General features: G+C 69.7%; 44 protein-coding genes and 3 pseudogenes (1 of these 47 running past the window's edge). 24 read left to right on the top strand and 23 right to left on the bottom strand.

The window, feature by feature from the left end:
- Window positions 1–882, top strand: the 3' portion of a protein-coding gene (locus OG440_RS01240; RefSeq protein ID WP_406004936.1) for a subtype B tannase. It extends 696 nt beyond the left edge of the window; the window shows 882 of its 1578 coding nt (coding positions 697–1578); the start codon falls outside the window, past its left edge; it ends in the stop codon at window positions 880–882.
- A 123-nt stretch (window positions 883–1005) separates the two neighbouring features.
- Window positions 1006–2412 (top strand): alpha/beta hydrolase-fold protein, encoded by a 1407-nt coding sequence (locus OG440_RS01235; protein ID WP_406004935.1) that lies wholly within the window; start codon window positions 1006–1008, stop codon window positions 2410–2412.
- 276 nt (window positions 2413–2688) lie between these two features.
- Here OG440_RS01235 and OG440_RS01230 read toward each other — a convergent pair whose 3' ends face one another.
- Window positions 2689–3138, bottom strand: coding sequence for a spore-associated protein (locus OG440_RS01230; RefSeq protein WP_406004934.1), 450 nt, complete (start codon window positions 3136–3138; stop codon window positions 2689–2691).
- Between the two features lie 372 nt (window positions 3139–3510).
- Between OG440_RS01230 and OG440_RS01225 the strand changes: the two genes are divergently transcribed.
- Entirely contained in the window at window positions 3511–3927 is a 417-nt protein-coding gene (locus OG440_RS01225; protein WP_406004933.1) for a hypothetical protein, read from the top strand.
- Between the two features lie 475 nt (window positions 3928–4402).
- Here the strand turns inward: OG440_RS01225 and OG440_RS01220 are convergent, their stop codons facing one another.
- A complete protein-coding gene (locus OG440_RS01220) occupies window positions 4403–4960 on the bottom strand; it encodes a hypothetical protein (RefSeq protein ID WP_406004932.1) in 558 nt (185 codons plus the stop codon).
- A gap of 497 nt (window positions 4961–5457) precedes the next feature.
- A complete protein-coding gene (locus tag OG440_RS01215) occupies window positions 5458–5628 on the bottom strand; it encodes a hydrophobic protein (RefSeq protein WP_355710525.1) in 171 nt (56 codons plus the stop codon).
- Between the two features lie 398 nt (window positions 5629–6026).
- Here OG440_RS01215 and OG440_RS01210 point away from each other — a divergent pair, with 398 nt between their 5' ends.
- Window positions 6027–6398, top strand: coding sequence for a hypothetical protein (locus OG440_RS01210; RefSeq protein WP_406004931.1), 372 nt, complete (start codon window positions 6027–6029; stop codon window positions 6396–6398).
- 606 nt (window positions 6399–7004) lie between these two features.
- Window positions 7005–7364 carry a hypothetical protein gene (locus tag OG440_RS01205; protein WP_406004930.1) on the top strand — a complete coding sequence of 120 codons (360 nt, stop codon included), beginning with the start codon at window positions 7005–7007 and terminating at the stop codon, window positions 7362–7364.
- Between the two features lie 197 nt (window positions 7365–7561).
- Here OG440_RS01205 and OG440_RS01200 read toward each other — a convergent pair whose 3' ends face one another.
- The 5 genes from OG440_RS01200 to OG440_RS01180 form a co-directional block, all read right to left on the bottom strand.
- Window positions 7562–7969 (bottom strand): contact-dependent growth inhibition system immunity protein, encoded by a 408-nt coding sequence (locus OG440_RS01200; protein WP_406004929.1) that lies wholly within the window; start codon window positions 7967–7969, stop codon window positions 7562–7564.
- A 154-nt stretch (window positions 7970–8123) separates the two neighbouring features.
- Window positions 8124–8591, bottom strand: coding sequence for a hypothetical protein (locus tag OG440_RS01195; protein WP_406004928.1), 468 nt, complete (start codon window positions 8589–8591; stop codon window positions 8124–8126).
- Window positions 8592–8684: 93 nt separating this feature from the next.
- Complete coding sequence (locus tag OG440_RS01190) at window positions 8685–15140, bottom strand: RHS repeat domain-containing protein (protein WP_406004927.1); 6456 nt, start codon at window positions 15138–15140, stop codon at window positions 8685–8687.
- 147 nt (window positions 15141–15287) lie between these two features.
- Window positions 15288–19652 carry a LamG-like jellyroll fold domain-containing protein gene (locus tag OG440_RS01185; RefSeq protein ID WP_406004926.1) on the bottom strand — a complete coding sequence of 1455 codons (4365 nt, stop codon included), beginning with the start codon at window positions 19650–19652 and terminating at the stop codon, window positions 15288–15290.
- A 511-nt stretch (window positions 19653–20163) separates the two neighbouring features.
- Complete coding sequence (locus OG440_RS01180; protein ID WP_406004925.1) at window positions 20164–20637, bottom strand: hypothetical protein; 474 nt, start codon at window positions 20635–20637, stop codon at window positions 20164–20166.
- 211 nt (window positions 20638–20848) lie between these two features.
- On the opposite strand from OG440_RS01180, the gene OG440_RS01175 reads away from it, so the two are divergent.
- The gene (locus OG440_RS01175; RefSeq protein WP_406004924.1) at window positions 20849–22471 is read left to right on the top strand and encodes a M48 family metallopeptidase; all 1623 of its coding nucleotides are present in this window, start codon (window positions 20849–20851) and stop codon (window positions 22469–22471) included.
- 257 nt (window positions 22472–22728) lie between these two features.
- Here OG440_RS01175 and OG440_RS01170 read toward each other — a convergent pair whose 3' ends face one another.
- Window positions 22729–23073, bottom strand: a complete 345-nt coding sequence (locus tag OG440_RS01170; RefSeq protein WP_406004923.1) for a cytochrome C oxidase subunit I — start codon at window positions 23071–23073, stop codon at window positions 22729–22731.
- Between the two features lie 16 nt (window positions 23074–23089).
- The gene (gene ctaD, locus OG440_RS01165) at window positions 23090–24796 is read right to left on the bottom strand and encodes a cytochrome c oxidase subunit I (protein WP_406004922.1); all 1707 of its coding nucleotides are present in this window, start codon (window positions 24794–24796) and stop codon (window positions 23090–23092) included.
- A 309-nt stretch (window positions 24797–25105) separates the two neighbouring features.
- Here ctaD and OG440_RS01160 point away from each other — a divergent pair, with 309 nt between their 5' ends.
- Both OG440_RS01160 and OG440_RS01155 read left to right on the top strand, forming a co-directional pair.
- A complete protein-coding gene (locus OG440_RS01160; RefSeq protein ID WP_406004921.1) occupies window positions 25106–25549 on the top strand; it encodes a hypothetical protein in 444 nt (147 codons plus the stop codon).
- 167 nt (window positions 25550–25716) lie between these two features.
- On the top strand, window positions 25717–26391 hold the full coding sequence (locus tag OG440_RS01155; RefSeq protein WP_406011216.1) for a DUF6766 family protein: 675 nt from the start codon (window positions 25717–25719) through the stop codon (window positions 26389–26391).
- An 80-nt stretch (window positions 26392–26471) separates the two neighbouring features.
- Here OG440_RS01155 and OG440_RS01150 read toward each other — a convergent pair whose 3' ends face one another.
- A complete protein-coding gene (locus OG440_RS01150) occupies window positions 26472–27347 on the bottom strand; it encodes an SDR family oxidoreductase (protein WP_406004920.1) in 876 nt (291 codons plus the stop codon).
- A 385-nt stretch (window positions 27348–27732) separates the two neighbouring features.
- Here OG440_RS01150 and OG440_RS01145 point away from each other — a divergent pair, with 385 nt between their 5' ends.
- The 5 genes from OG440_RS01145 (at window position 27733) to OG440_RS01125 (ending at window position 32432) form a co-directional block, all read left to right on the top strand.
- A complete protein-coding gene (locus OG440_RS01145; protein WP_406004919.1) occupies window positions 27733–28242 on the top strand; it encodes an HIT family protein in 510 nt (169 codons plus the stop codon).
- Between the two features lie 1301 nt (window positions 28243–29543).
- Window positions 29544–29747: a cold-shock protein gene (locus OG440_RS01140; protein ID WP_007387007.1), complete on the top strand. Its 204-nt coding sequence runs from the start codon at window positions 29544–29546 to the stop codon at window positions 29745–29747.
- Between the two features lie 321 nt (window positions 29748–30068).
- Window positions 30069–31595 (top strand): DEAD/DEAH box helicase, encoded by a 1527-nt coding sequence (locus OG440_RS01135; protein WP_406004918.1) that lies wholly within the window; start codon window positions 30069–30071, stop codon window positions 31593–31595.
- Between the two features lie 46 nt (window positions 31596–31641).
- Entirely contained in the window at window positions 31642–32049 is a 408-nt protein-coding gene (locus OG440_RS01130) for a CBS domain-containing protein (protein ID WP_406004917.1), read from the top strand.
- A gap of 71 nt (window positions 32050–32120) precedes the next feature.
- Window positions 32121–32432, top strand: a complete 312-nt coding sequence (locus tag OG440_RS01125; protein ID WP_406004916.1) for an SCO5918 family protein — start codon at window positions 32121–32123, stop codon at window positions 32430–32432.
- 1006 nt (window positions 32433–33438) lie between these two features.
- Here OG440_RS01125 and OG440_RS01120 read toward each other — a convergent pair.
- Together OG440_RS01120 and OG440_RS01115 are read right to left on the bottom strand one after the other, a co-directional pair.
- Window positions 33439–34099: pseudogene (locus tag OG440_RS01120) on the bottom strand (response regulator).
- Entirely contained in the window at window positions 34096–34944 is an 849-nt protein-coding gene (locus OG440_RS01115; RefSeq protein WP_406004915.1) for a sensor histidine kinase, read from the bottom strand. Before OG440_RS01115 ends, OG440_RS01120 begins: the two are co-directional and overlap by 4 nt.
- A gap of 473 nt (window positions 34945–35417) precedes the next feature.
- Between OG440_RS01115 and OG440_RS01110 the strand changes: the two genes are divergently transcribed.
- Both OG440_RS01110 and OG440_RS01105 read left to right on the top strand, forming a co-directional pair.
- The gene (locus OG440_RS01110; protein WP_406004914.1) at window positions 35418–36182 is read left to right on the top strand and encodes an ABC transporter ATP-binding protein; all 765 of its coding nucleotides are present in this window, start codon (window positions 35418–35420) and stop codon (window positions 36180–36182) included.
- Between the two features lie 14 nt (window positions 36183–36196).
- Entirely contained in the window at window positions 36197–38728 is a 2532-nt protein-coding gene (locus tag OG440_RS01105) for an ABC transporter permease (protein WP_406004913.1), read from the top strand.
- Here the strand turns inward: OG440_RS01105 and OG440_RS01100 are convergent.
- Together OG440_RS01100 and OG440_RS01095 are read right to left on the bottom strand one after the other, a co-directional pair.
- Entirely contained in the window at window positions 38617–39069 is a 453-nt protein-coding gene (locus OG440_RS01100; protein ID WP_406004912.1) for a zeta toxin family protein, read from the bottom strand. The two genes, OG440_RS01105 and OG440_RS01100, sit on opposite strands and share 112 nt — an antisense overlap.
- Before the next feature lie 33 nt (window positions 39070–39102).
- The gene (locus OG440_RS01095) at window positions 39103–39738 is read right to left on the bottom strand and encodes a TetR/AcrR family transcriptional regulator (RefSeq protein WP_406004911.1); all 636 of its coding nucleotides are present in this window, start codon (window positions 39736–39738) and stop codon (window positions 39103–39105) included.
- Between the two features lie 135 nt (window positions 39739–39873).
- On the opposite strand from OG440_RS01095, the gene OG440_RS01090 reads away from it, so the two are divergent.
- Genes OG440_RS01090 through OG440_RS01075 form a run of 4 tightly spaced genes read left to right on the top strand, consistent with a single transcriptional unit; the run spans window position 39874 to window position 45575 of the window.
- Window positions 39874–41019, top strand: coding sequence for a VOC family protein (locus OG440_RS01090; protein ID WP_406004910.1), 1146 nt, complete (start codon window positions 39874–39876; stop codon window positions 41017–41019).
- A 53-nt stretch (window positions 41020–41072) separates the two neighbouring features.
- Window positions 41073–42011 carry a fumarylacetoacetate hydrolase family protein gene (locus tag OG440_RS01085; RefSeq protein ID WP_406004909.1) on the top strand — a complete coding sequence of 313 codons (939 nt, stop codon included), beginning with the start codon at window positions 41073–41075 and terminating at the stop codon, window positions 42009–42011.
- A 19-nt stretch (window positions 42012–42030) separates the two neighbouring features.
- The gene (locus OG440_RS01080; RefSeq protein ID WP_406004908.1) at window positions 42031–43611 is read left to right on the top strand and encodes a bifunctional 3-(3-hydroxy-phenyl)propionate/3-hydroxycinnamic acid hydroxylase; all 1581 of its coding nucleotides are present in this window, start codon (window positions 42031–42033) and stop codon (window positions 43609–43611) included.
- Window positions 43608–45575: an acetoacetate--CoA ligase gene (locus OG440_RS01075; protein ID WP_406004907.1), complete on the top strand. Its 1968-nt coding sequence runs from the start codon at window positions 43608–43610 to the stop codon at window positions 45573–45575. Before OG440_RS01080 ends, OG440_RS01075 begins: the two co-directional genes overlap by 4 nt.
- Before the next feature lie 61 nt (window positions 45576–45636).
- Here OG440_RS01075 and OG440_RS01070 read toward each other — a convergent pair whose 3' ends face one another.
- The 3 genes from OG440_RS01070 to OG440_RS01060 form a co-directional block, all read right to left on the bottom strand.
- Window positions 45637–46017, bottom strand: coding sequence for a DoxX family protein (locus OG440_RS01070; RefSeq protein ID WP_406004906.1), 381 nt, complete (start codon window positions 46015–46017; stop codon window positions 45637–45639).
- A 204-nt stretch (window positions 46018–46221) separates the two neighbouring features.
- The gene (locus tag OG440_RS01065) at window positions 46222–46794 is read right to left on the bottom strand and encodes a VOC family protein (RefSeq protein WP_406004905.1); all 573 of its coding nucleotides are present in this window, start codon (window positions 46792–46794) and stop codon (window positions 46222–46224) included.
- A gap of 174 nt (window positions 46795–46968) precedes the next feature.
- Window positions 46969–47817, bottom strand: coding sequence for an alpha/beta hydrolase (locus OG440_RS01060; protein ID WP_406004904.1), 849 nt, complete (start codon window positions 47815–47817; stop codon window positions 46969–46971).
- A 136-nt stretch (window positions 47818–47953) separates the two neighbouring features.
- Between OG440_RS01060 and OG440_RS01055 the strand changes: the two genes are divergently transcribed.
- Window positions 47954–48619: a TetR/AcrR family transcriptional regulator gene (locus tag OG440_RS01055; RefSeq protein ID WP_406004903.1), complete on the top strand. Its 666-nt coding sequence runs from the start codon at window positions 47954–47956 to the stop codon at window positions 48617–48619.
- A 43-nt stretch (window positions 48620–48662) separates the two neighbouring features.
- On the opposite strand, the gene OG440_RS01050 is transcribed toward OG440_RS01055, so the two are convergent.
- From OG440_RS01050 to OG440_RS01040, 3 genes and pseudogenes are all read right to left on the bottom strand, one after another.
- Window positions 48663–49439, bottom strand: coding sequence for a hypothetical protein (locus tag OG440_RS01050; protein WP_406004902.1), 777 nt, complete (start codon window positions 49437–49439; stop codon window positions 48663–48665).
- 778 nt (window positions 49440–50217) lie between these two features.
- A complete protein-coding gene (locus OG440_RS01045) occupies window positions 50218–50820 on the bottom strand; it encodes a DUF4328 domain-containing protein (protein WP_406004901.1) in 603 nt (200 codons plus the stop codon).
- 340 nt (window positions 50821–51160) lie between these two features.
- Window positions 51161–51268, bottom strand: a pseudogene (locus tag OG440_RS01040) (IS5/IS1182 family transposase); the annotation flags it as partial.
- Between the two features lie 262 nt (window positions 51269–51530).
- Between OG440_RS01040 and OG440_RS01035 the strand changes: the two are divergent.
- Complete coding sequence (locus OG440_RS01035) at window positions 51531–51971, top strand: ALF repeat-containing protein (RefSeq protein ID WP_406004900.1); 441 nt, start codon at window positions 51531–51533, stop codon at window positions 51969–51971.
- Between the two features lie 229 nt (window positions 51972–52200).
- Window positions 52201–52977: a hypothetical protein gene (locus tag OG440_RS01030; protein ID WP_406004899.1), complete on the top strand. Its 777-nt coding sequence runs from the start codon at window positions 52201–52203 to the stop codon at window positions 52975–52977.
- 237 nt (window positions 52978–53214) lie between these two features.
- Here OG440_RS01030 and OG440_RS01025 read toward each other — a convergent pair whose 3' ends face one another.
- Entirely contained in the window at window positions 53215–54000 is a 786-nt protein-coding gene (locus tag OG440_RS01025) for a hypothetical protein (RefSeq protein ID WP_406004898.1), read from the bottom strand.
- Window positions 54001–54669: 669 nt separating this feature from the next.
- Between OG440_RS01025 and OG440_RS01020 the strand changes: the two are divergent.
- Window positions 54670–55486 (top strand): annotated as a pseudogene (locus OG440_RS01020) (IS5 family transposase).
- Window positions 55487–55537: 51 nt separating this feature from the next.
- On the opposite strand, the gene OG440_RS01015 reads toward OG440_RS01020, so the two are convergent.
- Window positions 55538–56737, bottom strand: coding sequence for a helix-turn-helix domain-containing protein (locus OG440_RS01015; protein WP_406004897.1), 1200 nt, complete (start codon window positions 56735–56737; stop codon window positions 55538–55540).
- Between the two features lie 167 nt (window positions 56738–56904).
- Here OG440_RS01015 and OG440_RS01010 point away from each other — a divergent pair, with 167 nt between their 5' ends.
- Complete coding sequence (locus OG440_RS01010) at window positions 56905–57510, top strand: hypothetical protein (RefSeq protein WP_056789649.1); 606 nt, start codon at window positions 56905–56907, stop codon at window positions 57508–57510.
- Window positions 57511–57671: the final 161 nt, after the last annotated feature.

Genomic DNA, 57671 nt, shown 5'->3' with positions numbered 1-57671 from the left:
GCCCTCCTCGGCGCCTCCGGCGACAGCCACCTGTACGACGGCCACCTCCGGGAGCTGGGAGCCGCGGACGCCTCCGACGCCGTGTTCGCCACGGCCGCCTGGTGCCCGATCGCCGACCTCGAACACGCGGACATGTCCTACGAGTGGTGCTGGGGGAGCGCGAAGCTGAGCGGCACCGGGGCGCTCGTCGACCAGACGCTGTCCAAGGAGCTGAGCGCGGCGTTCGCCGACTACCAGGCCTCCCTGCGCATCGACGGCATCGGCCGCTACGGCCGTCTCACCGCCCGCAACTACGACGACTACCTGCTGACGACCTACCTCCGGCCGGCCGCCACCGCCTACCTCGACGGCCTCTCCGCCGAAGCCCGTTCGGCATACCTGGCAGCCAACCCCGCTATCGGCTGGGACGGCGGGCGGGCGTCCTTCACCTGGGACGCCTACCTCGCCCACATGGGCGGCCGCAACAAGAACGTCCCCTCCTTCGACGGCTTCGGCCTCACCACGGGCGAGAACAATCTGTTCGGCAAGGGGACCGTCGGCGCACGGCACTTCACCCGGTACGGCCTGGACCACGACACCACGGGCCTGACCACGAAGCGCCTCGACAAGGACATCCCCGAGACGCTCGCCCTGATGAACCCCATGCACTTCATCCGGCAGCGCCATGCCGGGCGCTCCCGGCACTGGTGGATCCGCCTGGGCACCAGCGACCCCCACACCTCGCTCACCGTCGCCGGCAACCTCGCCGCCTCCCTCGCCGGGCTCGGCGACGACGTGAACTCGGCGATGTACTGGGACGCCGGCCACGCCACCAACCGGGACCCCGCCGCGTTCCTGAACTGGGCCGCCCAGGTCACCGGCCACCGCCCCCCAGGCGCGTAGTACTTCCGGCTCCGCGTCGTACCTCGCGACGCGGAGCCGCCGTCGTCGTCACGGCGGTGGGCCCGTCGGGCATCCCAAAAGGCACTGCACGCACACCAGTCAGGGGAGCCGTCAAACATGTCCATGACCAGACGAGAAGTCGCCCGCGCTGTGGCCGCCACCCTCGGCACCGCCTCGCTCACCGCTACGGCACTCGGGGCGACACCCGCGTCCGCCACCGGGAACCGCGACGGCAGCGCGGACAGGAAGCCCGGCGCGAAGTACGGACCCCAGGTGCGGCACACCGGTGAGGGCCCCACGGGCTACGAGGTGACCTTCCGCTACCACGCTCCGACCGCCCGGCGCGTCCAGCTCAAGGGCGAGTGGTATTTCGAACGGCCGAGCGCCCTGGCCGAGCGGCTCACCGGCCCTGACCACCTCGCCGAGACGCAGGGCCTGCTTCCGCGCCAGTGGCAGGCGGGCGACGTTCCGGCGTCCCACCCCAACTCCACGAGCCCCCTCTGGCCGGTCGTCGACATGGCAAAGGGCCGTGACGGTGTGTGGACCTACACCACCCCGCTGCCGGGCGGGGTCTACACGTACGGCTTCTTCGTCGACGCGCAGGCCGACGACACCACGACGTCCGGACAGCTCCCCGACCCGGGCAACCCGGCCTGGAACGTGACGGACGGCGTCCTGCGGGGCAGGGCCGTCGACCGCAGCCAGATCTACGTCCCGGCCGACCCCGACTTCCCCGCCGCCGACCTCTCCTGGCAGGGGCCCGCGAAGGGAGCGCGCGGGAAACTGACTTACGCCACCTACAACTCACCCGGACACGTCACCCCCGTCGACGAGAACCACCTGGTCGTCTACACCCCGCCCGGCTACGACCCGAAGCGCGTCAAGCCGTACCCGACCCTCTACCTCAGCCATGGCGGCGGGGAGAACGAGATGGGCTGGAGCACCCAGGGCGACCTGGCCCGCATCATGGACAACCTGATCAACCAGGGCGAGATCCAGCCGACGGTCGTCGTCATGCCCAACGCGACCGGCTACGCGAGTTCGGCACGGGACCAAGAGCACCGCACCGACCTCGTCGAGCGGGTCTTCCCGTGGGTCGAGGAGCACTACCACGTCTCGACGTCGGCCTCCGACCGGGCGTACACCGGGCTGTCCGCGGGCGGTATGCGCACCGCCTACCTGCTGCTCGACAACACCGAACAGTTCGGCTACTACGGCATCATGAGCGCGGGCCTGCCCCCGGACACCGTCCTCACCGACGCGCGGACGGCCGCCATGCGCAAGGTGTCGGTGTTCGTCGGCTGCGGCTGGCAGGACCCCATCAACCCCGGGTTCGCGCTGAACGGCTCGTCCCTGCACCGGGGCCCCTTCCGCGCCGTACGGGATCTCACCGCCGCCGGATTCCACGTCCAGAGCGACTTCGTCGACGGCGGCCACAACTGGCACGTGTGGCGCATCCTGCTCAAGGACTTCCTGACCCGAGTGGCCTTCCTGCCCCCGACGACCGCCTCCGCCGCCTGGGGCGCCTGACCGCCGCGGCCGGGTCCCCGGCCCGCCCGACGGTCGTGCCCCGCCCGGGCCCGCCCGGTCCGCCAGCCGAAGACGCGAGGGTCGCGCACCGTGGCGTCGGCGACGCCGTCCGCGAAGATCACCTGGCCTGTCACGTGGCGGTCGGCGGGGCCGGTGAGCCAGGCGAGGAGATCGGCGATGTTCAGGTGCCGCCCGGCCCGCCGTACCGGTACGGCCTCCCGCGTGTCGGGCGTTGCCCGGCTGCCGTGGGACGGGAGCCGGACAACGCCTGGTGCGTCAGCGGGTGTAGGTGGACCGCTGTTCCTTGAGGGAGGCGCAGTTGGAGCCGATCACCTGCACGTACGTGTTGGCGATGCCGCCGCCCCAGTCGACGCAGTGGCCCTTGCCGATCACGTAGGCGGGTCCTGCGTAGGAGGTGTAGGGCCCGTAGTCGTCGTCACCTTCGTTGGTGTCGGGGACGTAGATCCAGGCGGACATGTCCACGGCGGTGCCGGGGTTTTTGCGGATCGTGACGACACAGTTGTTGCCGTTCGCGGCGTTGTACGCCAGGTAGACGGTGCCCAGCGAGCCGACGGCAGCGGAGTTCACGGTCTTGTAGCCGCTTCCGCAGACCTTCTGTGGAGTGGTGTTGGGTGCGGCGGAGGCGGGCGACGCGAGGGCGGTCGCGGCCCCCAACGACAGTGCCGCCAGCGTGGCGGCGCCCATCATGGAGTGAATGAAACGCATATTTCCCCCTTGTGGCTTTAGGAGTTGGTCGCTCCCGCCTTATGTGACCCACGGGGCATTCAGACGGTTGTGCTGCGGTTACCGGTGTTTTCAGCCATAACTGGCAGTGCGATTGGCCGAGTTGGGACGCAACCTGAAAGGCCGAAGCGACGCGTGCCGACGCGGAGTGAGCGGAGTGCGCGGACGGGCTCACGGCCGGCCCGACAGCGCGATCCGCCGTCAGCCTGACGAGAGGTGTAGCGGGCTACACCATGAGGACGGGTGACCGCTCCCTCGTGACGCACGCCGCCGGACGGGATCGTGGATACCGGATCGAAGAGATCCGGAAACCCCCGCCCCGCCGCCCCGCGTCTGCCCTGGAAGGCCGCTCCCGTGAAGCACGTGAAGCCCGTCCCCGCCCCCTTCGCCACCGTCAGGAAGTTCGTCGCCGACGTCCTCCTGTGGAGCGCCTTCGCCGCCGGTCTCGCCACGAGCGCGGGCGGCGCGGAGGCCGTCCTCGACGGCACCCAGAAGACCATCGCCACCATCGCCGGAGGGGTCGTCGCGCTCGTCGCCGGCGCGCGGATCACGAAGAAGCCGAAGATCAAAGCGTTTCTGGGACGTCCGGGCACGCTCTGGTTCCTGTTCCTCTTCAACGGCGCCACCGCCGTCGCCATGTACGTCGCCATGGACGGCGTGAAGGGCATCATCGGCGCCGCCTGCATGGGCCTGGTCTCCCTGGGCGCGGCGGGCGGTCTCGTCGCAAGCCGCCGTCATCGGGCAGAGCTGACCAAGCCCGCGCAGCCGTAGCCGGCCGCGCGGACACCCTGGGCCCGGAAAGGGCCCGACACAAGAGCCCGGCCGTACGACGGCCGGGCTCCTCGCCTGGTTCGTTCGGCCGGGCGGGCCACCTCGAGCCCGGTCACACGGGCGCGTGCGGAAGGGCGTCCATGCGGACCACCGCGGCCGCGGCTATGGCCGGGCGATCACCGTCGCCGGGGCGGCCGCACTGCGGGAGATGGGCTCGTCGAGCGTGCTCGTGTGCACGCCGAGTCGGGTTCGCGGCGAGGCGGGAGATCGCCGACCGGATCCGGAAGGTTTGACGTCGGGGTCGCCGGACCTCCTCACCATGCGGCAGCACCATGTACGGCGGCGGCCGTGCGCGGCAGGGTGTCGTGCGGCCGCCGTGCGACGCGAAAGGACCCGTTCACTTCACGGTGAACGGGCCCTTCACGCGCCGCACTTGCTCATGCGCGGGACGAGTGGTCACGCAGCACGCGCGTGGTCACAGGGCGGCCTTCTTCGCGCCGGAGAACGCGGCGAACGCGCCGATGGCGAGGAAGAGGAAGGTCATCGGGTCGGCCGTCTCGCTCCAGCCCTCGGTCAGCACGTCGAAGTGCTCGGTGAACAGCGTGGTCGCGGAGACGCCGACCTCGTCGGCGCCGATGATCGCGATGCCGATGAGCTGGCCGAGGTAGACCGCGCCCAGTGACAGCAGGGCGCTGACCACGGGGAGTACCGGGTTGCTGCCGCCGATCTTGCCCGCCGCGAAGCCGATGAGGAAGCCGACGCCGACGGCCGCGTAGCCGATCTCGTACTCGGTCGCGCCGACGATCCCGCCGTAGACACCAGCGGTGACCAGGGCCACGACCACGGCGACGACCAGACCCAGGGCGAGGTTGTTGCGGGCCGGCGCGGCAGCGGGCGCGAACGGGGCCGGGGGAGTCGGCGCGGCACCGGGCTGCTGGGCGTAGGGGTTGCCGTCGGTGGGCTGCGGGGCAGTGGCGGCGGGCTGCGGGGCGAACGGGTTGCCCTCGGACGGCGGTGGAGCTGACTGGGTCATGACAGGATCCCCCCATGGGACAGATGTGACGAGTGGTGTGAGTGTGCGCACGAGTGTGCGACAAGACGCCGAAGACTAGCAGGCGCGGTGACCCTGTTCACCAGGGATTACGCGGGGGGATCCTGGGCGGCGAGCCCGGACCGTGCACCTGTGGCGCGTCTGCGGTCGCCACGGTCTGAGGTGCGGCACGGCGGGAGGATGTCACGTGCCGGCGCTTCGGGGGAGTGGCGGCAGGAACGGCGCTGATGGCCGCCCGGTAAAAAGGGGAGGATCGGCCCCTCCGGCGAGGCCGGCCGTACGAGGTGTCGGGGTGCGGCTGGGGTCCGGTGATTGGAGGTGCAGGTTCCGCTGCTTCACCGGGCCCCAGCTATGAGGCCTGGTGCCCGGGAAGATGCAAGTTACACCGTTTGCCCGCGGGAATGTCCTGATGTGGGACATGCCTGTGGGCCCCGGCTGGTGAGTGCCCGGGGCCCACAGATCGGCTGCTGCGTGCTGGTCTACCAGCGGTACCAGCGGCCCTTGCGGCCGCCGGTGTCAGCGCTGCGCATGATGAAGCCGAGCAGCCAGACGACCAGCACGATGACAGCGATCCACCACAGTGCCTTGAGCGCGAAACCCGCGCCGAAGAGGATCAGGGCCAGCAGAAGAACGAGAAGCAGGGGAACCATAGTTATCAACCTCCGTCGCTTCTTGTGCCCGGCGAATCGAAGAACACGCAGCCGATTTACCTGGTTTCTTCACCGTTCTTGCGGGAACTGGAACCAGTTCCTCCACCATCCTTCGCCTCACTGCTTTTCCGCACCGTCGGCACCGGCGGCCGTACCGGGTATCGGGAAATCCAGACCAGGTCCGCACCGACAGCATGAGGCGGGGGCGCTGTGCGGGATCGGCCCGGTGGCATCACATGTGACGGCGGGCGTGAGACCTGCGGGGTTGTGCCGGATGGCGTAGTGGTGTGACGAGATGCGTTTGGGGGCGTTCGGGTGGTTCGTCGCCTGTCGTGCAACTGCCGGGCGGGCAGGGCGCCTCCTGGACACCAAGCGAACGCCGAATGCTGGAGGTTGTCATGCAGGAGTGGCAGTACTCGCCGACCGCCGTGACGGTGCCTGAGTTGATCCTGGACCCCTACCGCTGTGGTTTCGACGTGCAGACGACTTTGAACGAGGCGGACTCCGCAGAGCAGTGGGGCGACGAGGACTGGCGTGTACCGCCCCAGGGGCGGGCGGCCGAGGAGGAGGCCCTGTGGCCTGTTCCCGACCCGGGCCGGCGACTGCCTTCGGCGATGGCCCCGGCCGACCTGCGCCGCCTGGAATTGCACGCGGCACTCATTCGCGCAGGAGTCGCGCCCGCGCCGGGAGACCTGCACGCCGTGGAGGCGTTGAGCGCCCTCGACGACACCGTCAACGAGGCCGTCCGGCGCTGGATCGCCGCCGTCTGAGCCTGGGGAACGCCTTGCCGCGGTGCAGGCGTGCGAGATGTCGCCACCGGCCCGTCCTCGGATGACGGACCCCTGGTGGTGGGGGCGGTCTCGCCGGGACGCCTCCACCCTCCACGCCTGCACCCTGCCCGGCCGGGCGCTACCACCCGCGTCCGCGACACCCCTCCCCGTCCTGGACGGGCCTGGCAGGCCTCGCCGCCGAAACGACCGTGGGCGCGCAGCCGCTCCGGGCCGTGGCCCGCCTCGACGGCCGTGAGCCGGAAGCCCCTTCAGAGGCGGGCCGAGTAACTCGAAAGGTTCCTGAGGCGCCCGTCCTTCGATCGCTTGGATATGATCATGCGCATGTCGAACGAGTATCCGGCCCCGCAGAATTCCTACGGTCAGCCCGCTGGGCAACAGGGTGGTGGCCCCGGGGCCCAAGGCGGTCAGTTCGGACCGCCGACCGGCACTCCTCCCCAGGCCTATTCCGCGCAGCCCCCTCACGCAGCCCCGGGGGTTTACGGCGGCCCGGCCTCTCACGGCATGGCGGGCGGATTCGGGGCTCCTGGCCCGTATGGCGCCCCGTACGGCTACGCTCCCATGCCGCCGTCGACCATGCCGGGCAGTGTGCGAGCCGCACAGGTGGTCATCTGGGCCATGGCTGGGGTGACCATGCTGATCATCCTGGTGTTGGGCTTCGGTGCCGGCGCCGAGAGCGCGGGACGGCTCACCGCCACGAACCTGATGGGTTGGGTGCTGTTCTTCATGGCGTTCGCCTACCAGAAGTCGGGCAGCGGTGCCCGGACCACGTCGGTCGTGCTGGCGAGCCTGCAGATCGCGTTCTCGCTCGGCGGACTCGCCAACGGAACCGGAGGAGGAGGTCTGTCGCTCATCGGCGCGGTCGCCATCGTCGTCCTGCTGAACCAGGACAGTGCGAAAATTTGGTTCAACCGGCCACGCGGAAACGCCCTGCCCCACGGTCACTGACCGCCGGCTCACCGCCGCTTCCCGACAGGCTGGTCGATGCGGATCGCTTCGATTCTCGGCCGGGACCTGGAGATCGTCCGCAAAGCTCATGACTGGCGAGAACTCCAGATTCGGCCCCGGCACCGGGCGGTTGAGTGCATGTTCGCCTGGAGCACCGCGTCCCGGCAGCTTGCCCGACGACAGGATCCTGCGACGCGTCAGGAATTCTGAACGCTGCCGACGAACCGCTCGACGTGGCTTCGCAGGTCTCGCGAGAGGCCGGAGAGGCCACCGACGATGAACGTCAATTGGCTTGCGGTATCCGGATAATGGCTCCAGGCCGCCGAGGCCCGGGTCAGGACTGCACGCAGCAGGTCGCCCTCGCCCATGTGGCCTTCGGCCAGCGGGTTGTCACGCAGCACCTCCACCGCGAGCGGAAGAAGCACCGACAGCCCGATGTCCTGCCCGATCAGCTGGCGCAGGTCCTCGACGGTCAGAGTTCCGACCGGCCGCTTCCGCAGGGCATGCGCTGTCGCGATAAGACGGGTGGTGTCGGGCGGGGGCGCCTGCCAGCGAACACCTTCAAGCTCCTCGAGGGACCGACTACGGTCGATGGATACAGTCACCGGCCGATTCTCTCGCAATGGCGAGACCGGCGGGAGGACGGGTTCGACTGCTGGGCTGACGCCCGCTCACCGTCCCTAACGTCCCAGCCGCCCCCTGCCGGTCCGACGTGATCCCCCGGCGGGATTCACCCCTCCGGCATCCACCGCGGCGGAACTACTTCGCCGGGGGCTCCCCCGCCGGGTGCTCCCAGGAGGGGTCCACGGGGACGTTCCAGGCGCGCAGCATGGACAGGGTCGCCGCCCGGGTCCTCGGCCAGGCGAAGCGGAAGGCGCGGTCGAGCACCTCCCTGCTCTCCAGGAAGGACTCCAGGAAGGTGAAGTAGGCGGTGTCCGTCAGCCGGCCCGTGGGGTCCTCCTCGAGCGCCTCGATGAATTCGAAACACCGCTCGAGGAAATCCTCCGCTTCCGCGTCGATCTCCGGGGATTCCATCAGGGGCTGAAACAGGGGATAAGCGAGAACTTCGGACAGGAGCGTTCCCGGACTGGTGTTGAGCTGCTCCCAGTGCGTCACCTCGGAAACGCTGAGGTCGTGACGGGCGGCCGCCTGCTCGACATACGGTTTCACTTCCGGGAGCAGTCGCAGAAGCTGCGTGACCAGGTCGTCGGAGGATATTCCTTGCACGCCCACACTCCTTCATATTGCGCTGGACGATGATACGCCACCGGCCGGGAGGTCCTCCCGGCCGGTGGCTTTCTGTGGCAGGCGTCCGACGCGTCAGGCCATCGGCGTCACCACATAGCAGTCATTGAAGAACACGCATCCCGCGCCCTGGCCGTCGGGCACGACGTTCAGCGGGTCCGTGAGAGATTCGCTGAGCCGTTTCGCCGCCTCCCCGACGCCGTAGTTGTAGACGTCCACCGGGAACTGCGCGACGCTGGCGGCGCCGCCCACCACCCCGAAGGCCTTGGCGAATCCCCGGCCCTTGACCCTCTCGCCCGTGGGCACGGCCCGCTGCGGGGCCTTCGGGTGCAGGTTTTCGGGAATGGCGAACTTCTGCCCCGTGACCTCGCTCATCGACTCCGCCGAGAGGACGGACTTGACGAGCTTGGACACCGTCTTGTCGTACCCGGACGCCTTCACCCGCTTCGTCACCGCCCCGGCGACGTCGTCGGCGTTGAGGGCCGTCCAGAGTTCCTTCGACTCGTTGAGCGCGACCTTGCGGTCGGAGTCGGAGAGGATTCCCTTTCCGGTGTCCTCCTTGGCCTTTCGGTCGTCCTCCAGCAGGTCGCGAAGGCCGCCGAGTTTGTCGACCGTCTTCTCGATGTGCCACTTCGATCCGTCGCCGCCGAAGCCTTTGCCCTCGTTCATTTCCTCGATCAGGGCCGTGGCCGTCTTTCCGTCGCCCACCACATCCTTGTCCGCCACCTGCGGCCGGATGTAGAGCTCCTTGATGATTTTCTCCAGGCGCTCGTTCTGCACCGCCGGCATATGGGCGCGCTTCTTGTTCATCCCGGGGTTGGGGTTCTTCTTGGGCTTCGAGGGCTTGCTCGGGATGATCCGCCCGCCCTGGCACTTGCCGGGGTTGTCCTGGCACCACGCCATCATGTCCGGGTCGTAGTTGCCCGTCGGGTCGCTGCGCTTCAGCGGGTTGTTGTGCCCGTAGGCGTAGCCGTTGAGCTGCTGCGGGTCCGTCGGGTCGATCACCGCGTCGGCGCTGAGGAAGCGGCCCGTCGCCGGGTCGTACTCCCGGGCCCCGAGATGGGTGAACCCGGTCGCGTCCTGCGTGCCGCCGACGAAGCCCTTGGTGCCCGGCCAGCTTCCGGCCGGCGGCACCGTGCCGCGGACCTCGCCGAACGGCATGGTGCGGCGTTGCACCAGGGCCTGGGTGGCGGCGTCGACGGCGAGTTCACCGGTGCCGTGGGGGTCGGCGACGACGAAGGAGACCTTGCCGTCGTCCTGACGCACGGCGCTCGCGCCGCCGAGGTCGTAGTACCGCCGCGCGGTCGTCTTCCCGGTGGCCTTCGTCCAGGTGATCTCGGTGGCGCCCAGGTACAGCGTGGAGACACCGCCGGGACCGCGGCTGATCAGGCGCTTGCCGTCGGCGTCGTACAGGTACTGGGTGGTCGCGGAGCCTTCGGTGACCGAGGCGAGATTGCCCTCGGAGTCCCAGGCGAACGCCTGCTTGGCGCCGCCGCTCGGCGTGCGGGACTCCGTGCCGCCGCCGGGCTCGTAGGTGAACGTGTCCTTGCCGGTGACGGCTCCCGTCGAGGAGACCGACGTCAGGGTGTTCGGCTGCCCCTTGCCGTTCTCGTTGTAGCGGTAGGTGCGGTTGACGTCTCCCGCTGTCGTCCCCGTGGGGTCGTGCCGGGTGTCGGTGTCGCGGTTGCCGGCCGCCGTGTAGGTGTACGACTGCCAGTAGGGCGCGGGTCCGCCGAGGGAGGTGGCGGCGGGGGCCGACGCGCAGTCCCCGGCCGGGGTCCACGCCTCGGTCAGCCGCTGGAGATAGTCGTAGCGGAAGCACTGCCGGTCGGTGCCCTGACGGGAGGCGTCGGTGACCGAATCGACGTTGCCCGACTCGTCGTAGGCGTAGGTGACCGCCCGGTCGACGCCGGCCACGCCCTCGCGTTCGGCGCGGCTGGTGGACAGCAGCTGGGTGCCCGGCTCGTACGTGTTGTTGATCCAGACCCGCTTGCCCGCGTCGCCCAGCTCCAGCTCCTCCAGCTTCCCGGTGAGGCTGTAGCGCGCGTTGCCGACGTACGTGCTGAGGCCCTCGGCCTTCACCACGCGCTGGAGGCCGTCGTAGGTCGGTGCGACCACCTCGGCGGGCAGATTTCCCGCCGCCGGGTAGCTGGCGGACTTGACGGTCCCGTCGAGGTTGTAGGTGGTGTTGGTCTGGTAGCTGACGCCCGCGGTGCCGCCCAGTCCGGGTTCCGTGGACGGGATCGACACGGTCGTGCGCAGCGGACGGTACAGGTTGTCGTAGGCGTTGATCGTCTGCGTGTACCGGGCGCCGCCCGCGCCTCCGACGTAGCGGGTGGAGCTGCCCAGGTAGCCCTTGCGCACGGTGTCGAAGGTCCATGAGGCCAGCAGTGGGCCCGTGGTGGAGTTCTCCCGGGTCTCGGTGTGCCGGCCGAGCCGGTCGTAGACGAAGGCGAGCGTCTTCTGACGGGCGACGTCGGTGGCGGTGGTGACCCGGTCCGCGTCGTCGTAGGTCGTCCTGGTGGCGCCCGAGTCGGGGTCGGTGGAGGTGAGCTGACGTCCCAGCAGGTCGTAGGTGTAGGTGCGGACCGTCTTGTCGGGGGCGGTGACCTTCGTCAGGTGCCCGTCGGCGTCGTGCTCGTACAGGGTGCTGTCGTAGGCGCCGGTCGGCGCCCCTCCGTGGAACTCGCGCAGCTCGGTGGTGCGGCCCGCCGCGTCGAGCACCGTCGCGGTGGGTGTGGAGCCCTCCGGCGGGTCGACGGTGACGAGGTCGGCGCTGTAGGTGGTCGTGGTGCGGGACAGCTCCACGCCCACGCCGTTGCCGCGCAGCGTCCTGCTGACGGTCTGGCGGCCCAGGCCGTCGTACTCGCTGACCGTCTGGGTGTCCACGGAACCCTGCTCGGTCACGCCGAAGAGCTTGGGCTCCGGCGCCTTGGCGGTGTAGTACGGCGCGTACTTCCGCACGACCAGACCGCGGCTGTCGTAGAACGTGTCGTCGATCAGACGGCCGCCGTCGGGGCCGGCGGACTGCGACTGCCGTGGCCGAAGCCAGCCGTCGTAGAGGATGTAGGACGACTGCTGGCCGCCGTCGTTCGTCAGCTTCCGGGCGACGACCGCGGCGATGTCGCCCTCCGCGATCCGGTAGCCGTACTCCAGGCTCGGCGTGGGGCTGGAGGCCTTGGGCCGGTTGGCGAGCCAGGCCTTGGTGAGCCGGCCCAGCGCGTCGAACTCGGCGTCGCTGCGCCTGCCGTTGGCGTCGATCGAGGCCGTGGGCAGCGAGCGGACCCCGTCGAACTCGGTCACGACGGACTGCGCGCTGGAGGGCGTGCCCGCGACGAGTTCGGTGCCGGTCACGGTGAGCGTGGCGGGCTTGGTGGTGGTCGCCGCGGCGAAGACGGTCGTGCTGGTCGCCCCCGAGGAGTCGGCGGTGGACTTCACCCGCCCGTAGCCGTCATAAGCGCTGCTCTTCCAGCGGTAGTCGGGGGTCGTCCCCGTGTAGCCGACCAGTTCCTCCTGCTTGGTGAGCAGGCCGCGGGTCGGCGCCGCGCCGAAGGCGAGGGAGTCGTAGGTGTTGCGCTTGCGGGAGAGCAGATGGGCGGGGTAGGTGACGGCCGTGCCGCACGGCACGTCGAGGACCTCGACCTGCTTGGGCAGGGCACGCAGCCAGGTGGTGGCGTTGTCGGCGTACTGGGTGGTGGTGCACTGCTCGTCGCCGGACGCGGCCTCGCCGAGGTCGCTGTTCTCGATGACGCGTCCCAGGTCGTCGTACTTCGACGTGGTGGACGTCTCCTGCCAGCCGCCGTCGTGCGTGCGGTCCCAGGTGCGGGTCGCGGCCGTGCCGGTCAGGTTCGCGGTGACCGTGCCCCAGTCCCGCACCCGCTTGGCCGTCTCCTTGCGCCAGGGCGTGGTGACGGTCCTGCTCTCCACCGTGCCGCCCGGGCCGGTGTAGTCGATGGTCTTGAACTCGGTTCCCTGGAAGGCCTCGTGGTCGGTGAGGCTGCCGCCCTCGCCGTCGGCGACGGTCACCGCCTTGGTGCCGCCGGCGGCGTTCTTGCGGTCGCCGTCCATGCCCCGCAGGAACCGGTGCTCGCTCAGCGAGCGCATGCCGCTCCAGCCGCCCGACTGCACCTGGACCCGGCCGTAGCCGTTCCACTGCGACCAGGTCTTGTACTTCTCCTTGGTCAGGCCGTCGTCGTCGGCGTAGTGCCAGGCGGCGCCGTCCAGGTAGGCGTACTTGGTGACCATGTCGTCGGAGCCGCCGGTGCGGTCGGTGGCGACGACCTGGGTGACGACGTACTTGTTGAACCACTCCTGGACGGGGTCCGGGGCGCCGGCCGGTTGCCAGTACTGCGGGAAGCAGCGGGTGGTGTTGGTCTCGGGCGCGGGCAGTGCGGCGAAGTCGCACTCGGGCTCCGAGTAGGCGACGTCGATCGAGCCGCCCGACTCGTCGGAGACGTTGGCCAGGCGGTACTTGATGAAGGGCGCGATGCCGTCACCGAGCCGGTCGAGCCGGTTGGGACCCTGCTTGTAGCCGAAGGTCACCTTGGGCAGCGTGATCGACGGGGTGGCGGACAGGCCGGTGTGCTGGATCGACTCCAGGAGCAGGGAGCGGTCGATGTCCGCGTCGCCCCACTTCTGCGTGAACGCCCAGGCGTCGGCGTCGCCGTAGCCGCCCGAGGGTTGAAGGACCTGCGTGGTGACCTTGGTCAGCCGCTTGCGGGACCAGAAGGACGGCGAGAAGCGGCCCTTGTCGCAGTCGGTGGCCGCCTTGCAGTTGAGGTAGTAGGGCGTGTCCTCCCACCGGTCGGGGTTCTTCTCGATCTCCGTGGCGGCGCAGGCGGCGGCCGTCGCCTCGATGCACCGCTCGGTGTTGGTGAAGACGACCTTGCCGACCGCCTTGGCGGTGTACATCGTGTCGCTGCGCTGGCCGTACTCGATGCGGTCGACGACGCCGCCGCGCTCGTAGGAGGTGTCGTCGGCGGCCACGCGGTTGCGCCCGTAGGAGTTGGTCTCCGGGTCGTACCAGTAGGACATGGCGTTGCCCTGGAGGTCGATCACGTAGTCGAGGTTCCAGCGCCAAGCCTGCCGGCACCAGGACGCGGCGAAGGTGGCCTGGTGGCAGGGCTCGTCGGCGTTGTTGCCGAACACGGGCACGGTCCAGGTGGACTTCGTCTCGGGCTTGCCCGTGCTCCAGCCGGGGAGGCGGTTGTAGCCGAAGAAGTACTGGAGGCCGTCGGTGGTCGTCACCTTCCAGTACTCGCCGTCGTTGTCGCCGTTCGCGCGCCCGGCGGCGTCGCTGAGCTTCTCGACGCGGGTCCCGTCGTCGTTGCGGATCCGCCAGACGTCCTTGCCGGCCGGGATCAGTTCACCCGCGCGGCCGTTGAAGCTGATGGTGGCGTTGTCGTAGCCCCAGCACTGGTCGCCGGGGGCGTCGTCCCTGCTCCAGGAGCCGTCCTCGCCGCACGGCTTGTAGCGCCGTTCGATGAAGCCGGTGTTCATGTCGAAGCCCGAACCGACCCAGCTGGACTGGTTGTTGCTGGAGGTGGTCTGGCCGTCGACGGCGCCGGAGGAGTAGCCGACGGACAGCTTGGGCAGCAGCCCGCCGGGCACGGTCGGCGCGGTCAGCGGGTAGGACCAGGAGAAGTCGCCCGTCTGGAGACTGGTCTGCCACGCGGCGGACGACGACAGCGGGGTCGCGGTGTAGTCGCCCGCGCCCGCGGAGCCGCCGTCCGGGTCGGCCACGGCCGCGAGGAGGACGGCGGAGGCGGCGGGACGCAGCGCGACGGAGTCGGCGGAGACCGTGCGTTTCTCGCTGTCGTTGCGGCCGGCCACCGGCGTCGTCGTACGGCAGCGGGGCAGCTGGGGCGTGGTCAGCGCGCAGGAGGGCAGGGTGACCAGGCGCAGCCTCGCGCCGTAGTCACCGCCGTAGACCTCGCCGAACGCGGAGTAGTCGACGCTGACGCCGACGCTGCGGGAGCCGGTGGACGGCTTCGCGGGGCCGGCGGCGGCGACGGAGACCAGGACGCCGTCGAGGCCGAGGCCGCGGGCGATGTCCTTGGGCAGCAGCCGCACCTGGGCCTTGGCGGCGCCGCTCGCCGCCGGGGCGGCCGACAGCCGGACGGGCAGGCCGGGTACGGGCAGTTGTGCGACGGCGGGGCGTGCGCCCTTCGTGCCCGCCGTCTTCCGGCCCGCGTACGGGGCCCTGGCGGACGGGGCGGACGGAGTGGTGGGGGCGGTCGGGGTGGTCGTGGGCAGCTCGACCTGTGCGGAGCCGGCCGCCGGCCAGGTGGCGCGGGGCGCGCGGCGCGGGCCCGACCTCAGCCCGTCGCCCTTGCGCGGCTCGGTCTTGAGCGCCACACCGGGCACGGGATGGTCGGCCTCGACGGGCGGGGTGTGGCGGACACCGCCCGACGTCGGCGCGGCCAGCGCCGGCTCGGCCTGGAGCAGCGAGCCGGCCATGAGCGCGGCCACCGCCAGGGTGGTGTACCGGAGGAAGCGGCCCGCGCGAGGCGGCCGTATGGGTCTGGACAACCCGAATGGTCCTTACGTTGGTGGGGTGGGGCCGGTCCGGTCGCGTACGGAGCCCGTGGGCCCGCCGGATGCGGGCCCACGGGCCGGGAGAAGACGCGTCGCCGCGACCGTCCGGAAGGGTGCGGGCTACGGGTTACGGACTGCGGGTCACGGGCCTGGGACCGTGTCCAGGGACTCCCCGTTGCCGAGCTTGGCGATCTGGGCCTCGCTCGCCACGCCGGAGAAGATCCACACGTCGTCGATCACGCCCGGCCAGTACTCGCCGGTGGTCCCGTTCTCCTTGTTGCGTCCGAACTGCAGCTGCTTCGTCGCCTGGAAGGGCTGGACGTTGGCCCGCCACGACATGGCGTCCTCGACCTGCTCCAGATGACCGTTGACGTACAGCCGCGCCTCGTCGGCGAAGGCGTCGTACACGACGGCCAGGTGGTCCCACTCGAATTCGGACTGGAAGCCCGAGTGCCGTACCACCGGCCGGGCAGCGCCGGCCGTGTCCGTGCCGGGCAGCTCCAGTTCGTAGCCGCCGCGGTTCTCCGGGTCCGCGGGGTCCGGCGCGTAGCGCACGGTGAAGGCGCTGTTGACGGCTCCCTCCGCCGACAGGACGGTGACCTTCTTCTGCGGACGCGCCGCGGTGGTCACCCAGGCGGTGGCCGTGAAGCTCTCCTTGGTGTTCACCGGGACCGTCGGGACGGCCGCGTAGTCGTCCAGTCCGTCGAGGACGAGACCGCCCGCGCCGACCCATCCGGCGCCGGGCTGCACGGCCGCCTGGGAGGCCAGGACCGCGGACCGCTTGCCGGCGGTGTCGTCCGGACTGGAGGCCGGCGTGCCCGCCGTCGTGGCGTCGAACTTCCAGCGGCCCTTGACCTGCGGGTGCTGCTTGAACAGGTCACCGGCCTCGTCCTTGGAGACCACCCGGTCGTACAGGCGCACGTCGTCGATCTGACCCTTGAAGAACGAGTCGGGCCGTCCGCCGTACGATCCCGCGCCGACCTGCACCGGGCCGGTGGCGTCCCACGGAGCGGGCGTGAACGGCACCGTGGAGACGAGGCCGCCGTCCACGAAGAGCCGCAACTCCTTCAGCGTGGAGTCGTAGACGCCGAGGAGGTGGTGCCAGCTGTCGCCGGGGTAGACCTGGTCGGCGGAGGGCTTGCCGAGGTTGGCCATCGCCCGGGTCGGCTGGACCCCGGCCGCGTCGGAGTTGTACCGGTTGAAGACCCAGCGGCGGTAGGAGCCCGAGTAGTACAGCTCGAAGCCGCTCTGCTGCGCGCCCGCCTGGGTCGCGATGATCTGAGCCGTGTCCGACTCCGTCCGGGGCAGCTTCGCCCAGGCGGCCACCGAGAAGCTGCGCAGGGTGTCGACCTGCGGTCCGGCGGTGCTCGCGTAGCCGCCCGAGGCGGAGCTGAGGTCCAGGGCGCCGGCCACGTTCCCCGGGACGCCGAACGCGGCGCCGGTTCCCTTGAGGACCAGCGGGTTCACCTGGCTCGCGCCGTGCGCGAGCCCTGAGGAGGCCGGGTCGTCGAAGGTCCAAACAGCCTTGGCCGGACGGCCGGTGGTCACCGGCTCCTGGCGGGCCAGCCGGCCGACGTCCTCCGCGGCCAGCGGACGGTCGTAGACGGTGGTCTCGTCGATGGCGCCCTTCCACGGGTCCACGTAGGCCCCGTTGTACTTGGCCCGCCCGAACTGGAGGTCGGCGGCGGCGTGCCAGGGGGTGGACACGGCGGACGTGCCGGCCGCGACGCCGTCCACGTACAGGGTGTACTTTCCGGCCGTCGCGTCTCGCACGGCGGTGAGGTGGGTCCACTTGCCGATCTCCGGCGCGGCCGGTGACAGCACCTGCTGGACCGCGAAGCCGGCGCCCGCGGCGTCCTTCGTGGGCACGCGCAGCGCCCAGCGCTTGCTGCCTCCCTCGTACCCGAGGTAGAGGCCCGCGTGGTAGGTACCGTCGACGCTGACGGCCGTGGCGGTGCCGGCATCCGAGTCGAGGCGCAACCAGGTGGAGACGGTGTAGTCGCCGTCGGTGTCCAGCAGGTGCGGGCCGGCGGCCGCGTAACCGTCCGTGGCGGCCCCGCCGTTCAGGGCGAGGGCCGTGCCGCGCACACCCGGTTCGCCGAGGGCCGCGGTTCCGTCGAGCTGGGCGGTCCGGTCTCCGCCGTCGCCCGGATCCTGTGCCGAGCCGGCCGGGGCGTCGAGGGTCCAGGCGGCGCGTTCGGGCTGGCCGGTGGCCACCCGGAACTGATAGGAGCCGATCGTGCTGTCGTTGTTGTTGGCGTCCCAGGCCTGCACGTAGAGGGTGTTGAGTCCCGGCCTGGTCGGCATCACGTCGATGGAGACGGGTGCTCCGGGCGACGCGGGTTTGCGCTCGTTGGCCGAGGTCGGGTCCGCGTTCAGGCCGAACCAGTACTTGGTCACGTCCGCCGCGGTCGAGTCGATGGTGAAGCGGCCGTAGCGTCCGACGCCGTCCAGCCAGGGATCGAGCGGGTCGTCCGTGTGCGAGGCGGGGTACTGGGCGGAGTTCACGGTCGGCGCGGCCGGGTGCTTGGAGTCGTAGGTCAGGTAGCAGCCGGTCTGGGTGTCACCCGCGTAACTCCAGGGCCCCCACAGTTTGCCGTCCGAGGCGCGCACGCTCCACGCGGTCTTGGTGTTCTGCGGAATGGTCGACGGGAGCGTGATCGTGTACGCCTGTCCGGAGGCCTTGGGACCGATACGGCCAGAGTCCCAGTGCTGTTTCCAGCCGTCGCCCGCGTCCCACTCGACCTTGAACTCCGCGTACACCTGGTCCTTGTCGGGGTCTGACAGGACGGCTGTCGCCTTGGGAATGACGTTGACCGCCTTGGGGGCCAGCGTGCAGGTCCCTCCGGGAGACATGGTCAGCTGGGACTGCTTGGGCTGGTTCGGCGGGTTGTTGTACTCGACGCGCAGGAAGCCGTTGCCCGCGAAGCGCTTCCACTGGTTCTCGGCGCTCTCGTTGGGAGCCTTGAGACCGAAGGTGAGCGACGTCTGCTTGTTGGCGGCGGCCCAGACGACCGCGTCCTTCGCGTTGAACTCCAGGTCGCCGTCCGGGCAGGCGGAGGTCGCGCCCTTGGCCGCCGTCACGGTCGGCATCTGGTCGATCCAGTAGCCGGAGGCCTTCTGGTCGTTCCAGGACGTCGTCGAGGTGAGCGGCTTGGTGCGCCAGAACTCCACCGGCTGCTTGGTGCAGTTGTAGGCGAACGTCTCCCGCACGACGAACTCGGCGCTGGTGATGTTCTTGCCCGCGAAACTGGTGACGGGCAGCTTGTAGAAAAGCCGCTTGGCGTCGTTGGGCGCGCACTTGAGACCGGTGAAATTCGGCGGGCAGAAGCCCATGCCCGAGTCGGCGGCGCCGTCGAACTTGTAGAAGTCCGAGTCGGGGTAGGCGCGGGAGACCATCGCGTACGCGGACGCGCGCGGTGAGGACCAGGACGGGTCGATGAAGACCGGGTAGTGCGTGTCCTCGCCGGAGAGCAGCTCGGGGTCCGGGGTGAGGAGGAGGGCGTTCCCGGACACCGAGGCGTCCACGTCGGCCCGCGCCGAGGTTTCGCCGGGGCCCTCGTACAGCTCGGCGTCGACGGGCGCGGCGGCCGAAGCAGCCTTCCCGGCCACGGACTTGGCGGAGCCGCCTGGCGCGCCCGGCACGGCGGACCTGGCGGAGGGCGCGGACTTGCCGGAGGGCGCGGGCCCGGCGGACGGCGTCGTGCCTCCGGCCCCCTCGCCCGCTGCGGCTTCGCGGGAATCCCACATCACCGGCTGTGCGGCTTCGAAGGCCACACCGCCCGCCTGGGCGTCGACCGCCTGGAGCCCGCCGTCGGCGGTGGGGCGGACGGCGAGCCCCTTGCCCGTCATGGGCAGCCGCAGTTCGGCGAGTGCGGGGTTGGCGGCGGCCTCGGCGCTCTTGACGACGACGACCTGGGAGAAGCCGTCGGGCTCCGCGGTCATCCGGAGGTCCACGCCCGGCAGGACCTCCGGATAGGTCACGGACGATCCGGAGAGCACCGGAGCGGGCAGGGTCCCGGGCCACGACAAGGACAGCTCGCGGCCCGCCTTGACCATCCTGACCAGCGGGTCCTTGCTGCCGCCCGCCGAGAACACCACGTCGTTGGCGGCGGCCACGGGCGCGATGCCCACGCCGTCCAGCCGCCGCAGGCCGGTGTCGATGTCGACCCACCGGCCGGCCCGCCGGGTGCGCACCGGATCCAGGTGCGTGATCTCGGTAAGAGTGCCACCGGGATTGGCGAACAGCTCACGGCTCGCGCCGCGTTCGGAGACGACCTCGACCCGCTTGCCGGCTTTCCGGGCCTGCTCCCGCGCCCGGTCGACGGCGGGGGAAAGGCTGTCCGGTGCGGGATCGTCGGCGATCCGGGCCCCCGTCCCCGCCGTGTCCGAGGACTGCGCGACTGCGGTGGGCAGAGACGCCCCTGGTAGCTGGCCGGTGAGCAACGCCCCGACCAGCAGGGAGACAGCGCCGACGGCAGCTCTCCCCCGAGTTCTTTCAGCCACGCCAGACCTCTCATACAATCTTCATAATGTGAAGGCGACTATCCGGTTGGCCGGTTCACGCTGTCAATCGGCATTTCCCGGCGCCAACTCCCCTTTCCCCGCCGGGAATCCCGTCGGGCAAGGAGCGAAGACCGGACACGACACCCGAACCTCCCACCCCACACCGGCCGCACGAATCGAGCCGGAACCGACGAGCAGTCAGCGACCCCCGGGAGAACCGGCCCACGGCAGCCGACGGGCGAACAGGGAGCCCCGGACGGCAGTGCCGTCCTCACGCTGGGGCAGGTCTACCGCGCCCGGGACGCCGCGCTGGGCCTTCGCGGGGAAGTCGCCGCGCGGCTGGCGGAGGACGCAAGGCGATACCTGAGTAGCTCCCACATCGCGGCACGGTACTCACGTTGCGTGTTTCCGCCGTATCAGCCCCGTGCCCGAGCGAGCGGGCGAGGCTGGGCCGGTGATCAGCCACGACATGGCAGCCCCGGTGCGGGCTTTGATGGCGCCGGGGAAGGGCTCAAGGCCGACCCAGCAATCCCTCCAGGGTCGCGCGGGTCCCGGCTATCCGCTTCTTCCAGGCCGCGCCGCGCAGGATGGCGAAGCTCCATGCGACCTCGGGCTCGGTGCCACTCACGCAGTATCCGTAGACCGAGGAGGCGATGTCCTCGGTGAGGAGGTGGTCGTAGTGGAACGACCCCTCGAAGCCGGCCCAGGCTATGGCTCGGCCGTCCGCGCACAGGCGGCGCAGGACCTCGTGCGTGTAGACGTGCAGGTCGAGCGAGGTGTCGTGGAAGGTGAGGTCGTAGGACACGAGGCCGAAAGGCGCGATCGTCCGCGGCTGCTCACTCGGTATGAACGGGTGCACCTCGTCGGGCTCGAGTCCGGCGAGGCGGAACGCAGTCGGCCGGAGCGGTTCGTTGCCCGCGCCGATCACGAAGACGGTCACCGTGGCGGGACCCATGAGACAGAGCGCTTCCTGCACCCCGGTCACGGGCGTCCTTTCCTGCTGGTGGCGGCCTGGCTCCCCCATCCTTGCACGGGAGAACGGCATGCCCGCGCCCGTTCCTCGCCTCCACGAGAGCCACGGTGAACGGCGGCGTCGGCAAGCTGCGCCGACGCCTGTAGGACAAGTCCTACAGGGGGGTAAGATCCCCGAACCTTCTGCCCGTTCGGGCCGGCCGAGCCCTGTGGGGGATCTCCCGATGACGTTCCGTCTGCTCGCTGTGCGCGCGCTCGTACTGCTGGCCGGCTTCTATCTGATGGGCGTGGTGCTGCTGTCGGCCATGGCGGTGTTCGACTGGCTGCTGGTGACACGGCTCTTCACTGCCCAGGCGGCCTGGCTCGAAGGCATGGTCCTTACCGTCACCGTCCTCCTGGCCGTGACGATTCTGCGGGGCATGTTCGCCTTTCTACGAGCCGGGCGGCTGGGTCCGGTGCCACACGCGGTGGTGGTCACGCCGCAGGACCAGCCCGAGCTGTGGGATCAGGTGCGCGCCGCCGCCGAGGTCACGGGGGAGCGGCTGCCGGACGAGCTCTGCCTCGTCGCCGAGGTCAACGCCGGGGTCGCCGAACAGCACCGCCTGCTGGGGCTGCTGTCCGGACGACGCCGTATGTTCCTGGGCCTGCCGCTGCTCGCCGGACTGACCGTCCCGCAGCTACGCGCCGTCCTCGCCCACGAGTTCGGGCACTACAGCAACCTCGACACCCGTCTCGGCGGCGTCACGATGCGCGGCCGGGAAGCCGTACTGCACACGGTGGAGGTCTTTCGCGAGGGCAGCACTCGGATGCACTACGTGATCGGCAGCCTGTACGTCGGCTATGCCCGCATATTCCTGCGGACCTCGCAGTCCGTTGCGCGCCACCAGGAGCTCGCCGCCGACCAGATGGCCGCCCGGCACGCGGGCCGCGACGCGACGGCTGCCGCGCTCCGCGTCCTCCCGGTGCTCGACGCCGCGCACGCCCACTACCTGAAGACGTACGCCACGATGGGCGTGCCGCTGGGAGCGCTGCCGCCTGCGGGTGAGGTGCACGGCGGTTTCCAGCGGCTGCTCGCCGCCCGGACGGGGGAGAGGCTCGCCGAGCTCTCCGCCGGGCAGCGTCCGCCGCGGCCGCACCCGTACGACTCGCACCCGCCGACTTCCGAACGGATCGCCCTGATCGAGAAGCTGCCCGCCGACGGCCGTGCCGACGGGTCGGCCTATGCGACGGCGGATGCGCCGGCCGCGCTCACTTTGCTGCACGCCCCGGACCGGGTGTTCGCAGAGCTGGAGGCGCGCACGCTGTCGCAGGAGGCGGCGCACCTGCGGCGCATGAGGTGGGACGACCTCGTCATGGCCCGCGCGGTCGCCGATGCCGAGGGCTGGTCCCGGCCGCTGCGGCTCGCCGTGGCCAGAGCGCTTCGCTCATCCGCGCAAGGCGCGGACGGTACGGCGACCGTGGGCCGGGAGGCCACGGCCGAGGGGGTCGCGAACGACCAGTTGCCCGGCTTGGAGGAGATACTCGACGCGTTCGACCGCGGCCTGCTGTGGATGGCGGTCGCCGACCGCATGCCCAAGCCGCATCAGGCGGCGCGACTGATCGGGCCGTCCGCTCGCCACTTCATCCGGCCCAAGATCTTCGACGGGCTCGCGGGCATGGTCCATCTGCGCCTCGCCGAGGCCGGACACGCCGCCCCGGACATCGCGTGGTCGGGGCAGCCGGGACTGGCCCTGCCGGAGGCATGGGAGAAGGGTATGGACGACGCCCTCGACGCTGCCGTCGCCGACACGCCCGACACCGCGCCCCTGCGCGCCCTGCTCGCCGACTCCTGCCGGGTGTCCGCCTAATCGCGGGTCGACATGCGATCCCGACGATCCCGCCACCGCCCACGGGATCGGACTCAGGTTCTGCGCACCCTGGCCGGCGGCTCCGGGGGGACGCGGAACGACGCCCGTCGCATCCGGTGTCAGTTCACCTGCGGGCCGCCCAGATGGGGCGCCCGACGGCTGAGCCGTCCACACGGGTGCCGAAGACCGCGGGCCCAGTCTGCCTGCCGGTGTTCGACGGCCTGTGGCCACACCTGGTCCTCCCCGGTCCCACCCGGTCAAAGGGTCGACAACAGGGTGGCCACCGTCGTGAACACCGCGCAGACAGTCAGCGTCAGCCCCAGGCAGCGGCGTCGCAACTGCCGGTAGCGATGCTCGTACTCGGCCCGCAGGGACATACTGCGGGCCGCCAAGCGCTCGAGGTCTTGCCGAGAGCGGCGAAGAGTGTCGCTCACGTACTGGCATTCGATCTCCATGCGCTGCGACGTCGTCAGCCACTGCATCGGCTCGACGAAATCCTGCGCACGCTGCTCCGCTTCCGCGATCCGGGCCTGCCACAGCAGGTATCCCTCCACGGCGTTGCCGAGTTCGCCGGCGGCTCCCTGCTCCGACAGACCACTCAACGTGTGTCCCGGCCGGTCATGCGTGGACGCCGTTGGCCTCGGCTTCGGCCATCGCGATCTCGGGGTGGTGCAGGTCGAACGCCGGGGATTCGCTGCGGATCCGCGGCAGGGTGAGGAAGTTGTGGCGCGGCGGCGGGCAGGAGGTGGCCCACTCCAGAGAGCGGCCGTAGCCCCACGGGTCGTCGACGCCGACCGGCTTGCCGTACCTGGCGGTCTTCCACACGTTGTACAGGAAAGGCAGCATCGACAGACCGAGGACGAACGAGCTGATCGTCGAGATCGTGTTCAGGGCGGTGAAGCCGTCGACGGCCAGGTAGTCGGCGTAGCGGCGCGGCATGCCCTCGGCGCCCAGCCAGTGCTGGACCAGGAAGGTGCCGTGGAAGCCGACGAACAGCGTCCAGAAGGTGATCTTGCCGAGGCGCTCGTCGAGCATCTTGCCGGTGAACTTGGGCCACCAGAAGTGGAAGCCGGCGAACATCGCGAAGACGACGGTGCCGAAGACGACGTAGTGGAAGTGCGCCACCACGAAGTACGAGTCGGACACGTGGAAGTCCATCGGCGGCGACGCCAGGATGATCCCGGTCAGACCGCCGAACAGGAACGTGACGAGAAAGCCCGTCGCCCACAGCATCGGCGTCTCGAAGGAGAGCGACCCCTTCCACATCGTTCCGATCCAGTTGAAGAACTTCACGCCCGTCGGTACGGCGATGAGGAACGTCATGAAGGAGAAGAACGGCAGCAGCACACCGCCCGTGACGAACATGTGGTGCGCCCACACCGTCACGGACAGACCGGCGATCGAGATCGTCGCCGCGACCAGACCCATGTAGCCGAAGACCGGCTTGCGGGAGAAGACCGGGATGATCTCGGTGACGATCCCGAAGAACGGCAGCGCGATGATGTACACCTCTGGGTGGCCGAAGAACCAGAAGAGGTGTTGCCACAGCAAGGGGCCGCCGTTGGCGGCGTCGAAGACATGGGCGCCGAACTTGCGGTCCGCCTCCAGGGCGAACAGCGCGGCCGCGAGGACCGGGAAGGCCAGCAGGACCAGGACACCGGTCAGCAGGACGTTCCAGGTGAAGATCGGCAGGCGGAACATCGTCATGCCGGGCGCGCGCATGCAGATGATCGTGGTGATGAAGTTGACCGAGCCGAGGATGGTGCCGAAGCCGGAGAAGGCCAGACCCATGATCCACAGATCGGCGCCGAGGCCCGGGGTGCGGACGGCGTCCGACAGCGGCGTATAGGCGAACCAGCCGAAGTCGGCCGCACCCTGCGGGGTGAGGAATCCCCCCACGGCGATCGACGAGCCGAACAGGTAGAGCCAGTAGGCGAACATGTTCAGCCGGGGGAACGCGACGTCCGGCGCGCCGATCTGGAGCGGCATGATCCAGTTCGTGAAGCCGGCGAACAGCGGCGTCGCGAACATCAGCAGCATGACCGTGCCGTGCATCGTGAACGCCTGGTTGTACTGCTCGTTCGAGATCATCTGCAGGCCCGGGCGGGCGAGTTCGGCGCGCATGAGCAACGCCATCACACCACCGATCAGGAAGAACCCGAACGACGTGGTCAAGTACAGGGTGCCGATCGTTTTGTGGTCGGTGGTCGTCAGCCACGTCACGACCACATTGCCTGGCCGCCTGCCTCTGACCGGCAGTTCGTTCTGGTACGCGTCCTCGGTCGCCAAAGCGCCGTGGGGCTGGGGTTCGTCGACGATGCTCACAGGTCGTCCGTCTCTTGATGTTTCGCGGTCCGCTCACGCCATGACGTCAGTCACCCGCCCATCCTGGCCGCGCGAGGGCGGCACTCACGCCCGCAGCGGCCGTTGGACGGCCGATCGCGTGACCGATACACCCGGACGGAGCAGCCGTCCGGCCGGGTGGCCGGCGAGGCGCTTCGCGCGCGCCGCATGCGCACGGTCCGCCGTGACACCTCGCAAGGTCGACGGAGGGCCAAGCAGGTGTCACAAAGGGGAGGACGAGGGCGTGTCCGACAGCGTTCGGGGTACGCGGCCGCCACGATGGGACATCTCGTGTATCTGCCGGAAAGAGAAACCAGAGTGAGCGGACGAGGTCGGCGCATCACCCGGGGCCTTTCACTGTGCGCGCTCGTGCTGGCCCTGGCCGCCTGCGGCGGCACTTCAGAACGCGAGGTGGCCGCGTCCGCCGCGGCCACGGCCTTCGAGACGGCGCTGAGCGGAGGCGATCGCGCGGCACTGTGTGCGGCTCTCGCGCCGGGGACACGCTCAGAGGTGGAGGACGCGGCGAAGAAGCCGTGTGCCGACACCATCGGCGCGCAAGACCTTCCCGCTGGAGGCAAGGTCCGCAGCGTAGACGTTCACGGGCGTCAGGCGCGTGCCGTGCTCGCCTCGGACACGTTGTTCCTCTCGCAGTTCCGGGACGGCTGGAAAATCATCGCCGCCGGATGCCGGCCCCGCCCCGGCCTGCCGTACAAGTGCTCGGTCAAGGGAAGCTGACGCATGCGCACCATGTTCACGCTGTGTCTGGCCGTCGTCCTGGGCGGCCTGGCCTACTTCATCGCGGTGGGGCTGATGCAGCGATGACCGCCGACACGCCACCCCCGCCGGACACATCGCACCAGGGCAAGGGAGAGAGCGAGGACGGCTCCGTGGGAGAGCGCGGCATGCGCCGCTTCGTACGGGACAACGGCATAACTCTGGGTTTCGGGTTCGCCTTCCTGCTCGCTCTCACCGGGCAGGCGATCGCGGGCTGCGCGGAGTTCAACAACCAGCTCGCCACCGACGGGTTCGCGCAGATCGGTTTCCTCGACTACCTCACGACCTCGGATTTCGCGGTGGACGTGTCGGAGAACTGGCAATCGGAGTACCTCCAGTTCTTCCTCTACATCTTCGCGACCGTCTGGCTGCTCCAGCGCGGCTCGCCGGAATCGAAGGAGATGCAGAAGGCCGGCCCCGAATCGGACGAGGACCAGCGGGTGGGGGAGCACGCCGCCCCGGACTCCCCTCGCTGGGCAAGGGTGGGCGGAGTGCGTCAGGCGGTGTTCTCGCGCTCGCTCGGTCTGGTGATGGCGGCCCTGTTCCTTCTGTCGTGGCTGGCCCAGTCCATCGCGGGCGTCGCCGCCTACAACGAGCAGCAGCTGAGGCAACTGCAGGCTCCTGTCGGCTGGACGCAGTACATCGCCTCCGCTGACTTCTGGAGCCGCAGCCTGCAGAACTGGCAGTCCGAGCTCCTGGCCGTCGCGTCCATGGCCATCCTCTCCGTCTACCTGCGCCAGCGCGGTTCCCCGGAGTCCAAGCCCGTCGGCGCCCCCCACACGTCCACCGGCGTGGAGGGATGAGTCGGAGCGCAGCAACGCGGCGGACAAGGCGAAGAGCCGGGCCCGTTCTCGCCCGGCAGCCCGCGGCGGAGTGCGGCTGGTCAGGGCAGCGGGGTGCCGCCCGTGGCGTTGAGGATCTCCGCCGTGATGAAGCTCGCCCTCGACGAGGCCAGGAAGACATAGGCGGGAGCCATCTCGGCCGGCTGGGCCGGCCGGCCGAGCGGGGCCTGTTTGCCGAACTCGACGGTGTCCGGCATCGTCGCCGGGATCAGCGGCGTCCACACGGGTCCTGGAGCCACGGCGTTGACGCGGATACCGTCACCGGCCACCATCTGCGCCAGTCCCTGGGTGAAGGTGACGATGGCGCCCTTGGTCATCGCGTAGTCCAGCAGATGGGGACTGGGCTTGTACGCCTGCACGGACGTGGTGTTGATGATGGAGCCGCCCGCCGGGATGTGCGGCAGCGACATCTTGCACAGCCAGAACATCCCGTACAGATTCGTACGCACGACACGGTCGAACTGCTCCGTCGAGATGGCCTGGATGCCGTCCGGCTGTGACATCTGGTAGGCGGCGTTGTTGACGAGGATGTCGATGCGGCCGAACTCGTCGACGGTTCGCTCCACGAGCTGCCGACACTGGTCCTCTTCCCGGATGTCGCAGGGCACGGCAACGGCTGTACGGCCTGCCTCCTCGATCAGGGAGGTGGTCTCCTCCGCGTCCTTTTCCTCTTGTCCGCGAAGGTAGGTGAACAGCACGTCGGCGCCTTCGCGGGCGTAAGCCAGGGCCACGGCACGGCCGATGCCGGAGTCGCCTCCCGTCACGACCGCCTTGCGGTCCAGCAGGAGTCCACTGCCTTCGTAGGAGTCCTCCCCATGATCGGGAGGGGGGTCCATGGGGCCGGTCCAGCCCGGGTGCTGCTGTTCCTGGTCCGGGAAGTCGGGTCGCGGATGCTTTCGCGTGGGATCCTCGGTCACGGATATCCACCTCTCGCTGCTCTATCGGTGAAACAGACGGGCCACGGCCGATCCGCCGCGGTGACGGTGACGAGCACGGAGGCGAGGTCACCGCGGTGGCGACGGATCCGCTGACCTGCCGGCAGGGCATGGTCCGGACGTACGTTGATCCGTAGCTCGGCTCCACAGGGTGCCCACGAATCGCTGACCCACACGCACCCCGGTGAGTCTCAAGCGACGCCGTCACCAGCCTGGTGTCCCATGCGAACGACCGCGGACTCCGTTACCGGCCCCATCCGCGGATCGTGCGGTCGAGCGCCGCCGCACAGGCAAGGTGGTGTGACTGGTGACTGGTGGCCGAGGCAGACGGGCGTCTTGCAGAGAGGCGGTTCTACGCTCTCGATGCATGACGACTCCCGACTGCTACACGTGCAGCAAGGAAGCACAGTTCGACGACCTTCCACCCCGTGAGTGCGTGGCATACGACCAGCACTGGCGGGTCGCCCATGCCATCGACACCGCAGTGCCCGGCTGGCTGGTCCTCTTGCCTCGGCGCCACGTCACCGCGGTGCACGACCTCACCGACGCTGAGGCGTCTGCCCTGGGGGTGTGGCAGGTCAAGCTCTCCCGGGCTCTCCGCCGTACGACTGGTTGCGCCAAGACGTACGTCGTCCAATTCGCCGAAGCCGAAGGCTTCACGCACGTGCACTTCCACATCGTTCCGCGCATGGCGGGTCTGCAACCGGCACATCGGGGGCCGGGCGTCTTCGAGCTGCTTCGGCGGCCGGAGCACGAGCGAGTGAAGGACGAACAGGCCGACCGAGTGGCCCACTCTCTCCGTCTTCACCTCGATGGGCGCCCGGCGGTCATGGCGACGCCCCCGAGGGTCGGTCCCGTGGCCGAGGGCGGGGAGTGATCGCAAGAGAAGCAAGGAGCGGCGGCCCAGCCGCTGCACCCGGCACTCGCCCTCCCGTCCTCTGTCCCGTCCCTGCCCCGGTCGCGGGTGACTACCTCGTAGCCAAACGCGCGAAAATCTGTGGTGGCTGGAGTAGACATTGGGCAGCGAGGCCGTTATGGTTTCTCTCGTAGTCGAGATCGAGAAGGGCCCGCCAGAAATGAACTGCCGGGCAGCAGTACGAAGTTGTAGTACGTAGGACGGTGTGGCGGTGGAGTTCCGAAGCCAGGTTGTCGCAGGACGGCGACGGGACTGACGGCCGGACCGGGTGGCCCGCGGTGATCAGGGGCCGCCATGAGCAGTGCCGCAGTACCCGCAGCGTGTTTCGAGTGGTTCCCCGGTAAAGGCGTCTGGCTGCGGGCGCGCGTACCGGGAGGTTCGGCAGTGGGGTTCCAAGCCAGAGCAGACGCAGAACGGGCGACGGGGCCGGCTGCCGAGGAGTGGCGCTCTCCATGGCCACGGCAGTACGCAGTACCGGTAGTTGCAGTACCAGCAGTATCGGCAGGACCGGCACATCGCAGTGCAGTGCCGGTTTGGTAAGTGATCGGCCAGAGGGAAGAACGGAGGAGCCCGCGCCATCAGGATCGCCCGGACGAGCAGTGGGTCCGGGTACCGCAGGACATCGATAGTGAGGTGGTCTCCGGTCACGCATCCGCGATCCCCGCACCCTCGGCAGTGTTCGGGCCGGGCGCGCGGACTCAGAAGGCCGGCGCAGTACTGGGGCCGGCAGATGGTGTAGCAGTTCCTTCGGGGCCCTGGTGCCGTATGGCGCCAGGGCCCCTCCACGTGCTCCGTAGAGGTGCGTTGCAGAGACGTGGGATATCGGCATGTGGTGTCGCTCCGGCGTCTGGATGACGACGATCACCCCGCTTACGCCATGGGGCGGGCCACCGAGATGCGGGCGTGGTCGTCTGAATAATCGTGCCCTTTCGAGTCGTGAAGAGCGTGCGCTCTTCCTGCAACGCTGCACTCCGGGTGGGTCAATATCTATGGTCGTGACATGAGGGTTTGACGCGCCACGCGGGGAGTGTTTTTACCGCAATCAGCAGGGCGGAGTCATTTACCGTACATGGGCCGCTACCTCGTGCTACTGTCGATCTCAGTTGCAGTTGTGGTTCCCAAAAACTTCGAGCGCTCTCGCCGGTGTTTTCAGCCGTCGCAGGCGTTCTGTATTGCCGGTCATTCTCCGGACGGGGCATCATCGCGGCGACCCGGTACTCGTGCATCGCGGATTCCGGCGTACTGCCCAGAGGAGATATGACGTGGCGTCAGGCACTGTGAAGTGGTTCAACGCGGCCAAGGGTTTCGGTTTCATCGAGCAGGACGGTGGGGGCGCCGACGTGTTCGCCCACTTCTCCAACATCGCCGCCCAGGGCTTCCGCGAGCTGCTCGAGGGCCAGAAGGTCACCTTCGACATCGCGGCAGGCCAGAAAGGCCCGACGGCGGAGAACATCGTTCTCGCCTGACGCCGGCGCGCACTTCGTGGCGGGGGCCCGCATCCCTCGGGGTGCGGGCCCCCGCCACGGGGACTTTCCGCAGTGGTGTGACCTGCGGGAAAGCTGCTTGAAATCCTTCACTCGAGGATGCATGCCTCCTCGACGGCGCGACCGGTCGGCGTCCGGAACTTCACGTCCACACGGCGTCAGAAATTCCGTCGATGCCTCGCGCCAGATTCACTGCACTCCAGATTTTCTTTCGCATTCCATTCGGCCCGTTCCTGTGATTCCCCGCGCTGCTCTTTTGCTGCGGGAATTCCTTGGTACGTGCCGTACCAAGGAAGGTTCTCGATGAACTACGCACGCACGAATGACCGTACTTCCCGCGGCAGCCGTAACGACGGCTCCTTTGGATCCGGCTCCGGTTCGAGGCGGAGCGACCGATTCGGCTCGTCAGGCCCGAGCCGTTCCGGGGGTCCGAGCCGTTCCGGGGGTCCGAGCCGCTCGGGCGGTTACGGCCGGCGGCCCGCAGCGGTCCAGGGCGAGTTCGCCCTGCCGGAGACGATCACTCCCGCGCTTCCCGCGGTCGAGACGTTCGCCGACCTCGACATGCCCAGGCAGCTGCTGGCCGCGCTGACCGCGCAAGGCGTGAGCGTCCCGTTCCCGATCCAGGGCGCGACACTGCCCAACACCCTCGCGGGCCGCGACGCCCTGGGACGCGGGCGCACCGGCTCCGGCAAGACCCTCGCCTTCGGCCTGGCCCTGCTGGCCCGTACCGCCGGACAGCGCGCCGAGCCCCGCCAGCCGCTCGCCCTGGTCCTCGTGCCGACCCGTGAGCTGGCCCAGCAGGTGACCGACGCACTCACCCCCTACGCCCGCTCGGTGCAACTGCGTCTCGCCACCGTCGTCGGCGGAATGTCGATCGGCAGGCAGGCCAACGCGCTGCGCAGTGGTGCCGAGGTCGTCGTCGCCACTCCGGGCCGGCTCAAGGACCTCATCGACCGCGGCGAATGCCGGCTGAACCAGGTCGCGATCACCGTCCTGGACGAGGCGGACCAGATGGCCGACATGGGGTTCATGCCCCAGGTCACCGCGCTCCTGGACCAGGTGCGCCCCGAGGGCCAGCGGATGCTGTTCTCCGCCACCCTCGACCGCAACGTCGACCGCCTCGTCCGCCGCTACCTCACCGACCCGGTCGTCCACTCCGTCGACCCGTCCGCCGGTGCCGTCAGCACGATGGAGCATCACCTGCTCCACGTCCACGGCGCCGACAAGCACTGGACGACGACGCAGATCGCGGCGCGCGAGGGCCGGGTGATCATGTTCCTGGACACCAAGCACGCCGTCGACCGATTGACCCAGGACCTGCTGAACAGCGGTGTCCGGGCCGCCGCCCTGCACGGTGGCAAGTCGCAGCCGCAGCGCACCCGAACCCTGACCCAGTTCAAGACCGGGCACGTCACCGTGCTCGTGGCCACGAACGTCGCCGCCCGCGGCATCCACGTCGACAACCTCGACCTGGTCGTCAACGTCGACCCGCCGACCGACCACAAGGACTACCTGCACCGTGGCGGCCGCACCGCCCGCGCCGGCGAGTCCGGCCGGGTCGTCACCCTGGTCACCCCGAACCAGCGCCGCGACATGACCCGTCTCATGACCGCCGCCGGCATCGTGCCGCAGACCACCCAGGTCCGCACCGGCGAAGAGGCACTCAGCCAGATCACCGGCGCCCGTACGCCCTCCGGCATCCCCGTGACGATCACCGCGCCGGTCGTCGAGCGACGTCAGCGCAGCACCTCCTCACGCGGCCGACGCAGCCCCGCTTCGGCCGCCCGCCGCATGACCGGGCGGCAGTCCTCGTTCGACGCGGCGGCGTAACGACCTCGTTTCCAGGAATCCGGCCCACTTCTGCAGGAGGCACCTTTTGACGATGGTTCAGACGCAGCCCCGCTCGACCGGTGCCGTCACCGTACCCAGGACGGTGGCCGACACCATGGCCACCGCCGGACCGCAGGTCTGTGACGACATGACCGTCGAAGTAGCCCTGTCCGTCATGGCGAGCGCCCGCACCGGGCACCTGCTCGTCTGCGACAACGACGGCGTGTGCACCGGACTTCTCACCGAGGCCCAGCTCACCGCCGTCCGCGACAGCTCCGTGTACACGGACCGGGTCCAGCTACGGGACATCCTCGTCGTCGACTCAGGGCCCTTCGCCTCTCCCGTGACCGCGATGGCCGAAGCCGAGCACACGATGCGCCACCGCCGGCTCGATGCCCTGCCCGTGGTCGACGAACACGGCAACGCAGTGGGCGTCCTGGCCCTCGCCCACTGAACCGCCTCGACCGCCGAGACCGCCTCGAGCGCGGCAGAACCATCCCCTCGTTCTTCTCACTGTGAGGCACCATGCGCTGTGTCATCGCCCGCTTCCCCTTCGACCTCACCAAAAGCGGCGTCCTGGAATCGATGAAGGGCGTCAAGCCTGAGGAGATCTCGGGGGCGTCCGTGATCGTCGGCCGTCGCACCTACCCGGTCAAGCAGGTCGGGCAGGTCGTCACACGGCAGGACCGCCGCGACTTCAGCGCCGACGAAGTCCTGCGGGCCATGACCCAGCTCGGTTTCACCTGCCGCGACCTTTCCCGAGCCGCCGCACCCCCGCGCATCGTCAGCCCGCTCCAACACGCTTCCGCGATGCTCGGGACCCCCGCGGCCGTCTGACCGACGGGCTGCTGCGAGCAGTAGACGAAGCAGTGGAGAACATCGCCGCCTCCCGCGCACCACACCGCCCCACCTCTGACAACTGTCAGCTGCCGGCTGTTTGCCATATGACGTGATCCGCAGCCGGCGGCGGATGGTCGCGAACAGGAGCGGCGGGACGCCGGTGCGGATCGTCGCTCCGGTGATTCGTCGGGGGAGCGGAGCCAGGAAGCCTACAGCGCCGGGTAGACGGATCGCCTCGGAGACGTCTTCAGGGGCAAGCCGGTGCGCACCTGCTGGGAGCAGCGTTTCCCCGAGCTGGTGGCGGCCGCCGCCGCGGCATGAGACTTCCAGACCTGCACCGGGCGCCTGCTCAGTGATGCCCTGGACAGCGGTCATGCCTACCGGCTGGTGCTGGCCGGGGGCTACGCCATCCAGGCGCATGAGCCGGTCAGCCGCGCCGGCCAGGGCCTGGACCTGGCCACCGACGCTCCTGCGGGCATGAACGAGATCACCGGCGCCGTTGCTGCCGGCCTTGAGGACAAGGGCTGGGTGATCCGCATCGTCGAGGTTGCCTCGCGCATGGCCCGTCTGCTCGCCACCGACGCGGCAACCGACGCGTCCTGCGAGGGGACATCCTCAAAGAGATCTTCCACAGGCATCCCACGCAGACGGATGCCGGCCCACGCTGTCCCGGGACGACGCGGTGGGACTGAAGGTGCGTGCCCTGCACGACCGCGGCTTCCCCCGTGACGTCATCGACGTCCTGGGTCCGGCACTGGCTCGCGAAGCCGTATGCCGAGGACGAGGACGAGGACGGCGACTGAACCGGCCGTTACCGAGTGCTGTGCAGGCGGTGTCGGCGGGTGGTGACGAGGGCGCGCCAGCGGGCACGGACGGTGGGTTCGACGTGGGACGAGATCGATCCGGGAGAGGCGGAGGCACGCGGCATCCAGGGGTGCCGGTAAGAACCGTGTCCAGCCGCAAACGGCGGTGACCACAAACGTGGGCTGACCTGCTTGCTGGGTCATGGTGAGGACGACACCAGGCCCGCCCGGTGGGCGACGATCACGAGCTGGACACGGTCGCGGGCGTCGAGTTTGGTCAGCAGCCGCGCCACATGGGTCTTGGCGGTGGCGTGACCGATGAACAGCTCGGCCGCGATCTCGCTGTTGGACAGGCCGCGCCCGACGAGTGTCAGCACCTCGCGTTCCCGATCGGTGATGCCGTCGAGTCGCTGCGGTGGAGCAGTGGCCGTGGGACGGTTCGCGAATTCCGCGATCAGGCGGCGGGTGACGCTCGGTGCGATGAGGGCGTCGCCGGCGGCCACGACGCGGGTCGCGGTGAGGATGTCCTCCAGCGCCATGTCCTTGACCAGAAATCCGCTGGCCCCCGCCCGGAGCGCGGCGTAGACGTTGTTGTCTTCGTCGAAGGTGGTGAGCATGAGTACGCGCGGCGCCGGGGCGTTGGCGGTGATCATCCGGGTGGCCTCGATGCCGTCCATGCCGGGCATCCGGATGTCCATCACGACTACGTCGGGCCTGTCGGAGTTCCCGGACCATCCGGACTGCCTCCGTGCCGGTTCCGGCCTCGCCCACGATCTCCAGATCGGGGGCGTCGGCGATGACCATGCGAAGGCCGGCTCGTACGAGGGGCTGGTCGTCGGCGAGGACGATGCGTACGGTCATCCCGGCAGCCTGGCTGTCACCCGGAAGCCGCCCTCGGGGCGTGGCCCGGCGCTGAACTCGCCGCCCAGCAGGTCTGCTCGGTCGCGCATTCCGGTGATTCCGTAGCCGGTGCCGTCGGCCGCGGCATCGGGCGCCGCGCCGGTGCCGTCATCGATGACCTCGATGGCCAGCTCGCCGGTGCGGTAGTCGACGTTCACCTGGCAGTGGCGGGCGTTCGCGTGGCGGACCACATTGGTCAGTGACTCCTGGATGATCCGGAATGCCGATTGGTCCATGTCGGACGGCAGCGGACGTTTCGTGCCCTGCCAGCGCATCTCTACGCGGAGTCCGGCCGTAGCGGTGCTCTGCGTCAGCCGCTCCACGCCGGCCATGCCCGTCACCGGTTCGGGTTCGGTCCGGTGCAGCGTGCCGAGCATGCGGCGGAGCCCCACGAGGGTCTCCCGGCTGGTCAGTTCGATCGCGTCGAGCGCTCTGCGGGCTCCCTCGGGCTGGGTCTCGATGACCCGCTTGGCCGCGCCGGCCTGGATCGCGACCACTCCGATGCTGTGGGCGACCATGTCGTGCAGCTCCCGGGCGATCCGCAGGCGCTCCGCCTGCACCGCCTGGGCAGCGGCCTGGTCACGCAGCCGCTCGGCGTACTCGCGCCGCTGGCGGATCGAGTTGCCCAGCATCCAGGAGACCAGGGCGACCGAGGCGATCGGCACCGCAGCGTCGGTCACGCCGTGCGCCCAGCCTCCGTTCATGATCCGCCAGCCACTGATCTGCGCCATCAGGACCGCGACGGCCACCAGGGCAGAGGTGCGACGGCTGCGGTCGGTGGTGGCGGCGAGGTAGAGCAGCAGCACGTCCGCCGTCGGGAGCAGCAGGGCCCACGCCCAGGGAGCGAGCGCCGCAGCCGCCAGGGATTGGCGAGGACCAGGCCCAGGACCGGCAGTGGTCGGCGCCGGGCCGCTACGAGCGGCAGCGCCAGGCCGACGGCCAGGGCCAGGTCGGCCCAGGGGTCCCGCAGGCAGGGGGCGGCCTCAGGCCCGCCCTGTTGCTCGAGCAGCCATAGCGCCAGTGCGAACAGCAGGGCCGCGCACCAGGTGAGGGCCGGCCAGGCGCCTGGCGGGATGCGTCCGAGCAGGGGCGGCCGGGGTTTGACCTCTTCCACAGGCCGAGCGTAGGCAGGCACCCGGCTCTCCGCGTCGCCCTACAGGCGTACGCCTGCGGCATTACGGATCACCCCACGCGTCCGCTGAAGGCCGGACGCCTCCGGGACGCGGCTTGGGCGAGCGTGGACGGCGTTCCGAGTGCCACCGAGAGGACTTCCATGGTGATGGACACGAAGACCCCGGCCACGTACGCGGCGGCCGCCCGAGCCCGTGGACTGTGCAAGGTCTACGGAGAGGGGGAGACCCGGGTCCAGGCCCTTGACGACGTCAGCGTGGAGTTTCCGCGCGGGGAGTTCGCCGCGATCATGGGCCCCTCCGGATCCGGTAAGTCCACGCTGATGCACTGCCTGGCCGGCCTCGACAGCGTGACCTCCGGTTCCGCGACGATCGGCGACGTGGAGCTGGCCGGTCTGAAGGACAAACAGCTGACCCGGCTGCGACGGGACAGGATCGGGTTCATTTTCCAGGCCTTCAATCTGTTGACCACGCTCACGGCCCTGGAGAACATCACGCTGCCCGGAGACATCGCCGGGCGCGGGCCCGACAGGGACTGGCTGGCACGGGTCGTCGACGCGGTCGGCCTGGCCGACCGGCTGAAGCACCGCCCGGGCCAACTCTCCGGCGGACAGCAGCAACGCGTGGCCTGCGCCCGCGCCTTGGCAGGAAAGCCCGAGATCATCTTCGCCGACGAGCTCACCGGGAACCTCGACTCGCGTGCCGGCGCGGAAGTCATGGCGCTCCTTCGGTCCTGTGTGCGCGACTTCGGCCGATGCGTCGTCATGGTGACCCATGACCCGGTGGCCGCCTCCCACGCGGACCGGGTGGTCTTCCTCGCCGACGGCCGCATCGTCGGCGAACTGCGGGCACCCACCGCCGACAGCGTGCTGGACCGCATGGGCCGGCTCGACATCGCCGACCGCGTCGGCTGACGGGGGATCCACCGATGTTCCGTACCGCACTTCGCAATGTCCTGGCCCATCGAGGCCGGCTCCTGATGACCGCCCTCGCCGTGCTGCTCGGCACCGGCTTCATGACCGGCACCATGATCTTCTCCGACAGCGTCCACCAAGCCGCGAAGAACAGCCGCAGCAAGGACTTCACCGGCGTCTCCGTCCAGGTTGCCGACGACACCGCCGGAATCCTCACCAGCGCGAGGCAGAACAGCACCAAGAGCTCCGCCCGGCTCACCGACGCGACGGTCCGTCGGATTGCCGCGCTGCCAGGAGTTGCCCGGATCCGCGCCGTGGTGAGCGGCACCGCTGCCATAGCGGACAAGGACGGCAACACGATCGGCGACATCATGAGAAGCACGAGCGCCAACTTCGTGCCGGACTCCACCGGGCACGACGCGCGCTACCCGATGCTCCAGGGGCGAGGACCGAAGACCGCGACCGAGATCGCCTTGGACCGGGACACCGTCGAGAAAGCGGGCTACCGGCTCGGTGACACCGTACGCGTCGCCGCGGGCGGCCCTGCCCTGAGCGCCACCCTGACCGGCGTCTTCACCTCCGACGCCCCCGCGGTCCGCTCCGGCAACCCGCTGGCACTGCTCGACACCCAGGGCGCCCGGCGGGTGCTCTCGCTGGCGCCGGACCAGTACAGCAGCATCGACATCACCGCTGCCTCCGGAACCTCCGAGACCGCGCTGCTGCACACCGTCACCCCGCTGGTCCCCGACGGCAACCAATTCCGGGCCGCGACCGGCACGCAACTGGCCGCGCGGCAGGCCGCCATGCTGGCCCAGAGCGGCAGGAGCCTGGCCACGATGCTGACCACCGCTGCGGGAATCTCACTGTTCGTCGGCGTCTTCCTCATCGCCAACACCTTCACCATGCTGGTGACCCAGCGCACCCGGCAGCTGGCACTGCTGCGCGCCATCGGCGCCGGGCGCGCCCAGGTCACCCGCTCCGTGCTGATCGAGGCGTTCCTCGTCGGTCTCACCGGTTCCGCCGCCGGACTTCTCCTCGGTATCGGCATCGGTGCCGGTCTCGCGGCGGGGGTGCAGGCGCTGGACGCGGATCTCCCCAGAGCCGGCGTGGTCATCACCCCCACGACCGTGCTGATCACCCTGGTCGTCGGCACCCTGGTCACTGTCCTGTCCGCGGCCCTGCCCGCGCTGCGCGCCTGCCGGATCCCCCCGGTCGCCGCGCTGAGCAGCGGCGAGCAACCCGCCACCCAGCGAGGCCTGCTTGTTCGCAACGTCCTCGGCTCCTCGACCGCCGCCGGGGGCCTCGGCCTGGTCTGGCTTGGCAGCACCGATAAGGGTGCTGAGGCGCGCTTGCCGCTCATGGTGGGGGCGCTCCTCGCGGTCATCGGCATCGTGCAGCTGCTGCCGCTGCTGGCCCGCCCGGTGATCGCCCGTCTCTTCGGCACCCCCGGCTCGCTCGCCGTGCTCAACGCGCTCCGCAACCCGCGCCGCACCGCGAGTACGGCCGCCCCGCTGACCATCGGACTCACCCTGGTCACCGCGATGACCGTGCTCGGCGCCTCGGTCTCGGATGCGATCGACCGTGCCGTGACCCAAGAGATGGCGGCGGACTACGCCGTCACCCCGCTCACCGGCACCCTGGACCCGAGCATCGCGCCGTCGGTCGCCAAGGCTCCGGGGGTGGTCGCGTCCAGCCCGGTCATCGAGGTGGAATGGCGGATCGCCGGCGTGCGGACCGAGGCGAAGGGCCTGGACGCCGACAGCGCCGATCAGCTGGTCCGGCCGAGTATGAGTCAGGGGGCGGCCACGGCACTGAAACGGGGTCAGATCCTGGTGGACACCGACTTCGCGGGTCGGCACGGACTGGCCGTCGGCTCCGACGTCGCAGTGGTCGCCCCGCGCCGAAGCGGCGCCCGCCTCACCGTCGGCGGGGTATTCGAACCCAGCCGGATGCTCGCCCCCGTGCTCCTGCCGGGCACAGTGGTCACCGCTTACCAGCCGTACGCGCCGGCTCAGCAGATCCTGGTCAAGGGCGCGAACGGGGCAACCCCCGCGCTGAAACAGGCTCTCAAGGACGCCACCGGCAAGAGCCCTGTGATCGAGGTCGAGAACAAGCAGGACCTGAGGGACGGCTTTGACCGCACCATCACCTTCGCTCTCAACCTGCTCTACGCACTGCTCGGGATCTCGTTGCTGGTCGCGGCCCTCGGAGTGGTCAACACGCTGGCAATGGCCGTGTTCGAGCGCAGGCGCGAGCTCGGCCTGCTCCGGGCGATCGGCTTGGACCGCGGCGGCGTCAAGCGGATGGTACGGCTGGAATCGGTGCTGATCTCCGTCTTCGGCGCGGCGATCGGCATGGCCTTCGGTGTCTTCCTGGCGTGGGCGGCCGGCTCCACCATGACCGTGACCCTGCCGGAGATCCGCACCGTCCTGCCCTACCCCGAGCTGATGCTGCTGGTCGCCGTTCTGGTCGGCCTGGCCGCCGCCCACTGGCCGGCTCGCCGGGCCGCCCGTCTTGACGTGCTGGACAGCATCACCGATGACTGACGGCCGTGCCCGCCCGGCAGGTCACGGACCAGCAGCTCCATCCGGTATCCGGCCTGACGGTACAGGGACGCGCTGGTGATGAAGGCGGCGGCGTTTTCCGGGGTGATCTCGATGACCACGTCCCCGCGCCCCTCGCGCACGTACCGTTCGGCTTGAGCCTGCCAGGCCCGGTAGTCGGCGCGGATCCGCGCGGAGGCGGTGCGCGGCTCCTCACGCAAGAGCTGCAGGCAGTCCGGGTGGAAGAATACGAAGTCGTCACCCGTGATGTGGGCCGGGCCGTCGCGCAGGGTGCGTCGGACCATCTGAGCGGCGCGGGTCTTGCCGGCGCCGGGCCGGCCCATGGACTCGTCGTCGAGCGCGTAGAGGCAGGGCGGTCAGCCGAGGTCGGGGAGGGGGCGCCGGGCGACCTCGTGGGCCTCGTCCGGCGACAGGCCCAGCATGCGCAGGACCATCTCGGCGAGGTCGACCGCGGCCTCGTCGCCGTCCACCTCGGGGCGGCCGAATCGCAGCTCCACCAGGGACAGCAGCGTTCCGCCCAGTGCCGACAGAGCGACCAACGGGTCGAGGGTGGTGAAACGGCCGGAGGCGATGCCCACCTGGAGATCGCGCAGCGCCCGGCGGGCGAGTCCGTTGTCCGAGTGGATGTGCCCGAGGCCCCGGCGGCGCAGGACTTGCATCAGCTCGGGATGGGAATCGGCCATCCGGGCACTGAGCCGGAAGCCGGCCGCGACGAGTTCCGCCGGGTCGTCGATCCCGGCCAGGCGCTCGTCGAAGTTCTGGCCGAACTCCTCCAGGGCGTCCACCACCGCCGCCTCGAACAACTCCGCCTTGGAGTCGAAGTGGTTGTAGAAGGAGCCGAATCCCACGTCCGCGCGCTCGGCGATGGCCTGGATGCTGGCGCTGGTGTCACCGCTCTCGGCGAGTATCTGCCGGGCCGCGCGCACGAGAGCCCGGCGGGTTTCTGCGCGACGACGCTCGAACCGGTTGCTGGGCGGGGCTGACGTAGACATGCACAGAGTGTATCCGGATGGGCGATGGCGCTCGCAGTCCTGATGAATTCATCATTTCCTGTCGCGAACACCTTGACGACAGAACTGTCACAGTTGATGATTCCCTCATTACGGCAATGTTGCTCGGAGGGCACCATGTCTGAAATCCGCGTCAACGGGGCCGACGTCATCACGGCCCACCAAGACCTCCACAGCGAGCAGGGCGCCCTGCGCGGCGAACACCCCGGCCGCTCCCGGAATCCCGTGATCAAGGTCGCCGACCTGGCCTGGCTGGAGTTCGAGAAGCCCGACCTGGACCGCGCGGAGGTCTTCGCCCGCGACTTCGGGTTCGGGATCGCCGGGCGCACCGAGCGGGAGCTGTGGCTGCGCGGCACCTTCGCCGGCTCACCCTGCATGGTGATCCGCAAGGGACGTACGTCCCGCTTCATCGGCCCCGCGTTCCGGGCCGCCGAGCGAGCCGACCTCGACCGGCTGGCCCGCGCGACGGGCCGGGAGGTGCGGGACGCCGACGTTCCGGGCGGCGGCAAGGTGGTCGACCTGCTCGACCCCTCGGGCTTCCCGGTGCGGGTCGTGCACTGCGGCGAACGGCTTCCCGCGCTGCCGGAACAGCAGCCGCTGCTCCTCAACTTCGGCACGGATCACCGTCGTGCGAACGCCACGCAGCGTCCGCCGCGCGAGCCGTCCCGTATCCAGCGGCTGGGCCATGTGGTCCTGGAGACCCGCGTGTTCGGCCGGGCCCTGGACTGGTACCTGGACACCCTCGGGATGATCGTGTCGGACTTCCTGTTCCTGGACGGACAGCGAGGCCGCGGTCCGACGATGGCGTTCATCCGCTGCGACCTGGGCGGCGTGCCGACCGACCACCACACCCTGGCCATGCACCTGGGGCCGGGCACGGGATACGTCCACTCCGCCTACCAGGTCACCGACCTGGACTCGATCGCCGTCGGCGGCGAGTACCTCAAGGAGCGCGGCTACAAGCGCAGTTGGGGGATCGGGCGGCACATCCAGGGCAGCCAGCTCTTCGACTACTGGCGCGATCCCGACCACTTCATGCTGGAGCACTTCGCCGACGGCGACCTGTTCTCCTGCGACGTCGAGCCGGGCTGGGCGCCCATGTCGACCAGCGGACTCGCCCAGTGGGGCCCGCCCGCCACCCGCGACTTTCTCGGCGCGAGCCCCTCCCCGCAGCGGGTCCGCGATGTCATCGAGGCCCTGCGCGGCGACAACGAGATGGACCCGGCGCGACTCTTCGGCCTGCTCAAGGCCGCCAACTCCTGAACCTCGCACGCGAGTGAACCCCTGTACGCGAATCCCCTCACGAAGGCACTGACATGAGCACCAATGTCCTGCGCACCGCCGACGGCTGGTGGGTCGTCCGAGGCGGCCGGGCCGTCCCTGTCGAGACCAAGGCCGTCACCACCGCCGAGCTGCTGGCCGACCGCGCCGCCGTACGCGAGGCCGCCGCCTCCGGCGAAGCGGGCACGCCCGTCGCCGACCTCGTCGCGCTCTCGCCGGTCACCACGCCCTGCCGGATCGTCGCCCAGATGGTCAACTACCGCAGCCACGCCCGCGATTCGGGCTTCAAGGACGACGTTCCGCCCGCGTTCTTCCGCAAGGCGTCCGGCTCGGTCAGCGGCCCCGGGGAGGCCGTCGTGCGCCCCGCCCACGTGAGGTTCCTCGACTACGAGATCGAACTCGGGCTCGTCATGGGCGCGCCCCTGCCCGTCGGTACTGTCGTCGAGGAGCGGGACCTGCCGTCGTACGTCGCCGCACTGGTGATCACCAACGACATCAGCGCCCGCGAGGTACAGCTGACCAAGACGCAGTTCTACGAGAGCAAGTCGTACCCCACGTTCACGCCCACCGGCCCTCACCTCGCGCTCCTGGAGCCGGAGGACTTCGCTCATCTCCTCGACCTGCGGCTGAAGTTGAGCGTCAATGGCGAGCTGCGCCAGGATCGCACCGTCGCCGACATGATCGTCCGCCCGGCCCAGGCGCTCACCCTGCTGGCCCGCTTCCAGACCCTGGACGCCGGCGACCTGCTGCTCACCGGCACCCCCGGCGGCACAGCCCTGAAGGCCCCGCCGAAGGCCGTCGAGAAGATCGGCGCGCTGCTGCCGCCCGCCGTGAAATGGAAGGCGTTCTTCAAGAGCCAGGCGAAGAACCCGCACTACCTGAGCCCCGGCGACGTGATCACGGCGACCATCGCGACGCCGGACGGCCGCATCGACCTCGGCGAGCAGGGCACGCCCGTCGCTGACACGAACTGACACCCGAGGTGAGCCGCACATGAACGTCGACGAAGCCGCACGGGTGCCCGTCGTGATCGTCGGGGCCGGACCGGTGGGCGTGACCGCCGCCCTCCTCCTGGCCCGGCACGGCGTCCGCAGCGTCGTCCTCGAACGCCACCGGGACGTCTACCCGCTCCCGCGCGCCGTCGCCAACGACGACGAGATCCACCGGATCCTCCAGGCCGCCGGCGTCGGCGAGGAGTTCACCGCGATCTCCCGCCCCGCGGGCGGGCTGCGGCTCCTCGACGCCCGCCACCGCGTGATGGCCGAGTTCCGGCGCTCCCGGAAAGGCCATCACGGCTATCCGCAGTCCAGTATGTTCGACCAGCCCGAGCTGGAAGGCGTGCTGCGCGCCGAGCTGGCCCGGCACCCGGAGTGCGAACTGCGCGGGGGCGTGGAGGTCACCGGCATCGGCCCCGACACCACGGGCCCGGTGCGCGTGGCCTACCGCGACGACACCGGCGAGCACGAGCTGTGGGTCGAGGCGGTCCTCGGCTGCGACGGCGCGGGCAGCCTCACCCGCGAGGCGATCGGCGGCGCATGGGAGGACCTGCACTTCGAGGAACGCTGGACCGTCATCGACGCCGAGACGACGGGCCCCGTCCGCTGCTGGGAGGGCGTCGACCAGGTCTGCGACCCCAAGCGGCCGGCAACCTTCATGCGGGTGAACGCCACCCGCTACCGCTGGGAGTTCCGGCAGCGGGAAGGCCAGGAGGCGGTCCGCGAGCTGATCGCCCCATGGCTGCCGACCTCGTACGACGGGGACTTCGAGGTCGTCCGCGAGACGCAGTACACCTTCCGGGCGCGCATCGCCGACCGGTGGCGCAGCGGACGGGTCTTCCTGCTCGGGGACGCCGCGCACCTCACCCCGCCCTTCGTCGGGCAGGGGCTGTGCTCGGGGCTGCGGGACGCCTACAACCTCACCTGGAAACTCGCCCGCGTCCTCCAACAGGGCGCCGACGAAAGGCTGTTGGACACCTACGAAGGCGAACGCAGACCGCACGCCCGGCATGTGGTCCGCCTCGCGGTCGCCATGGGCTGGGCCATGACCGGCGGCCAGGACGTCGCCGCCGCGCTCCGCCGCAGGTCACTGGCCGCGGCCTGCCGCATACCCGGCCTGACCGAACTGGCCGGCCGCGACCTCAGCCCGCCCCTGACCGCCGGGCCGCTGGTCCGGCGCGGTGTCCGCCGCGGCCTGGCGGGCACGCACTGTCCCCAGCCATGGGTGAGCGTCGGCGGACGGCGCACCCGTCTCGACGAGATGCTCGGCGACTCCTTCGCCGTCCTGACGGCCACCGAACCCGGCCCCTCGCTGACCGCGCTCGCCCACGGTCTGGGCGTACCCGCGGTCCCGGTGACCGACCTCGGCGACGACGGCACACTGGCCGCCTGGCTGCGCGCCGGACGCGCGGACGCGGTTCTGCTGCGCCCCGACCGGATCGTGCTGGACGTCGTCCCCTCCGGCGGCCGGGACTTCACCTCAACCGCCGCCTGGGCGTCCCTGCTGCACACCACACGAAGCCCTGTTCCTTCGGAACGCAGGGCCCCGAAAAGCCTGTCGAGGAGTACGACGCGATGAGCACGCCCTTCTTCACCCCCGACCCGGAGACGGCGGCCGCCAGTCGCATCGTGGAGTTCGCCCGGCGGCAGGGCATCGGCCCCGACGACTACGCCGCCCTGCACCGCTGGTCGGTCACCGACCTGGAGGGTTTCTGGGGTGCGGTGTGGGATTACTTCGACATCGACTCCGACACCCCGTACGAGCAGGTACTGGCCGAGGAGATCATGCCCGGCGCCCGCTGGTTCCCCGGCGCCACCCTCAACTACGCCCACCACGCCCTGCGCAACGTCCGGGATGACGACGTCGCGATCATCGCCCTCGACGAGACCGGTTCCGGATGCGAGGTGACCGGCGGCCGGCTGCGTGCCCTGGTCGCCTCCGTCGCCGCGACCCTGCGCGACCTGGGCGTCGGCCGGGGCGACCGGGTGGTGGGCTACCTCCCCAACACCCCGCACGCGATCGTCGCGTTCCTCGCCGCCGCGAGCCTGGGCGCCGTCTGGTCGGTGTGCGGACAGGACTACGCGCCCAACGCCGCCGCGGACCGGTTCGCCCAGCTCGAACCCGCCGTCCTGGTCGCCGCCGACGGCTACCTCTTCAACGGGACCACCCACGACCGCCGCGACGCCGTACTCGACCTCGCCCGCGCACTGCCGACGCCGAAGGCCACCCTGCTCGTGGACCACGTCGGCCTGCCCTGGCCGTCGCAGCCGTACCCGTCGCTGGTAGTCCCCTGGGAGGACGCCTCGACCCGAACCGAGGAACTCGTCTGCACACCCGTGCCGTTCGACCACCCCCTGTGGGTCGTCTTCTCCTCCGGCACCACCGGCCTGCCCAAGGGCATCGTCCACGGCCACGGCGGCGTGTTGCTGGAGCACCTCAAAACCCTGGGCCTGCACTCCGACCTCGGCCCGGGTGACCGCCTGCTCTGGTACACCACCACCCACTGGATGATGTGGAACCTGGTCGCCTCCACCCTCCTGACCGGCGCCACGACATGTACGTACGACGGCAGCCCGGCGCCCTTCGCCAAGCTCGACACGCTGTGGGAGCTGGCCGCGCGCCATCGGGTCACCGTCTTCGGCACCAGCCCCCAGTACCTCCTGGGCATGGCCAAGTTCGGCATCGACCCCTCGGCGCACGATCTGTCCGCGATCCGTGTGGTCGGCTGCACGGGGTCCGCCCTGCCTGCGTCCGCCTACCCGTGGGTCCGCGACCACGTCGGTGAGCACGTCCTGCTGGCCTCCATCAGCGGCGGCACCGACATCGTCTCCGGCTTCGCGGGCAGCGCCCCCAACACACCGGTGTGGGCAGGCGAGTTGTCCGTACCACACTTGGGCGTGGCGCTGGCCGCGTACGACGCCGACGCCTCGCCGGTGGTGGACCAGGTGGGCGAACTGGTCGTCACCCGCCCGATGCCCTCCATGCCGCTGTACTTCTGGAACGACCCCGAGGGCGCCCGCTACCGGGACGCCTACTTCTCCTCCTACACGGATGCCTGGCGGCACGGCGACTGGATCACGGTCACGGGCCATGGCTCGGTGATCGTCCACGGTCGCTCCGACAGCACGTTGAACCGCAACGGGGTACGCCTGGGCAGCGCCGACATCCACGATGTCGTCGAGCGCCTCCCCGAGATCGCCGAGGCCCTGGTCATCGGCGCCGAGGAGCCGGACGGCGGCTACTGGATGCCGCTGTTCGTGGTCCCCGCCGCCGGGGTGACTCTGGATGACGCCCTGCGCGAGACGATCAAGGACGCCCTCCGCACCGGCGCCTCACCCCGTCACGTCCCCGACGAGGTCATCGAAGTGCCGGGCATCCCGCACACCCGTACCGGCAAGAAGCTGGAGGTCCCGGTCAAGCGGTTGCTCCAGGGCGCTCCGGTCGAGCAGGTCGTGAATCCGGCCGCGGTGGACGCCCCCGACCTCATCGACCACTTCGCCCGCCTGGGCGCCGAGCGCCGCAAGGGCAGGACCAGCGGGTGACCACCGTGCTCGCGCCGTCATGTCCCCGGGATTTAGGGCCCCGGAGTGGGGCCGGCGACGGTCACGACGTCGCGAGGCGCAGGAGGAGTACCGCGAGCGTAACCACGGCGAAGAGCACTGCGGGGGCGAGGGTCTTCGCGGCGTGCTTGGCGCGCAGGTGGGACAGGACGGCGCCGACGAGCAGCAGGAGCAGCGCGACGGCGGCCGTCACGCCGAGCGGCCAGAGCCACAGGCCGCTGACCAGTCCGACCGCACCGGCCAGCTCCAGCAGACCGATGACACGGAAGGCGCCCATCGAATAGTCCAGGTGGCGGCCTCGTTCTTCACAGACGGTCGGGCGAGGGCCTTGGGGAGACCCGCGGCGACGAAGCCGAGGGCGAGCAGGACGGACAGGACAACGGTGGCTATGAACATCGGTTACCTCAAAACGGGGGAGTTGCACGCGGACACCGGCGGCGGCTGAAAAGGGAGAGGAAGGGGGCAGCGGCCAAAAGAGCCGGACATCCGGGAGAAGTCAGGAGAGGCAGGCGATGGCTGGTCACTAGGCGGTCCTCGCGAGCGGAGGCGCGTGCCCCCTCACGGAGGGGCGCCCGGCGGAGCGCGCGGACCTGCGTCCGAATGCGCCGCCCGCCGGGCTCTGGGGTGTTCAGTCGTCGGCCTTCACCGGCGGCTCGGTCTCGCTGAGCATCTCCCGGATCTGCTCGTCGGTGGCGGTGGCCAGGAACTCGTAGATCTCGTCGGGGAAGGCCATGTGCGGCCTGGTGCGGTCCAGAGTCGGCTGGGGCACGGCCTCGGCGGGCCGGATGTAGTCGGCGGGCTCGCGGTAGCGGGCGAGGTCCCCGGCGTTGATTCCCGCCTTCTCGACGACCTCGGGGTCGAGCCAGGCCGACTCCGGGATCGCCTCGCCGGCGGTGAGTTCGAGGACCAGTCCTTCGGGCCCGGCGAAGTAGATCGAACGGCAGAAGCCGTGGTCGACGGGACCGATGACCATGATGCCGCGGCTGCGGATCCGGTCGCGCAGAGTCAGCAGCTCCTCGTCGTCGGCGACGTCGAGGGCGATGTGCTGCATGGCGCCGACGGCCACCGTTCCGGTCGGCGTGCCGGCGTGGGTGAGTCCGACCTCGATCTTGTCGGGATTGTCGGGGTGCTGGACGAAGGCGATGTAGCACGTGGGGTTGAGTTCGAGGAAGCCGTGCCAGGCGCCCTCGACACCGTGCATCCAGAACAGAGCCTTGAGCCTGCAGCCCAGGTGAAGAACTCGATCTGGGTCTTGATGTCCCGGGTGGCGAAGGCGATGTGGTTCAGCGCACGGGGGTGGACTGACATGTTCGAGCACTCCCTTGTGATCAGCGGCCGGAGACGGCCGGGATGCGATGGACGGACATGGTCGGGATCAGGCGGCCTCGGCTGCCGGACGGGTCAGACGCTTCCTGCACCACTCGCTGACCACGGCGGAGTAGTCGGAGGTGTGGAAGATCATCAGCTGGTGGACGCCGCCGGGGTGCACGTGCAACTGGACAGGTCCGCCGGTCGCGGCGACCACGCTGCGGGCGATGTCCGGGGTGAAGACCGGGTCCTTCTCGCCGACCGTGAAGAGGATCGGCTTGGTGTTCTCGGCCAGCGGCACGGTCGGCTCGTAGCGCATGAGGGAGCCCACCGAGGACAGTTCGTACGCCCAGGTGTTGAGCGGGTCCTCCCGCTTCTGCTGCCGGGCGCCCTTGTAGCCGTAGTCGAGATCGAGGTCGTAGAAGCGGTCGATGTCCAGGAGCAGTGCGTCGCCGAACTGGGCGATCAGCTGCTCGAAGGCGTTGGTGCGGAAGGAATTGTCCGCGGGGATCATCGGTGAGGACGGGATCGCGTATCCCATCAGGACGGCGCCGGTGAAGACGTCCGAGGCCGCGTAGGCGCCGTAGGCGGCGGCCGCGCCCAGTGAGGAACCCTTGATGAACACCGGCAGGCCGGTGGTCTCGTTGATGTGCTCGGCGACCTCGACGGCCGCCTCCACCCACTCCTCCAGCGTGAATCGTCCTGCCGGTCGTACCTGGGCGATCCGGGACATCCCGTGGCCGGGCGCGTCCATGCACCACACCTCGGCGCCCAGCCCGGCGTAGTGGGCGCCGAAGGGGTCGTAGACCCCGCCGTGGCCGCCGATGCCGTGCTGGACCAGCAGCACGTGATCGGGCTCGGGGTGGGCGTAGCGGTATACGAAGGTGTTGCCCACCACATGGTTCTCGCGCTGCATGACGGACCTCCTGCGGCTCGTACGGGAGCTGAAGCCGGGGGTCGATGAATTGTTGACACCCGTCAACTTCGCTAGATGTTGACAAGCATCAATCTGAAGTTGATGGGTGTCAACCTCTCGGAGGTACGCTTTGCCCATGACGACTCCGACTTCTCGGACCGCCCCGGCCCGGCGGACCGGTCGGCCCCCCGCCGACCTGGCCCCCGCAACCCTCGATGAGATCCTGACCGCGGCCCTGTGCATGTTCGCCGACAAGGGGTACGACGGCGCCTCTGTGGCCGCTCTCAACCGGCAGCTCGGCGTCAGCCACAACCTCATCCACCAGCGCTTCGGCTCCAAGGAGAAGCTCTGGTACGCCGCCGTCGACCACGCCTTCGGATTCGTTGCCACCGAGATGCGCCAGGAGTTCGACGACGCCGGGGGCGGCCCGATGGAGCAGCTCCGGCGGATCGTCGTGCGCTTCATCCACGTCAACGCACACCGGCCGGAGATCCTGCGGCTGACCACTGTCGAAGGCGTCGCCAGCTCACCGCGCCTGGACTACCTCTATGAGCAGCACATCGAACCGATCCTCACCGAGGCGACCGCGCCCCTGCGTCAGCTCGCCGACGAGGGTGTCATCGCCCCGGTGCCGATGCGCACCCTGTACTTCCTCGTCGCCCATGGTGGCACCGCGCTTTTCAGTCTGATCGGCCTGTCCCGCCTCATGGGGCCGGAAGACCCTCTCGATCCCGAGGCCGTCGCACACCATGCGGACTTCGTCGCGGATCTGCTCCTCGCCGGACTCCGGAATCGGAGCTGACGGAGAGGGGTCGGTGTCCGCGGCCCCCCGACGCCCCTATCGGTTATGGCGTTGCTGTCATCGAGCAGGTGGGACGTTCCGTGGCAGCAGCTGGTCCTACGCGAGCGGGCACGGCATCGGCTCGGCGTCCCCCCGGGACGTCCGCCTGTGCCACTGGAGCGCACGGGGTGATGAGGTCAGGCCGTTCGTCGGAGTGGGCGGCCACGTATTTCATGGCGGTGCTCTTGCCGATGCCGAACAGGCGCATGAGGTGGACAGGGTCGGCCGTGTGCCGGGCCTCGTCGTAGATGCGGTCCTGGCGCAGTTTGCGGGCGGGCATTCCGACGCGTTCGAACACGGTCCTGGTGACTTCGGTGCTGAGCATCGGACCGGTGTCGTCCGTGGCGGAGACCCGGCTCACCAGGAGATGCGGGTTCGTGGTGCGCGGCCAGCGACGGTACCTCTTACGCAGCCAGGCCGTGGCGAGAGCGGGGGTGACCTCGTCGAGATGGACGTGGTGATCGGGACGTCCGACGCGGCGCACGCGCAGGCGCCCGCGTGCCCGGTCGAGGGCGTCGAAGAGCAGGGACGGGAGGTCTTCGTGGGCCAGAGCGTGGATGGCGACGAGCGCGATGATCAGTTGGCTGCGGGCGTCATCGACGCGAGTCAGGATGACGTTGAGGGTGTCGCTGGGCAGAGGGACTGGCAGGCGTGGCGCGGTGGGCAGGGATACGCGTCGTGCTGGGTCGCGGAAGATCTGGCATACGCGTCGCAGGGTGCGGAAGAGCGACCGCAGCGGAGGATGGACCGTGTGCCGTCGGGTGGGCTGTGTGGCTTTCACGGCGGCCGCGGTGTGGTCGCTGGTGATCTCCCTCGGATCTGTGATGCCTTCGGCGGCCCAGCCCGCCAGGATCGGGACGACGTTCTACACGTAGCTGTGATTGGTTGCGGAGGCGCGGGCTGGACAGGGCCGGCTGCCCTGGCCGAGCAGGACGTCGGTCCAAAGGTCAACTGCGGTGTCGAACGACGCGGGCAGGGACGCGGCCGGCCGGCGGGCGCGGGCCAGCTCGGCGTCGTGGGCAGGGAGAGGGACAAGCCGGCCGATGTCACGGAGGAAGTGGATCACGCGTCGCCCCTTGTGATGGTCGCTGAGTGTCGCGATGGCCAGGACGTCCTGCTCGCGGATACAGCCTCGGCTCCGAGCTGCGCGAGCAATACGCGCACGGTTCGCAGGCTTGCCGTCCCGGCTTGGCGGGTGTTCACGTCGCGTGCGCGGAGCCAGTCGGTGAATTCGTGCATGGGGCTGCGCGCGGCCGCCGCCGTCCTCACCCTGGAGCGGCAACGCTGAAAGGGTGCAGCTTCATTCAACTGCTGCCGCTGCTCGACAAGATCCGAGCTGTGACGGGGAAGCACAGCGGCGTCCGTTCGCACGCGGCGCCATGTTCCGGGTTGCGTTGCGCTTCGCGGGCATCCGTCCGTGCATGCCCCATGGAGCAGGTGACGGCACAAATGCCCGAGAGGCTCAGAACTTCTCGGCGATGTGCTTGCCGAGATCGAGTTCGACTTCCCCAGGCGCAGCAAATCACGCCGCTGTGGGGGAGTGCCTCGTAGGAACTGCCTCACGCCTGGGCGAGAGGTGCGACCGGGACGGTGGCGCCGAGCGCGGTGCTCTGCAATGCGGTGACGCGCTCGATGACGAGCCCCAGCAGCACGGCCGCCGCGATCATGAGCGCCTCCGCCACCACGAGGGACGCCATCGACCCCGGGGCCAGCCGGGCAGCCACCACGAGCACCAGCGCGTGCGTGATCCAGGCGACCCACCATAGATTCACCAGTGTCGTGTCTCGCTTCTCCTCCCATGACGCAGAGCTCGCGCGCCCGATGTCCAGGACGAACCGGCGAGGGACAAAGAAGTGGACCACTGGTATGAACCACGCGCCGATCGTCCAGGCCCGACTCGGGAGCGAGGCCCGGGGGGACAACTCCTGGGCGTTGTGCCGGGACCGGGCGAGCCACACGAGGAACAGCACGATCGTGAGAGACATCAGATAAGCGAAGATCATGGAGATGAAGCCCGACTTGTGCAGGGACGCATCCGTGTGGCGCAGGTAGTGATCCCGGACCGCCGCCGCGCGGAACGCGTCCGCCACGGCGGCCACCGCTATCGCCACCTGCGCGGAGCGGGCAAGGATCCAGGGAGCTTTGGGGGCGGTGCTCGTCATCGGCTTCGGCCTGTCTCGGAGGCGTGTGCGGCCGCAGCGGACGCTGGGGCGGAGTGATCATAGAGTCTGCTCGCCACACACGCGTACGACTTTCGGGTCCTCGGTCGCGGCATGCACGTCCCCGACGGCAGATGGCAGTAAGCGAACGGGGACCGGCTGCGGGCAGCACGCCGATCAGGCGGGATGCCGCTGGAGCGGTGTTTCCTACTGGTCATGAAATCAGCGAAAAACCAGGGGCACCCCGCGGCTTCGACGATGCAGGACAGGGGGCACATGACGCGGCAGGCAATCGCACCAAAGCAGGCACGACGACGGCGACCTTCGACGCCCGCAACCGCCATCTGACCGGTTTGAGCCGGTTGAAGCACCGTTCCACGACGTTGCGCCGCTTGTAGAGCTGCTTGCCGAAGAGAGGCGGGCGCCCGCCGCGGTTGCCGCGCCGGAGCCGATTGCACGGACGCGGTGCAGCGGGGGCCCCAGGTGTTCGGGTGGCTTCGACGAGTCACACCCGGCCGCCCACGTGGTCAACGGCATCCTGGGCGATCCGCCGGGCGGTCGTCTTGAGTGAAACACCGGCCACGTCCGCGGCGACGGTGGCCTGCGACAGCAGCGGGCGACAGCCACTGTCAGACCCAGGTGGCAGCATCACCGAAGTGAACGCCCTGAGGCGTCCTCAACTCACCTCCGTCGAAGGAAGAGGAGTATTCCCCTTGCGACTGCATCGCGTAGCGCCCGGCATCGCCGCGGGCATCCTTGCCCCGGCCCTCCTGCTCGCCACCCCGTCCTTCGCCGCCACGGCGGCATCGACCGCGGTGACGGTGCCCGCGGTGTCCTCGTCCGCGGACGAGCCGGACGCCGACGACCTGAAGGTGGCCATAGCCCGGATCCTCGCCGACCCGGACAGCGGCCGGCGTGTGACACGAGAAGCCAACGCCCTCCTGGACGCCAACGACCCCGAGGCGATGCGCGCCTGGCTGGAGACGGGCTACCGCATCGCCCAGGCCGAGGACGACCGCGTCGCCATCGCCCGCATCCTCGCCGATTCGTCCATCAGCCCGGCCCTGCGCGCGGCAGCCAACGCCGCTTTGGACGACAACACACCCGAAGGACTGCGCCACTTCCTGGAAGTCGGCAGGTACCAGGTCGCCTGACCGGCACGGCGCCGCACCACAGCGCGGCGCCCGGGTGGCGGCCCCGCCGCACGCCCGGCCGTCGGAACGCCGAAAAATCCGGGCGGGGCCGCCCGCTCTTCTGTGTGCCGGCGGCCCCGCCCGGCAGGCCCTGTGTCGGCTCGGCGCCCTCCGCAGAGCTCTGTGGTCTCGCCGCCCGGCGCAACATGGGCCACTGACACCTCCGACAGCACAGGAAGCACATTCTTCGATGACCACACAACCCCTACGCACCGAGCGCAGCGGTCCGCAGACCGCTTCCGCCATGACCGACCTGCCCTTCAAGCCTCCGCTCGTCAAAGCTGTGTTCAGGGACGTGACCTCGTTGCACGTCTCCCGGTCGGCCGCCTGGGCTGCCGCGTCGGTGACGCGGACCGTACTGACGGAGATCATCGAGGGCGCGAGAAGCGCGGCAGCCGAGGAGAACAGGAAGAGACTGATTCCCCAGGACCTCATCTCGGCGATCGACCGGAACATCGAGGCGGAGGTGGGATCGGCGTGGTACCTGCACAGCCCGACCTTCCACGGCCTGATGGGCGAGGTGCACAACGCCGATGGTGCGCTCGTGTCGCTTCGTGAGCGCCGCGGGGCGCGTACACCGAGTGGTGTGGCCGGCTCCCACCGGTTCGAGGCCGGGGTGAGGAGGCTGCTGGGGAGCCGGGGGGTGAGGGCGCTCCCGGCGATGGTCCGCGACCTGGACGGAATTGCGAGCGTGTTCCTGACGGCCCTCGCCCAGGATGCGGCCAAGGTCGTCCGCGAGGGCGGGGTCAAGCGGTTCGGGACGGTCAGTCTGGTGGTGCCGGGCGAGCCGGACCCGGCCCCGCTGCTCAAGGACCCCCTCCTCGCCCTGTCCACCCGTCGCGGGGACGGGCGCACCGTTGGCGGGGACGACGTCCTGGCCGCCGTCACGATGCAGTTGTTCGGCGATCTCAGACAACGCGCCATCACCGAGGCAGCCGAGATGATGCGGAACACGTCGGCCAACTGATCCGGCCCATGACTCAGGTGCTCGCTGACCTGCTCGATGCTGGTGACTTCACGCAGGTTCTTCAGCGGCTCGACGACGAGTGACCCGACTCACGTCCTTCACACACTCACATCGGCTCACTCATTTTGGATCAGTAGGCATAGGGCCCCGTTGGCGGTGACGCACTGGGCCACCGGAGCACCCCCATCGGCGGAGAGGACACCACCGCCACTGCCCGTCGATACAGAATGCGGCCGCTCACGCACTCCCCGGGGTCGGACCTAGCGGAAATGTCTCCCGAATCATTTCACCCAGCCTCCCCCGCGCCACATACATTGCATAATAGGTTTGACTCAAGCCGAAAGAAGCCTGCGAAATTTCCTCGGCCGAAGCGTCCGGATTCTCAACAAGGAGGATCAGTTCGGCGCGGTTCTCTTCCATCCATGCCGAACGGCCTTCTATCGCAGCTTCGAACGACTCCAGGACGTCCGGGCAGTAGATTCTCATGACATTACGCAATCCTCTCCGCGCAGCCTTGCGCCGACGAGAGAGGCTCCACCGCTTCGTCCAGTGCGCCCTTTCTGTCAATAGTCCGCAAATTTCCGACTGCATTCGGTCGACATATCCGGGAATCACATTGGTATCCCCCAAACGAATGGATGGAATTCTGACAAATGGGGGGAAGTAAAGAAACTTCCCATCGGGCTGATGCTCCTCAAGGACGCCCCTGATAATTCCCTCCAATGCCTCGGCCGCTTCGCACCACTCGTCCAAAATTGCATACAGCTCAAGGAGCGGCTCTCGAATTTCCGACCATTTCGGCGCATCGCCGGAGCGCCCTCGAAGGGCAGAAAGCATCTCGGAGCTAGCCCTCACGAGGGGACGGATTGGATCATCAGAGGACAGGAAGATGACCTGCTCAGCCCGGAAATAGTGCGTAGAGGAACCGATGACATCCCCGCCGGCGACGATGGAACCAGTTTCCCCTTCGAGCCAAAAGATGGATTCCTGCGGGGATGGATTTTCTTCAGGGTCGAGGTTCATGCTTGGTAGCTGGTGTTCGAGCCCTCAACATTCCCCTCGGCCACGATGGCGCCGGTGCTACCGCTCCTCCCCGAAGGAACCTGTGTCGGAGCAACAGACGGGGTGCCCGTGACCGAAGTCGAGGAGTTAGTCACACTCCCGCCCGTAACGATTGCGCCGCTGTCACCCCTCATCGGGCCAGCGAGTGAAGGTGCCACGGCAGAGGAAGCGGAGACACGCAGTTGCCATAGGGCGGCCACTACTGCCGCGACCCCAGCCAGCGCCCCCACCGCGCCCCACGCTTGCCCGGAACCTTCAGGATGAGTCGCGGTCACCCACACCGCCAGGCCCACCGATAGGGCGGTGCCCAGTCCGCCGAGTCCCCACCAACATGCTCGCTGCACGCCTGTCATGCCTTACATCATCTCCACGCAGACATGATCAAATCTACTCAACTGCCGTCTATGGCAGAGCTGTTGTGCTTTTCATCCGAGTCCGCCCAGCATCACGATCGAAGCTGGCAGTACCGGTACCACTTGGCGGATGTCCCGCAACCGCTGCCAGCACACCGTGAATCGTCGACGGCGAAGGTGCGACCGGCACCCCGCCGGTCGGTGTCCACCTGCAATCGCAGGAACTCCTCCCTTAGACCGTGTCCTACGTGGTGAGGCGGACGACGTTGAGCCGTACATGGGGCGGGGTACGTGGAGTTGGATTGCTCCGGACGGGCTGTGGGAGATCGCGAAGCCGCTGATCCCTCCGTCGAGGGTGCGGCCGCAGGGTGGCGGAACGCGGGACACGCCTGATGAGACGCTGTTCGCGGCGATCATCTACGTGCTGGTCAGCGGCTGCGCCTGGCGCCAACTGCCGCCCTGCTTCGGGATATCGAAGTCGACCGCCCACCGCCGGTTCCTGATCTGGTCGCGGGCCGGTGTCTGGGGCCGGCTGCACGAAGCAGTGCTGCACCTGCTCGACGACGCCGGCCTCGTCGACGTCACCCGCGTCGTCCTCGACACCGCCCACGTCCGCGCTAAAAGGGGGGCGAACACACAGGTCCGAGCCCCGTGGACCGGGGCAATCCGGGTTCCAAGATGCACGTCCTGCCGGACGCGAACGGACTGCCCCTCCTCGTCGGCGTCTCGGCCGGCGACACGCACGACAGCGAAGGCCTGAAGCCCATGGCCGAGGGTCACCAGACGAGACACGACCCCGATCGCGGCCGGCACTCAAAGCCCCAGCGCCTACACGCGGACAAGGCCTATGACCGTGCTGATCGGCGGAAATGGTTACGCGGCAAACGCATCGGAGTGCGAATCGCGCGCAAGGGAATCGAGTCCAGAGGGCGATTGGGTCGCCGCCGCTGGGTCATCGAGCGGACCATGTCCTGGCTGTCCGGCTACCGACGTCTGAACCCTCGCTACGAGCGCGATCCCCGCAATTACCCGGCCGTTCTCGGGCTCGCCGCCGCCCTGTGCTGCTAAAACGATTCGTCCGCCTCACCACGTAGGACACGGTCTAAGCGCTTGCTCAGCCTATGTCAGTCGAAGTTACTCATCGGTCACCCGGTCTGCCCAGAGTCCGAGTCCGTGATCCAGCGCCCTTCGGCGGAGTCGTGCACGTACGTCGGCCTCCCCCTGGTCCCGCTCGTGCGGAACGGCTTCCCGCCGTCCGTGATCCGCACCGTCCCCGTACGGCCCCCGGCGCTCCACTCCAGCTCCAGGTACCAGCGGCAGTCGCAGCCCGCCGTCCGCGCGGAGACCAGCAGCTCCTCGGGGTCGGAGGAGGTGACCTTGTACGGGAAGGAGACGGCCGGGATCTTCCGGACCTCGGCGCCGGAGGCGTCAAGACCGTCGACGGGCCTCGCGAGCGGGCGCGGCCGGTCGAGGTCCACGGCGAAGTGGCGCGGGGTGACGGCGCCGCCACAGCCGTTGTCCATCCGGTATGCGTTCCACGGCAGCGGCGCGGCGCGGTCGACCACGCGCACGTGCAGGGCATGGAGGACGACGGCGTCGGACGGCGACCGGCCCTGGACCGTGATCCGCACCAGCGCCTCCCCGCCGTGCACGGCATCGTGCGTCCCGGCCCACGCCCCGGAGTCGGCCGCGACCGGCGGCGGGGCGACCGCGTGGGGGGCCCGGTCCACGAGGTAGGTGTGCCCGCAGCCGCCCTCCCAGAGCTGGGAACCGATGCTCCAGGTGAAGGGGAGGGGGGCCGCGGTCCGCCCCGGAGCGGTGGAAGCGGGAGCGGGGGCGGAACCCGTACGGGTGGGGTGGCCGAGCAGGGCGGCGGCGAGGGCGAGCACGACGAGGGCGACGGCGGCGGCGACGAGGAGGGGAGCGGGGGCGCCACGACGGGGGCGGGCGCGGGGCGCCTCCGGCGCGGACGGATCCGGGGCGGACGGGTCCGGGGCGGGGCCGGGGCCCGGTTCCGGCGCGGACGGTTCCAGGTTCGATTCCGGCGCGGCCGACACGGCCGGCACAGGCGTGGGCGCGGGCGAGGCCGCTCGGCGGCGGGCGCGGTCCGCCTCCGTCCAGGCCGCCTCCAGGGCCCGCCTTTCCTCCTCGTCCGCCCCGCACAGCAGGGCGAGGCGGTCGACCACGGCGAACTCCTCCGGGACGGTCGCGCCCGAGCAGTAGCGGTGGAGGGTGGACGCGCTGACGCTCAGCCGCCGGCCCAGCGCCTCGTAACTCCTCCCGTCCCGCGCCTTCAGCGCGCGCACGAGCCCCGCGAACTCCTCGACGGCGGCGTCCTTCGGCATTCCATCCCCCTCGACCCTGCGTCCCATCCTTCACGTCCTTGCACGTCAGCGGGGGTGGAATGGTTCCGGGACGGCTGGTGGGCGCGTGATCGTTGCAGCCGGCGGGCGCCGGCCCCACGCTGATTGAGCACTGACCGAACGAACGACCCGACGGGGGATCCACCACCATGAACAAGCTCCGCACCGCACTCGCCACCGCAGCCGCTGCCGCACTGGGCCTCGCGGCCCTCGCCACAGCCCCGGCGCAGGCCGCTGCCCAGCCCGCCTTCCTCGCCGCCTCCCAGATGCCGCCGTCGTCGACGCCGTGGACCGCCACCCAGGTCTTCACCGGCGTCCCGGAGAACGGCGGCGTCCTCTGCGCCCCGTACAAGATCCCGGCGCAGAACACGCGCTACCGCGAGTTCAGCACCGAGCTCGACACCAACGGCGTCCAGGTCACCACCGTCGCCCGTACCGAGGCCGACGCCGTGAAGCTGGTCGACACCCTCCGCGGGGCCCTCGCCGGCTGCGGCCCCCTGCTGGAGCAGCAGAACCCGGGCCTGCAGGCCGTCAGCGCCTCCCACGGCAAGCTCGCCGTCGAGGAGGGCGCCTGGGTCTACAGCCTGGACACCGCCGACCCGCAGATCGGCATCTCCGACATCCACCTGTTCTCCGTCGGCCGCGACGGACGCACCGTCACCCTCGTCCGCTGGGGCCAGATGGGCGACCTTGAGGACGCCCCGCTGACCGCCTTCCGCACCACGACGAAGACCGCCGTCAACAAGCTCCACTGACCCGGGGGCTCCCCGAGGGCTGACCACAGCTCGACAGCGGCGCGGCCGGAACCCGGGCGCGCCGCTGTCGTGCCCACCTGCTCCGCCGGCGGCGACCACTTCCTGGCCTTCACCGGCATCGCCTGCACCCTCATCTGCTACCGCAGACTCGCCAAATGAGA

The sequence above is a fragment of the Streptomyces sp. NBC_00637 genome, assembly GCF_045161545.1.
Taxonomy (GTDB): Bacteria; Actinomycetota; Actinomycetes; order Streptomycetales; family Streptomycetaceae; genus Streptomyces.
The sequence above is the reverse complement of the archived record's forward strand: the minus strand, read 5'-3'. Positions and strand labels throughout refer to the sequence as shown.

What these genes read in the sequence shown, in the direction of transcription:
- OG440_RS01235 (WP_406004935.1), top strand. Translation starts at nt 1,006, where the DNA reads ATGACCAGACGAGAAGTCGCCCGCGCTGTGGCCGCCACCCTCGGCACC.
- OG440_RS01230 (WP_406004934.1), bottom strand. Translation starts at nt 3,138, where the DNA reads ATGCGTTTCATTCACTCCATGATGGGCGCCGCCACGCTGGCGGCACTG.
- OG440_RS01220 (WP_406004932.1), bottom strand. Translation starts at nt 4,960, where the DNA reads ATGACCCAGTCAGCTCCACCGCCGTCCGAGGGCAACCCGTTCGCCCCG.
- OG440_RS01215 (WP_355710525.1), bottom strand. Translation starts at nt 5,628, where the DNA reads ATGGTTCCCCTGCTTCTCGTTCTTCTGCTGGCCCTGATCCTCTTCGGC.
- OG440_RS01210 (WP_406004931.1), top strand. Translation starts at nt 6,027, where the DNA reads ATGCAGGAGTGGCAGTACTCGCCGACCGCCGTGACGGTGCCTGAGTTG.
- OG440_RS01175 (WP_406004924.1), top strand. Translation starts at nt 20,849, where the DNA reads ATGACGTTCCGTCTGCTCGCTGTGCGCGCGCTCGTACTGCTGGCCGGC.
- OG440_RS01155 (WP_406011216.1), top strand. Translation starts at nt 25,717, where the DNA reads ATGCGCCGCTTCGTACGGGACAACGGCATAACTCTGGGTTTCGGGTTC.
- OG440_RS01145 (WP_406004919.1), top strand. Translation starts at nt 27,733, where the DNA reads ATGACGACTCCCGACTGCTACACGTGCAGCAAGGAAGCACAGTTCGAC.
- OG440_RS01135 (WP_406004918.1), top strand. Translation starts at nt 30,069, where the DNA reads ATGAACTACGCACGCACGAATGACCGTACTTCCCGCGGCAGCCGTAAC.
- OG440_RS01125 (WP_406004916.1), top strand. Translation starts at nt 32,121, where the DNA reads ATGCGCTGTGTCATCGCCCGCTTCCCCTTCGACCTCACCAAAAGCGGC.
- OG440_RS01110 (WP_406004914.1), top strand. Translation starts at nt 35,418, where the DNA reads ATGGACACGAAGACCCCGGCCACGTACGCGGCGGCCGCCCGAGCCCGT.
- OG440_RS01105 (WP_406004913.1), top strand. Translation starts at nt 36,197, where the DNA reads ATGTTCCGTACCGCACTTCGCAATGTCCTGGCCCATCGAGGCCGGCTC.
- OG440_RS01100 (WP_406004912.1), bottom strand. Translation starts at nt 39,069, where the DNA reads ATGGGCCGGCCCGGCGCCGGCAAGACCCGCGCCGCTCAGATGGTCCGA.
- OG440_RS01095 (WP_406004911.1), bottom strand. Translation starts at nt 39,738, where the DNA reads ATGTCTACGTCAGCCCCGCCCAGCAACCGGTTCGAGCGTCGTCGCGCA.
- OG440_RS01090 (WP_406004910.1), top strand. Translation starts at nt 39,874, where the DNA reads ATGTCTGAAATCCGCGTCAACGGGGCCGACGTCATCACGGCCCACCAA.
- OG440_RS01085 (WP_406004909.1), top strand. Translation starts at nt 41,073, where the DNA reads ATGAGCACCAATGTCCTGCGCACCGCCGACGGCTGGTGGGTCGTCCGA.
- OG440_RS01080 (WP_406004908.1), top strand. Translation starts at nt 42,031, where the DNA reads ATGAACGTCGACGAAGCCGCACGGGTGCCCGTCGTGATCGTCGGGGCC.
- OG440_RS01075 (WP_406004907.1), top strand. Translation starts at nt 43,608, where the DNA reads ATGAGCACGCCCTTCTTCACCCCCGACCCGGAGACGGCGGCCGCCAGT.
- OG440_RS01065 (WP_406004905.1), bottom strand. Translation starts at nt 46,794, where the DNA reads ATGCACGGTGTCGAGGGCGCCTGGCACGGCTTCCTCGAACTCAACCCC.
- OG440_RS01060 (WP_406004904.1), bottom strand. Translation starts at nt 47,817, where the DNA reads ATGCAGCGCGAGAACCATGTGGTGGGCAACACCTTCGTATACCGCTAC.
- OG440_RS01055 (WP_406004903.1), top strand. Translation starts at nt 47,954, where the DNA reads ATGACGACTCCGACTTCTCGGACCGCCCCGGCCCGGCGGACCGGTCGG.
- OG440_RS01045 (WP_406004901.1), bottom strand. Translation starts at nt 50,820, where the DNA reads ATGACGAGCACCGCCCCCAAAGCTCCCTGGATCCTTGCCCGCTCCGCG.
- OG440_RS01030 (WP_406004899.1), top strand. Translation starts at nt 52,201, where the DNA reads ATGACCACACAACCCCTACGCACCGAGCGCAGCGGTCCGCAGACCGCT.
- OG440_RS01025 (WP_406004898.1), bottom strand. Translation starts at nt 54,000, where the DNA reads ATGAACCTCGACCCTGAAGAAAATCCATCCCCGCAGGAATCCATCTTT.
- OG440_RS01015 (WP_406004897.1), bottom strand. Translation starts at nt 56,737, where the DNA reads ATGCCGAAGGACGCCGCCGTCGAGGAGTTCGCGGGGCTCGTGCGCGCG.
- OG440_RS01010 (WP_056789649.1), top strand. Translation starts at nt 56,905, where the DNA reads ATGAACAAGCTCCGCACCGCACTCGCCACCGCAGCCGCTGCCGCACTG.